Here is a 57,671-nt window from a genome sequence, read left to right on the forward strand (position 1 = left end):
GGACAAAACCAATCCAGAACTGGGGAATTATTATCAACCAATTTTACCTTATTTTTGACCAAAGAATCAAAAACAATTGAAATTCAAAAAACAACTTACACAAAATATGGGATAGTGTCCAAATAAAATACTAATCACCAATCACTTTTTACCAATTACTACTTTAAAATTGGCAGTGGAAGCTTTTCACTGCCAATTTTATTTTTACAGCAAACAATCTTGATCAAAATCACGTTCTAAATTTCGGGTTTCGGATTGTGGCTTTTTACAATGTATCTTATCATACTTACCTCTCACTCAGCAAAGACGTTTATAAAAAATATAATTTACACTCAGGCAATGAAATGCCTCAAAAACACGTATTACTTCTTAAAAAATACTCTTTAAGTACAGCACTTTTCAATATTCACATTAAAATCACTAAGCAATGTTATCAGAAGAATCAATCAGCAGAAAAGATTTTCTTAAAAGTTTAGGTTTGGGTGGAGCAGCCCTAATGGCTGTACTCACATCTTGTTCTTCAAGTAGCGAAGCTGTTACCCCAAGTAGCGTTTCGATTGACCTCACAAGTAACATCACCAGTGTTGGCAATTATACTTATTCGGGCGGAATTATTGTGGCAAGAATTGCCAGTGGTAACACTGCTTCTTCATTTGTAGCATTATCAAAAGCTTGTACACATGAAGGAACAACTGTTATTTATCAAGGAAATGGCGTTTTCTATTGCTCGAACCACGGAGCTACTTTTAGCACCACAGGAGCAGTAACCAAAGGCCCTGCTACCAAAAGCCTAACGCAATATACCGTAACGGTGAGTGGAACGACTCTAACACTTTCATAGTTGATTAAAACTTTAAAATAAACAGGGATTAGTTTTTCTATTTTATTTTTCAAGTTTTTAAGACAGTCAAAACCTTAATAAAAAACCTTAGCTACGAGTTGATTAATGAAGATAATTTAAGCAAAGCATTTGATTATTAGATGCTTAAATCAACAATCACTACTTAATTCATCGCCAAGGTTTAACTATTTTAAAAGGATAATCATAACCGTGCCAATCATCATCAACACTGCACCTATTAGTTTTCTGTAAATTTCTCTTTCTTGAAAAATCCGATAACCCAAGAGTACACTCACAATACTTGAAAGTTGAAAAAGCGATAAAGCATAACCGACTGGAATATACTCGAAGGTATAATTGGTTGTAAACTGCATTGTGCCGACGCAGAGTACCAATAACAGATATTTTGAAAAATCAGTAGAAGCTATTTTTTTACATTCATGCTTAATACTGATGCTGTAAAATTGTAGCAGTAAAAAAGAGAAAAAAGCACCAAACACAGACCAACAAATAAAAGCATAAGCCGTAGAAGACGCAAGAATTACTTTCTTTACAAAAACAGCTTCAATCGCCGTGAGTATCATTGCCCAAATCCGAAATTGAATGGCAGGATTTTTCAGTAAAGCCCAAGAAAAAGGTTCGTCTTTACTATCCAGCACAAAATAGCTCCCACAAATAATTACTCCTACCCCAAAAATCCCCCAAAAATTCGGAACTTCACCGAGCAGAAGCACCGCTACCAACATTCCAATTACCGATTTGTAAGCATTGATAGGCCCCATTACCGATAGTTCTCCTTTTTCTAAGGCTTTTACTAAAAAAGCATTTCCAGTAGCTCCTACAATTCCACCCAGTAAGGCATAGAACCAAAAATCAAAAGAAAAATTTTGTGGAGGCAAAGCCCAATACAGCAAAACACAAAGCAAAGACAGCAAAAGATAAGTAAGGAAATTCACCAACAAAGGATGATTTCCATTAGTAGTCAGTTGTTTTTGAAAAACATTTCCAAGCGGATTGGAAAGAATTCTTAGAACAACAAAAGAAGTTATTAGGATAGAGATTATCAAAGGATAAAAATCTGATTAATAGACAAAAATCACTAAATTAGTCATACAAATATTTATAGACTTATGAAAATACAAATTTGCCTCCTCTTTTGCATACTTAGCTACGTAAGTTTTAGCCAAAACAATGAAAGTATTCAAGAAAATGTGAAAGACCGTTTCAGAACTGGCGACTTAAAAGTAAGTAATTCCTCATCAGGAACATTTTATGGTTTTGATAATTCAACCTCTGAAGTTGTAGGAACAGCCTATTACGATACCGATTGGCACAAATATAATGTAAAGTTTTACCCAAAAACCATCAATACACCCCTCGGAACTACAAAATTAGATTCCATTAATGATATTCCTTGTAGAATTAACTTGAAAGATAATGTAATTGAATTCAGAGTAGATTTTCAAACCAAAATTATTGATGTTGATTTAGTAAAAACAATTAAAGATGGCACAAAAACACTTTTAGTAAATGTAAAAGAATTTGAATCAGATACTTATCAGACAGGGTTGGTTGAAGAAATTGTTGCAGGAAATTACGGGTTGTATTTACATTATAAAGTAATCGTTAAAAAACCCGATTATTCTCCAGCCTTAAATACAGGTTCAAAAGACATTCGAGTTATCAAAGAAGGGAAAATGGCATTTAAGATAGGGAAAAAGCTATATCCTATCTCAGGAAAAAAAGCTTTAGCCCAGATTTTAGGAGATAAATTCAAAACAGCAGATGATTTTATGTCAAAAAATGATTTATCCTATAAAGAAGTAAAAGACGTAACAAGCTTAGTGAATTTTTTGAATGATTCAGAAAATAGATAAAACCATTTTTCTGTAGTATTATTTAAACGATACTGTGCTTTGCTTTTTTCGAAATCATTATTTACAATAAATATCAAAAATCCTTTAAAGCTATGAACACGCTTTTTCGTAGCTTTAAAGGATTTTTGCTACTATTTCTCTTTTAATATTTTCAAAATATCAAGGTAATTAACCGCTAAAATTTTCATATCCTCATCAACTAAAATCATAAATGGGATACTATTGATTTTAAATAATGTTGCTATTTTACTTTCAGACATATCTTTAAGGTCGGATAAATTAGTCCACCAATCAATTTTATCAGCTATTATAGCATCTTTCCATTTTTTGGGATTATCATCAAAAGCAATTCCTATGAATTTCACACCTTTGTCAAGGAAAAATTTTTTCTCCTTTAAAAGAGATTTATGTTCAGCTCTACATGGCCCGCACCAAGAAGCCCAAAAACTAATAATTGTATATTTTTTCAATAAAGACTTGATATTGACAGAATCCCCATTTACATCAGGAAGAGTAAAGTTTGGAATACGATTTCCAACTGCATTTTTTCTATACTTTGCAATTTTCTCTTTGAAATAGCTACCATCTTGAGAATTTTTAACATCCTCAGAAAGCATCTCAAATAAATCTTCTAAACTGGATAAATCGCAACCTCCAAATTCGATTTCAGAAGAAAGATTGTGCAATGACAAATAAGAGTCTTTATGTTTACTTACATAGCTTTCCAAAAAATGATATACAAGTTTTTTTCTTTGGTTTTCAGATACTTTTTCTCTTTGAATAGCATTTCTTAGCTCAATTTGTGAAATATAATCTATTGACTCCTGGTTTCCTCTGATATTCTGTGTGTGAAAATATAATGAGCCAGATTCCCTCTTTTTAATTTCAAAATCCGCTTGAATCGTATCATTTACCAACCAAACCCCAAAAGCTTGACGTATCTTTTTCGTATAAATAAGAGCCAAACATGGGTTATTCAAGCCTCCTTCAAAAACAAATTTTCCACTGATTACCTTAGCCTTTTGCGTAGTAAGCGAATTCTTCCCAAATATTGTAATCTCCACTTCAGAAAGTGTATCAGTATTTAAAACCGTACCCTCCAAACGAAAAGATTTCATCGTTGAGTTTTGTGCAAGAACTGTAATGGAAGTAATAAGTAAAATAAAGAATAGGATTAGTTTTTTCATAAAATTATTTTTTTTGAGTTGATAGATTTATTGATATTGCACATCTATCACCTTGTTATTCTATGAATTAGATGCATTACTAAGTGTTTAATGGTGATTATTTTTATTTGTTTTGTGGAGCGATATTGATTTGTTTGCACTGTTAAAATACTCTACAACAATAACTATGCAGCTCAAGAGAGTAGTTAATATATCTAATCAATCCACCTCCACCACTTGTTCATCTTTTGCTTTTTCTTCTAAGTACACTAATATTCCCTCTACTTTGGCATGACCCATTTCTCGGTAGATATTCATGTATTGTCTCACTTGTGTTTTATGTGAATCTGATTTTGAACCTGTTTTATAATCCAAAATCACGATTTTATCTTTGAGTCTGACTACTCTATCTGGACGAAGTGGCTTTCCCTTTGGCATCAGAATCTCTCTTTCGTTTTTAATGGCTTCTTCTGCTACTTCAAAAAGTGGTTTGATGGCTGGCAAGCTCATGATATTTTTTAAAGTATGCTTTAACCCTGCTACTTCCGACGCTGTTATCAAACCTTCTCGCAAAATCTCTTGTAAAGCATAATCAGTATCATGATATGTCTTGATTTTCGCAAAAGCGGCATGGACTTTATTACCATAATCTTTACTTTTCTCAAAAGTTTTTAGGTCAAAAAGGCGTTCAGCACTTTGTCTTAGTTTTACTTTATTGCTTCTTTCAAAACTGGTGATGGCACTGATTTCTATCAAATCCTTTACTTTTTCTTTTTTATCTTTTTGCTTTTTGGCTTCGCCTTGATAAATGACTTCAAAATGGTTTTCGTCTTCTGCAATCGGCGGACAATTGATAAATTGATACAATTGATTACCAACGGTTTTGTTAAAATCTTTGATATTTTTCTTTACAATTAAATACAATCTATCTGTCGGGCGAGTAAGTCCCACATAAAGCATATTCAAACTTTCTAAAAAAGTCTTTTCTTTTTCTTCTTTGTATTGTTTTACTACGGCAGTTTGTTCTAAAGCTTTTGCTACTTTTAAAGGAGCATTTTGTAAGATTTTATCTGCTTTTTCTGAAGAATGACTGACAATTGTTAGCTCGTCTTCTATCGGTAAATTTGCCCAAATTTCAGTTCTTAGTCCTGTATCGGTCGTCCAGTGACAATAAGGAATAATTACCACAGGAAACTCCAAACCTTTAGATTTGTGAATACTCATTACGTTTACGGCTTCTTGTCCTTCGGGCGTAGAGATTGAAAGCGTTTCTTTTTTGGCTTCCCAAAATTGTAAGAAATCGGTAAGATGCGTACTCTTCTTGGTCTGAAATTCAAGGATAACATCCAAAAAGCGAAAGAGGAAATCTAATTCTTTGTGATGTTCAAAAAGACTGAAAGTATTGATAATCTTTTCGGCGATTTCATACAAAGCCATTTGCTGTAAATCAAAAGATGCTAAAGCGTAGCCTTCGTCTTCTATCAATTCATAAAACAAAGCTATGTCTCCAGACTCGATGGCTTCTTTGATAAAGTGATTATCTTGTGTATCAGGGATTCTATGTAAAACTACTCGGTAAAATAAATAAATGGCTTCATACTTCGACAAAGTATTTTCTGGATTTTGCACGACTTTCATCAAAGAAATCACCAAATTAACAGCATCAGAAGCACTTAAATTTAAAGAATCCGACGAAACAACGTCGATATTTTTCTCTTTTAAAGCATTTGCTACGATGCGTCCATGCTTATTTTTTCTACATAAAATGGCAATGTCTGAATAATTATAACCTGCACTCCGTACTTCTTCAATAATTGCCATGACACGCTCGAACATGATTTCGTCTTCTACTTCTCCTTGTAGAAAATCAATTTCTACATGACCGCCTTCTTTGGGTTTTGGCGGTAATTGTTGAGCAAAGTATTCGTTATAAACCGTTGGTAAACTTGGAGCAATACTTAGATTTTCTTCTAAAGCTTTAATTTTATTGAATAAATCATTATTAAATGTGATAACCTCTTGAGTACTTCTGTAATTAGTACTTAGGTTTTCGGGCTTTAAATATGGACGAATGCTGGCATATCTTTCTATCAAGAAATCATTTTCTTCGTTACCTTCCACCAATCTTTCTAAATTGTTTTTGTGCAAATGCACAATCAATTCCATTTCGCCACCTCTGAAACGATAAATAGATTGTTTGGCATCGCCCACTGCCAGATTGAAATGTCCGTTTGCTAAAGCGTTTTCTACCAAAGGCAAAAAATTATGCCATTGTAGCGTTGAAGTATCTTGAAATTCATCAATCAGAATGTGATTATATTTTTCGCCCAAACGCTCATATACAAACGGAATGGGTTCTTTCATTACGATTTCAAAAATTTTACGGTTAAATTCTGAAATATGTATTTGTCCCGTTTCATTTTGAATGGCGGCAATTTCTTTTTTTAACTGACTCAACAAAGCTAATTTTTTGGTCTGTTTAAGAATCTCTTTGAAGAGTATATATTTTGATTTTTCAGTCTCCTGAATTGAAAAAATATTAGATAAATAAATACTTAACTCATCTGCAATACCATCAATCGCCGCCTTGATTCCTCCTTTTTGTGTTTTAGAATACCATTGATTTTCCTCTACGGCTTTCATCACATAAGAATTTGGCGAGGAAAACACATCATTTTGTAATTTATGAAAATAAACTCCCACGCCCGAACGACTTTGGAAGAAATCGCCAATGGTTACGCCAGCCGAATCTATACTTTCTAAGGCTATTTGTGAGATAGTTTTGATTTTAGTTTCTACATACTCGCAGTAAGCCTTTGTTTGTTTTTCTATTTGTAGGAAATCCTCCGCTTCTAAATTCGCAATATTGTCAATAGCCTTTTGATGTTGGTCATACAAAAGATTTTTTCCAAAACCAGCCAATTCTCCAGCCAAACCATTCCATGATTTTCCTTCATCCGCCTTTTCCATCGCAAAACTTTTGATGGCTAAAGTAATTTGCTCAAAATGTTCTGTATTTACTTTTTGTAATAATTGCTCAACCGCCGCATCTAAGAGTACCTCGGCATCAAGATTTACTTCAAAATTGAAAGGAAAGTCTAAATCTTCTGTAAAAGCCGACACGATTTTTTGAACAAATGAATCTATCGTAGAAACAGAGAAATTGGCATACTCATGAATGATATGTTTAAAGGTCTTAGACGCTCTTGCACGCAACTCTTCTTCATCTATTTCAATGCCTTCTTCTTGTAATTCCTCCAAAATTTGCTTCAAAAGTCCTTCCGATTCTTTGCGGTCTTGCAAATCATCAGAAGCAAATTGATGCAGGTACTTCAAGATTCTTTCTTTCATTTCACCAGCGGCTTTATTAGTAAAAGTCACTGCCAAAATATGGTTGAAATAATAAGGCGAAGTAGTTTTAAGGGCTAATTTGATGTACTCTTTTGCCAAAGTATAGGTTTTTCCAGAACCAGCAGAAGAAGAATATATTTTAAATTTCGGGCTTTGCATTTTTTTGATTTCGGGTTTCAGATGTCGGATTTGGGATTTATTTAGATGAAAGAAGCAAGACAAAAGACACAAGAGAAAAAGATTTAGAATAGCATTTCAAAAGAAATGACAGACAATCTATCTTTTGCATAGTACTTGTCAATTTATCAAAATCATGTCAAATGTCAGGTTCAGTGTCTCTACTGAACATCTCGACTGGTGGTTTGTGAAACACAAACCACGGCAAGAGTCTTTACTCTTATGTCTTTTATCTTGCGTCTCATGTCTCGCTTCTTGCGTCTTTTCTCTTGTTTCTTGTCTCTTTCCTCTAAATCTTATTGCAAATTACAAAAAGCCCGTAAATTTGTTTATCATAATCTCTCATCATGCAACAAACATTTATTACAAACGACGCTGTTATCTTCGGAATACTGCTTGGTATTATTTATTTTACCTTTTATACTTCTTCATTAGAGAATCGTTTTTGGAAACGTTTCTATACTTTTTTCCCAAGTATTTTAGTCTGTTATTTCGTTCCCGGTTTATTAAACGCTTTTCATATTGTAGATGGCGAAAATTCTAAATTGTACGATGTAGCCTCTAAATACTTGTTGCCAGCTTGTCTTTTGTACTTTACCATCAATATTGATTTTCAGGCATTGAAACAATTAGGCGGGAAAGCCATTATTGTTTTTTTAGCAGGAGCTTTGGGCGTAATGGTAGGCGGGCCTGCGTCACTTTGGATTGTAAAAATGATTAGTCCAGAAACAGTTTCTGGAGAAACTTGGCGAGGTTTGGCAACTATTGCAGGCAGTTGGATTGGAGGAAGTGCCAATCAGACGGCTTTACGAGAAGTTTTTAATCCCTCAGCAGAGATTTTTTCGCAAGCCATAGCCGTTGATGTACTTACGGCAGAACTTTGGTTAGCTTTATTATTGTACGGCGTTGGTCACGCTACAAAAATTGATAAATTCTTTCGTGCAGACACCAGTGCTGTGGATAAAGTACGCCAGAAAATTGAAAAAAGAGCCAAAGAAAATGCCCGAAATCCAAGCGTAGAAGACATTTTAAAGATTTTATTTATTGGTTTTGGAGCAACAGCTATCGCTCACGCTTGTTCAGATACGATAGTTCCGTTTATCGAAAACAATTATCCAAACCTCAAAAAGTTTAGTCTTACTTCCTCTTCTTTTTGGGTAATTTCATTAGTCACTATTTTTGGATTAATACTCTCTCAGACCAAAGCAAAACAAATTGAAGATGTGGGAGCATCCAAATTTGGTTCGATATTTCTGTTTATTCTTATAGCCACCATTGGCATGAAAATGAACATCTTCGCTGCCTTAGAGAAACCACAGCTTTTTTTAGTAGGCATTATTTGGATGCTTTTTCATGCAAGTTTTACCTTAATTGCTGCCTATTTAACCAAAGCTCCTTACTTCTTTACAGCAGTAGGCTCACAGGCAAATGTAGGCGGTGCTGCCTCTGCCTCGGTAGTAGCAGCGGCTTTTCATCCTTCATTGGCTTCTGTGGGCGTTATATTGGCTATTTTAGGCTATGCACTCGGTACTTACTGTGGTTACTTGACTGGTTTGATGATGCAATGGATAGTTTTAGAATGAGAAGTAAATTTGATTTTAACCATAAACTGTATTTTGTATAAACGCTATTCTTCTATATAATCAGATTGAACAAAAAATAATGTTGATACTTTAATTTGAAAATCTATACACAAATTTTAAACTTATGGATGGTAATTTAAAAGTGCCAAAGCTTTCTTCGCTTCCTTGTTTGATGGTTGGGTTAATAATATTGTTTACCAAAATATTACCGATAGGATTACTGGCTGATACTTTAGTTTTAGTGTATAGATTAATTTGATAATTAAGTTCCGGATTTAAAAAAAGCTTTTCAGACTTTCCTATTTTGATAGAAAAGCCCAATAAAAAGCCTAATTGAATTGGATTTACATTAGGAGTAAGTAGGGTATTTTCAAAAAAATTCTGGACTATGGGTCTATCAAGTAAATCATCAAGGTCGTTTTGGAGGGCTAATTGATCTCCAAAATTATATTTTTCAAAAAGTTCTTTTGGCGTGGCAGGTAAAGTGAAATGTTGAAATTGAATATTTACGCCCGAATATAATTTTCTTTTTTTCCCGAAATAATAATTCATCCCAACTTCAAATACAGAACCATTTTTCATTTTATCTTTGATAAACCGCTGTCTTTCAGCTTGATTCTCGTCTTTTGCAGGTAAAGCATTTGTTGCCAAAACAGTATAATTCCTTGACAATTGTCCTAATCCAAAATAAGAAGACAAACCAATTGGACTAATAAACTCAATACCCAAAGCGTGCTGTATCGGAAATTGTGTTTTTATACTTATTTGTGTTTCCCAGTCTGATTCTTCTTGTGCAGTACAGAGGAAAGGACAGAAAGAAAGGAAAAGTAGGATTATTCTTGATAATTTCATCTTAAACCATGTGATTTTAAATACTTCATTTTAATAATACTCCATCTTGTAATTCAATAATTCTATCACAATTAGCAGCAAAATCATCATCGTGGGTGACCGCTATAATGGTTTGTCCTCTTTCTTTTGCGAGTTCTTTAAAAATTTCAAAGACAATCTGGGTATTTTTAGAGTCAAGATTACCCGTTGGCTCATCCCCCATAATAATTGCTGGGTCGTTGATTAAAGCACGAGCGATAGCCACTCTTTGCTGTTGACCACCCGATAATTTATTTGCTTGTTTTTCTGCTTGTTCTTTTAAACCTAACAAATTGAGGTTTTCCATTGCTTTGGCTCTGATTTCATCATAAGATTTTGTTTTTAGTTTTAAAGCAGGCAACATCACATTGTCGATAACAGAAAACTCGGGCAATAAATAATGAAATTGAAAAACAAAGCCAATATTTGAATTACGGAATGCAGCTAATTCATTTTGTTTTTTTCCTGTAAGCAAGACGTTATTGATAAAAAGTTCACCTTGATAATCGGTGTCCATAGTAGAAAGAATATACAATAAAGTAGATTTTCCAGAGCCAGATTTCCCAATTAAGGATAAAAACTCTCCTTTTTTTACTTCAAATGATAAATCTTTAAGTACTTGAAACTTATTGGGTACGTAAAAGTACTTTTGTAAATGATTTACGCTGAGTGCGATTGTCTCTTTCATAAAATAGTTTTATCCACGAATAATTTCTACGGGGTCAATTTTTGAGGCTTTTTTTGCTGGTAAATAACCCGCTACGAAGGTGGTCATTAACCCGAATACAAAAGCCAATAAATAATCTTTAGCATCGCTTGCCACAGGTAAAGTATCCAATGAAGCAATTTGAAAAGGAATTTTTCCAACCAGTAATGAAATGGTATAGCCTAAAGCCATACCCACCCAACCGCCTAAAATGCCTATTACGATAGATTGCGAAAGAAAAATTTGGACGACATCGTTTCCGTCAAAACCCATCGCTTTTAGAATAGCGATTTCTCTAATTTTTTCATTCACCGTCATATTCATAATATTGTAGATACCAAAACCCGCCACTAAGAGTATCGTAAGTGATACTGCAACAGCAATTATTTCTCTTAGCCCATTTGCCGCTTGGAGCTGCCCGTTGGCTTCCATCCAAGGTTCTACTTTATATTGAGTGTATTCTTTCATTTTTTGTGCTACCAGATGTGCTTTATTAAAATCTTTTACATTTATCTGAATATCACTGACGTAACTGGCATTTTTAGAGAGTAACTGCCTTGCTGCATTAATCCTTATGTAAGCTTTCTGATTATCTACACCTGCTAAGGTTGTTTCAACGATACCTACAATTTTAAAATTCTTAGCAATCCCGTCTGCCGTTGTAACACTTATATTATCTTTCAGCGAAAGACTGAGTTTTTGGGCTAAACCTTTACCGATTAACATTCCATCGGTTTGTGTATTAAGCATTGTCCATGAACCTTGAATTACATATTTTGCTGTTCCGAAAAGTAAATCTTCATTTTGAGTATCAATACCTGACAACAATCCATTCACTTTTGTTGAACCATTTCTAAAAAACACATTGATATTAAGCTGCGGAGCAATACCACTTATCTCAGGTATTTTTTTTATGGCATCAATCGTTTGTTCGGCATTGATTATTCCTTCTGTATATTGGATAACTTTGGGGTTACTGATATGCACGATTGTATTATTGTTGATGTTTTTTTTCAACAAATTAGAATTATCAACAGGCAAGTCATTATAGATTTTTATATGTGCCAAAGTGCTAAAAGCGAGGTCGGTTTGGGCATCGTTTACTCCTTTCATAAATCCATTCATAAACACGTACATTGAAATCCCAAAAGTTACACTCAATACTGCAATGATTGATTGTTTGATTCGTGAAGTAAGATGTGCATAAGCAATTTTAAGATTTGTTTTTTCTATCATCTTATTTTCGTTTATAAATTTGGGTTGATTCATTTATTCCGCTCAATATCTCTACCCATTCGCCACTTCTTAAACCTGTCTTTACTGGCAATTCTTTCTCTTTATCTACTAAAATTTTGTTATTTGGTAATACATAAGTATTCGGGATAACAAGAGCATTGTTTTTTTGTCCTACTACAATATTCGCTTGCAGCTGTGTACCAACTAATAAAAATTCAGGCTTTTGAGTAAATTTTGCTTCAACAATAAAAGACTGCTGCTGAGTATCGAAAGCTGGATGCAATTTTGTAATGATTGCTTCAAAAGTATTTTCTCTGAGCGTGTTTAAAGAAACCATAAGTTTTTGATTCAACTTTACTTTATGAATATCATCTTCTGAAATCAATAGTTTTATGATATAATTTCCAGATGCCAATTTCATTAATGACTCTCCACGCCGCACTAACTCTCCTTCATTTTTAAAAACCTTCAATACTTGTGAATCATAGTCGGCTTTAATGAGATATTCACGATTATTTGAACTTTGAAGTTTTACTTGGTTTTGGGCATTATCCACATTCAGTGAAAGGGCGATCAAAGCCTCCGCCTTGTTTTTCTCTAACAATGCCAAATTATGTTCTGAAAGCTCAAATTGCAGTTTCATTCGTTCATAATCAACTTGTGAAACTGCCTTTGAAAGTACCAAAGTCTTATATCTTTCAAGGTTTTTTTTATCTAATGATACTTGTGCTTTTGCTTGTTCTATTTGTATATTCAATTGTGTGATTTGCGGAGAATTGGGCTTCGATTTGGCAAGTGCATCTTCAAGTATGAGCTTTGAATTTTCGAGCTGAATATCTGATGTTTCTTTATTTAACTTAAAAAGTACTTGATTTTTACGAACACTATCACCTTCCTTGAAAAAAGATGCGTCAATAAAAGCATCAGTCATTGAGCTAACTATGTACTCATCTTCAGCCTCGATACTTCCACTGGCGAAAACCGCATTAAGTATATTTTTTCGGGCAGGAAAAGTAGATTCTACGCCTTCGCAGGCAGTCAAAAAAGTAATTGAAAGTATTACTAAAAGATATTTTATTTTCATTGGATTCTTGATTTAATTGTGGCAAAACTGCTGTATAAACTAATCAATGAATTGAGGTAACTCATCTCTGCTTTGAGATAATTATCAAAAGAAATTTGATATACATCCAACGAGACTAAGCCTTGTTCAAATTTTTTATACATCAGTTCACTATTTTCTTTTGAAATAACAAAAGATTGATAAGCAAGTACTTGAGCCGTTGAATGATATTGCCATTCATCAAAAAGCTGCTGGTCTTTGTTGAGTGATTTATCAATTGCATCCTTCAAGGTTTGCTGTGCAAGCAAACTCTCTGTTTTGGCAATTTTTACTTTTGTCCGAAGGGTCGTTCCCATAAAAATCGGAACATTGATGGCAATCCCAACAAAACTATAATCTGTCCAGCTCTTTTGTTGAAAAGCAATGCCAAAATCATCTCTATATTGTTGTTTTCCTGTATAGGCATTTAGGCTAATTTTAGGGAAATGGGCAGACTTTTCAAAAGCTAACTTTCTGAGGCTCAAATCATATTGAACTTGTAATACTTTTAAATCTGCATCAGCTTTCAATACTTTCGGAAACGATATGGATGTTGGTGTTAATTCAGCTACTTCCAAAGAGGTATTTTGGCTAACTCCACATAATAAACGTAAATGACTAAGACTACTTGCCAGCAATTTTTCTGATGAATTTTTAGTGTTCTCAACATTCAGTTTATTCAGCAGTACTTGGTTGAAACTCATCTGGTCTATGAGTCCTTTGTTGAACTTGTCTTTTGTGAGTACAATAACGCTATCTAATACTTGTAAATCTTGGCTGGCGATTTTTATCGCTTTTTTTGAAATTACAGCTGTGTAGTAATACTGAGTAATCAGAGTTGTCACTTGTTGCTGGAGTCCCTCCTTTTGACTTTCGGGGATTTCAGCGTTTAATCTTGCTACTTCAATATTTTTATTTGCCTGAAAATCTAAGATATTCCACTGCAAACCTAAACCAGTATTATAATTATATTTTTTACCAAATTGTGCATCTATACTCTTACCGGGCTGTCCAAAAATTTCACCCGGTAAGGGAGTAGTGGCTAATTGTAAACTGGCTTGCCCCGAAAAAGTAGCCATAATCACTGGAAGTTTGGAAGCAGTACTTAATTGTAATTGGTAATTCGCCTTCATTTTTTGCAGTCGAATCAAGTTTATATCTGCATTATTCTTTAAGCCCAGCTGAATTGCTTGTTCAACATCTTGCAGTAAAATTTTACTTTCATTCTGTGCTACACTCTGAAAACCGAGTAACAATAAAACTATTTGTGCCAACATTTCTTTCATAATCTTTTCCAAATTTTAGTTGATGAAAGAAAGCCTTTTTTTACCGTTACCATTAAATCTTTACCGTTATCGGCTATTTTCATTTCACAGGCGGCTGTTTGCTCTTTCAAAGGACTATAAATACTCCCTCCGATCCATTTTTGATTTTCGTAAACAAGGTTCGAGACGATTGTCATGCCTAAAATTGACCTCCCCTTTTCTTTATTTTGGGCGGCGTTCGGATTAACCCATACTACTTTGCCAAAATATTTCCCAGATTTTTGATACATTTCTACCCTTGCATTTCCTTGTTCGTTGAGGTAAATCCCAATAATTTTATCTCCCTCAGATTGATAGGGCATGGAACGAAAACCTGTGAATACGAAAAACACCAATAAAATTTTTATTTTATTCATTATTATTGAATTAAGTTGATGAAAAAAATTCCCATCTGTGAAACAGAAAGTATCACAGGAAAACATTGAACTCTTATACCAAAAGTTGAATCGAATATCAATCAAAGCCAAGCCAATCTAAGCCCGATGGGTCGGTTTTCTTGGCATCAGAGCCTCTGAGTGAAAATTGAATACCCAAAGAAAAATATGATTGAGGCTTTATGGATGATTCAAAATAGGGATTTTTAGCTTGAAATAAGTCACTTTTTGTATCTGAAATTGTGACAGAATTTTTGAAGAGCAATCCTGATTCAAGTATAAAAGACAAACCCTTTATGCTATACGCAGACTTTAAACCAAGCCTTAAAGCCCGATTGCGGAGGAGTACTCTTGATTCTGAATTAAGAAAATTACTTTTGTCGGTATTAAAGTAAGAGAGACCTCCAGCAGGTTTTAAATTAGCCTGAAAAAACCATTCATTCGTTGGATGATAACTAAAATTTGCACTTAATGGCAACATCAAATTGAGTTTAGTTTTCGCTGAAAAATTATGGCTCAGACCCAACAAAGGAATGGGCAGTCCATAACCCAATGTATAGTTATATGTTCCCCCAAAAGTATAGGAAGTATTGTTCGTTTTGGTGATTCTATAAAGTAATAAGGCGGTTGGCAAAATGCTGATATTTTCTTTTATCGTAAAGGCATCCTCAAAAATATTAAAGCGTAAGGAGGCTATCAGTACATTTTCACCCCTACTTGTGCGAATCAATGACGAGCCTAAGCTTATGTCATGGAATGTTCTTTTTTCAAAATAGGGATTCATCTGCATTTGGGTTTGTCCGTACATTCCATGCACAAGAACCGCCATAAAGGATGGTTTATCGACCTTTGTATTTTGCCGTAATTTGGCAAAAACTGGAAGTACAAAACCGATTTTAATAGCACTTTTTTGATACTCTCCTACGCTATCTTTTAATTCAGTATTGCCTACATAATCATTTTTTAAAATTAATCTCGGAGAAAAAGCTTGTCCAAGACATGATGTTGAACACAACAAGGCGACCGCCCAAATAAGATACTTATTCGACATTTTTTGAGGTTTTAGAATAATTTGGAATAATTCAATTGTAACTGTACCCAACAGCTTTTAGGTTTAAAATTGCTTTCCTTTTGGTAAAGGAAGCGTCTCTAATAGAAACGCTTCCAGGCAATACAAGGGTTAGGTTAATCTGTTTTTAGTCTAATTGAATCGTGTAAGTTGCTCCATTTACCGTTATAGTAGCAGAATCATTTCCATTGAAAACAATATTGCCAGAAAATTTATACGCTTTACTCATATAAATTACTTCTAAATTTACACTGGCTGTTCCTGAAAGAATCTCTGCCGTTACTTTATTAAGGTTGATATTTTTGACAATAACACTTGTTTTACTATCAAATTCTTTGGCATTTGCCAATGTATAATCTTGGCTACCAGTGCGGTTATATTCACCATTCAAAACGGCATTATCTGCCTGAACCTCTAAGCCAGTTATCGAAAAAGAAGATTGAGCTGTATCATCGCTTTCCATTCGGTTGGTATCATAAGTACCTTTCAAATTGTGGGTATAGGTAAAAGCCTGTGGAAGTTTAGCAGCAGTACAATTCAATAAATAAGTAGCGTTTATTGAGTAATTGTATGAATAATTGTTGGTGCTTTCATCGGCAGTAAAATTATTTTGATAGCCCTGTCCACAATTAATCGTAGGAGCTTCGGTATAAACCTTTGTCGATTTTGCCTTTTCAGAAGCCTCTGTGATATTGGACACTAAACCATAGCTTTCTGAAGAAATTGCTTTACTGATTATCTCAACCGCTTCATCAGTAGATACTCCTTCTATTATTTCGCTTTCGTTTTTTTTGCAAGACAATACAAATAGACCCAACAATAGTATTAGACACAATTTCCAATATGTGGTCATTTGTTGATTTTCAATTGTTATTTTCATCGTAATTAGCTTTGTTTTTGTGATTACGATTCAAAAATAAATAGCCATTTTGATTAAAAATCCGACAAAGCAATAGAATGGACATTTTGGGCGGTGAACCTGTCAGATTCAAACCTCAAACCATTTTAAAAATTCTGAGGCTTTGGTTTTGCTAATAATAATATTCTCAGGCGTATCACTTTTCAATTTCACCAACAATTTTCTTCCTAAGTATTGATGAACAACCGAAATGGAATTTCGATGAATGATAAATTGGCGATTTGCCCGATAAAACAATTTATTGGATAATTGCTTTTCTAAGGCATCCAAAGTATGGCTTGTTTGAAAGATTTTATTTTGAAGTGTATAAAACTTTGTATCGCCTTCGGTTGAATAAATAAAACTTATTTCCTCGGTTTTTATCGGGATAATTTTATCTTGTTGATGTACCAAAAAAGTAGTTTTATGGCTCTGGCTCAACTCTTCCAATACTCGTTCAATTTTTTGATAGTAAACTTGGCTTTCGCTGAAATAATCTTTGATTGCCCTAAATTTATTGATTGATTTTTTCAATTGTTCTTCATCAATGGGCTTCAAAAGATAGTCGATGCTATTGGCTTCAAAAGCATTAATGGCATACTGGTTAAAAGCTGTACAAAAAATAATAGGAGTTTTAACCGATACTTTTTTAAAAATATCAAAACATAAACCATCTGCCAGTTGTATATCTGAAAAAATCAGTGTAGGCTCTTGATTTTTCTGAAACCATTCAATCGCTGATTTTACTGAAAAAAGACAAGCCACTATTTCAGCTTCTGGTATTATTTCCACAATCATTCTCTGCAATTCTCTTGCAGCTTTTACTTCATCTTCAAGTATTAGAATTTGCATTTGCTATTAATTTTTAATCAGTGGAATACTTACTTTAAAATAGTTTTCGGTAACTTCTATCTCAATATTTTTACCCAAGAGTAATAAATATCGTTCTCTGATATTGGTCAATCCTTTACCAGTACTTTCTTCAACAGAAGATTTACTTTGTAGGGTATTTTTCACAACTAACATTTCTTTATCTTGACAAAAAATTTGAATTTCCAAAGGGCTGTCTTGTGCTACGATATTGTGCTTGATGGCATTCTCAATCAATATTTGAAGACAAATCGGGGGTAATTTGTAGCTCAGATACGCTGCTGGAATGTCTAAATCGACCTTCAAAGCATCTTCAAAGCGTTCGTGAAGTATGTGCAAATATGATTTTGTAAAGTTTAATTCCTCCTCCAATGACACTAAAGATGCCTGATTGGTATCTAATAAATATCTAAAAACGTTACTAAATTGAACAACATAGTTTTTCGTAGCTTTATCGCTGGCTATGCTATGTAAGGTATTGAGTGCATTAAACAAAAAATGCGGACTCAACTGCTGTTGAAGGGCAATAAGCCGAGCTTCTATTTGTTCCTTTTTAATTTGTTCAGCTTCTTCTTTGAGTTTATATTTTTCTTCTGTAATATAAATTATATAAGTAATAACCATTATAAAGCCAGCCACCAAAACCGCTCTAATAAGAATAAAAACACTTACTTTATTAACCGGGTACTGAAGCAATATTGGGAAATACGCAGGAAAACTAAGTATGAGAAAAAACCCAATAATTGAAACCCCGACACTACTTCCGATACTAATCAAGACTTTTGTATATAAACTTTGTGAATGCTTTTGGTAAACAAGCCATTGTACAAAAAGCCATATTAATATCACGTGTAGAAACGAAATAGCAAAGTTTGCCCACGAAGGAAAATAGTCTAAGGGGGCATTTGGTTTTGGCAAAAAAACCAATGCCCCGATAAAGATAGAAATTGAGATTCCAGCAATAATATTTTTTGACTTCCACATAAGGGCAAATTTACACTTTGCCTCAAAAGTATTGCTAAACTTAGCGATGAAAGCACCATCTAAGCGACTGAAGCAGCAAATTTTTAGTATGAAAAGACAGGGTAAACAATTTTCACCCGACTTATGTACCAAAAAAAGTTTAAATACTATGTAAGATTTGTGATTTCAGAAATTGGATAAAATGACTTTTTTTAATAAAATAAAGTAAAATATTTTAGTAATGGACACAATTTGAGCAACGCTTTTAATTTGTAAATAAGTAATCAATGCAAAATATCGAACGTTTTTATTTGTCATAAATAATAAATTAATAGTGATTTTAAATAATAATCACCAATTACTTTTACAAATAGCTACTGAATAAAGCCCAAATCCGACTTCTGAAATCAATCATTTTCACAATCCTTAGTAGAAAACCAATTCCACACGCCTCATACTAAAGTCCTTTTTTCAATCTACTCAACGATTGTGGGGTGATGTTTAGATAAGACGCAATGATATGTTGCGGAATCCTTTTTTCTACCAATGGAAATTCCATTAATAATTTTTGATAGCGAAGCGTAGCATCATCTAACATAAATGAGCGAACTCTATTTCTTTCATCACAAAAATAGATTTGATTGATAATTCTTCCTGCTCTTTCCCAACCATGATATTTGTCGAAAAGTGTATGGAGACGCTCATACGTAATAAAAAATAATTCACAGTCTTCAAGTGCTTCTAAATAATCCGTAGAAGGTTGTTGCGAGGCAAAACTTACTTGTTCTGTAAATACCGAACCGTCAAAAGCAAAATTAAAAGTTCTATCATTTCCGCCGATTACTTTACTATACGCACGAAGCGTTCCTTTAATAATAAAGTATATTTCATTGCAAACTTCGCCTTCTCTCAAAAGAATATCTCCTTTTTTACAAGTCTTTTTTTGTAATTTGGTCATAAAAGCTTTCAATTCTTTCTCTGAAAGAACTAAGTGTTTGCCCAGATATTCGAGTATTGGTTGTAATTCTGCTGTTGAATTCATGTTCTGATGAAGATTTAATTGTCAAAAACTAAAAAGTTTTATAAATAATAATACCGATTAAACTTTATTCATGCTCTTTTCCATTTTGGATGCCTTCTTTTTCAATTTAAGAACGTAATTTTGTAGAATGGAAAGGTATAAAGTTTGAAATAAGTCCAAAAGTTATCACACACTTTCCAATAATTAAATACCGTAAAATAAATAACGTGAAAAACATACGTAACTTTTGTATTATTGCCCACATTGACCACGGAAAGAGTACACTCGCTGACCGATTGATTGAATTTACGAATACCGTACAGAAACGGGATATGCAAGCTCAGTTGTTGGACGACATGGATTTGGAAAGAGAACGTGGTATTACTATCAAATCACATGCGATACAAATGAATTTTCCGTATAAAGGAGAAGAATATGTATTCAATTTGATTGATACGCCCGGTCACGTGGACTTTTCTTATGAGGTTTCACGCTCAATCGCTGCTTGTGAGGGTGCTTTGTTAATTGTAGATGCAGCTCAAGGAATTGAAGCTCAAACAATTTCTAACCTTTTCTTGGCTTTAGGGCATGACTTAGAAATTATTCCAGTTTTAAATAAAATCGACCTTCCGGGGGCGATGCCTGAAGAAGTAAAAGACCAAATTGTAGATTTATTAGGTTGCGAACGTGATTCTATCATTCACGCTTCTGGTAAAGAAGGAATTGGTATCGAAGAAATTCTCATTGCTGTTGTTGAAAGAATCCCTGCACCAAAAGGTGACCCAGAGGCTGAACTTCAAGCTTTAATCTTCGACTCTGAATTTAACTCATACCGTGGTATTGAAGTTATGTTTAGAGTATTCAATGGTGAAATCAAAAAAGGAGATAAAGTAAAATTCATCGCCACAGGTAAAGAATATTTTGCTGATGAAATTGGTACTTTGCGTTTGGAGAAAGAACCGAAGCAATCTATCAAAGCTGGCGACGTAGGTTATTTGATTTCTGGTATCAAAGAAGCAAAAGAAGTAAAAGTAGGTGATACAATTACACACCGTGACCGTCCTTGTCAAGAATCTATTCATGGTTTTGAAGAAGTAAAACCAATGGTTTTTGCTGGGATTTATCCAGTAGAAACTACTGAATTTGAAGATTTGCGTGATGCCATGGGCAAATTGCAATTGAATGATGCCTCACTTGTTTGGGAACCTGAAACTTCAATGGCATTAGGTTTTGGTTTCCGTTGTGGTTTCTTAGGAATGCTACACATGGAAATCGTGCAAGAACGTTTGGAACGTGAATTTAACATGACGGTAATTACGACAGTACCTTCTGTAAAATTCAATGTTAAATTGACGAACGGTGAGGAAGTTTGGGTTTCTGCTCCTTCTGAATTGCCAGAACCCAACTTGATTGACCACGTTGAAGAACCTATTATCAAAGCACAAATCATTACTAAATCAGATTATGTAGGAAGTATCATGAAACTATGTTTAGATAAACGTGGCGTACTTTCTAACCAAATCTATTTAACTTCTGATAGAGTTGAATTACAATTCGATTTACCACTTTCTGAAGTAGTTTTTGATTTCTTCGATAAACTCAAGACTATCTCAAGAGGCTACGCTTCTTTAGATTACGAATACAAAGGCTATCAAGAAGGCGAAATGGTGAAATTAGACATCATGTTGAATGGCGAAAAAGTAGATGCTCTTTCAGCCATTGTTCACCGTGATAAAGCTTATGAGTGGGGAAAAAGACTTTGTGAAAAATTAAGAGAATTATTGCCAAGACAACAATTTGAAATTGCAATTCAGGCGGCAATCGGACAAAAAATTATTGCTCGTGAAACTGTAAAAGCATTGAGAAAAGACGTAACTGCAAAATGTTATGGTGGTGATATTTCTCGTAAAAGAAAATTATTGGAAAAACAGAAAAAAGGTAAGAAAAGAATGCGTCAGGTTGGAAACGTAGAAATTCCGCAAGAAGCATTTATGGCCGTTTTGAAGTTAGACTAAACATAAAAAAGCCACTTTGGAAATTCCAAAGTGGCTTTTTTATTGTAAACAACTTACACTTTCTGATTAAGATGTTTTACATTTTGAATTTTATGATACTCGCTCTTCGTTGCTAATACTTTTTTCAAAATTCTTACATCTTCGGGGCGGTGCAAATCTGTACCAAAGAAATCATACATATTTTTTGACAACATTTTCAAAGCCGTTTCTCGGGCAGCTCCTCCGTATTGATTTACCAACGACATCAAGTTCAATTGTAAATGACAGCCCAAAGCCTTGAATTCCTCAAATTTTTCAAGATGGTCAGCCAAGTATAAATACCTTTCTGGATGAGCCAAAATCGGTCTGTAACCCTTTGTTCGAAGCTTGAAAATAGTAGTTTCCAGATTTATCGGGGCGGCTACAAACGAAAATTCAACCAACAAATATTTATCACCGAACGTAAGAAGGTCATCATTATCCAATAAAACATTGAAGTTTTCATCCATTTTATACTCGGCAGCTACTTCAATTTCTATATCAATTTCATTTTCTTTTAAGGCTACTTTTAATTTTTCAAGACCTTCCTTGATGGTTTCCGAAGTATTCGGATATACCTCCGCCATTACGTGTGGAGTAGTGATGATTCTTGTAAAACCTAACTCTTTAAGACTTTTGATACTCGCTATTGAATTTTCAATACTGGAACATCCATCATCAATCCCAGGAATTAAGTGGGAATGTATATCAGTACCAATGAAAGAAAAATCTTTGATTTCTGTATCAGCAGTAAATTTTTTAAAAAATGAAAACATGTTTATAAAGATACCTTGTATGTGAATTATATAGTATGTGTACTACTTTTTATAAAAATTGAAATATTTATACATTTTTTTACTTCAATTTTAAATATCGTGCTAATAACGTTAAGAAAATAATAAAATACAATCATTCAAGGGCTTATTTAGTAAAAGGTATATTTTAGTCAAAGCCCAAACATTAGCAACAAAAAAACGCTCGGTTAAGTTTAAAAATGTACTTGCCAAAGAATATACTCAACCAAAATTGTCAATATTATTCCAGTATTTAGGACTACTCATGCTAAAATAGCATAATTCTTTATTACTTACATGAGTATTATTTGTATATAAATGTTTTTTCTTTGTAAAGTCAAATTTGAATATCATTTTCTGTATTTGGCTTGGTTGACTAATTATTTGAGAAAATACCCAAACAGTCTTTCATAAAATCTTAAACATTTTAAATTTCACTCATGAAAAACCGCTATTTAGTCCCATTTATTCTTCTGACTACTTTATTTTTTCTTTGGGGCTTTGCTCACAATCTAAACCCTATCCTTATTCCTCATCTGAAAAAAGCTTGCCAACTCTCTGATTTTCAATCTTCTTTGATTGACGGCTCTTTCTTTATGGCTTACTTTGTTATGGCTATTCCTGCTGGAATGGTGATGAAAAAATATGGTTATAAATCAGGTATTTTGGCAGGACTTTTCCTTTTTGCCATTGGTGCATTTTTATTTATCCCTGCTGCCAATACAAGACTTTTCGGACTTTTCTTAACAGCACTTTTCGTTATTGCCAGTGGGTTAACTTTCTTAGAAACAGCCGCAAACCCATACATGACTGTTTTGGGCGAGCCAGAAGGTGCTGCACAAAGGCTTAATTTAGCACAATCATTCAATGGCTTGGCGGCATCTGTTGCTACTTTTTTAGGTGGAATATTTATTTTATCGGGTCATTCTCTCAGTACGGAAGAAACTGCTGCAATGTCACCTGAACAATTAAGTATTTTCTTGGATAGCGAAGCTGCTACCGTAAAAATCCCTTATTTAATCATCGGTTTTGTAGTATTAACGGTAGCTTTTTTACTTTATAAAAGTGAGTTACCTGAAATAACGGAGTCGGGGCATGACATTGAATTGCCAAGTGGCGAACAGTCTTTATGGCGACACAAACACCTTATTTGGGGAATTACTGCCCAGTTTTTTTATGTAGGAGCTCAGGTTTGTGTTTCCAGTTTTTTTATTCGCTACTTAGGCAAAACTGCCAATATTGACGAAAAAACGGCGTCAAGACTTCTTTCAGCAGCATTACTTTGCTTTATGGTTGGGCGTTTTATCGGCACTTTTCTGATGCGTTATATCAGTCCAAATCGTTTACTAAGTATTTATGCTTTGTTGAACATTGTGTTACTGACAGTTGTGGTAATTTATGGCGGAATGCTTTCGGTATATGCCTTGATTGGTGTCGAGTTCTTTATGTCAATTATGTTCCCAACTATTTTTTCACTCAGTATTCAGTCATTGGGAAAAGAAACAAAAATTGGCTCTTCGTTGGTAATTATGTCTATTGTGGGCGGAGCAATTTTCCCACTGATTATGGGACGCATTTCAGATATTTCAAGTATCCAAGTAGCTTACTCTGTGCCATTAGTTTGCTTTTTTATAGTACTTTACTTTGGCTGGAAAGGCTATAAAGTAAAAGCTGATTAATAGATATGAATTATTAGTTATGAATTATGAAATATGAAATATTAGGTTTGAATTATATTTTGATGCTTTAAATATGATTTTTCATAGAGTACTAACACATATCTAATAATTCACATCTCATAACTATTACACTTCCTTTATTTAATTTAGAGCATTTTGAAGACAATAATTTTAAATCAACCTGAACAGTTTCAGCTTATTTCTCGGGAATTCAATGATGAATTATCCGAAAATGAAGTATTACTCAAAATCCACAGAATTGGTATTTGCGGAACTGACTATCATGCTTACCGAGGCAAACAACCTTTCTTTTCTTATCCAAGAGTACTGGGGCATGAACTCGGAGCAGAAATTGTCGCTCTTGGAAAAAACGTTGATAGCACACAGTTAAAAATCGGTGACAAAGTTTCGGTAGAGCCTTATTTGAATTGCGGAAAATGCCAAGCTTGCTCGAATGGAAAAACTAATTGCTGTGAAAATATTCGAGTAATGGGCGTACACATCGACGGCGGAATGACAGAGTATGTAAAAATTCCAGCCAATAAAGTACACCCTTCAGAGATTTTGGGCTACGAAGATTTAGCTTTGGTAGAAACACTTGCCATCGGAGCTCATGCGGTGCAAAGAGCAGGTCTTAGCTCAAACGATATTGTAATGGTAATTGGGGCTGGGCCAATAGGGCTGTCAGTGATTCAGTTTGCCAAATTACATAAAGCAAAAATTGCCGTAATGGATTTCAACGCCCAGCGGTTGGAATTTGCACAGCAATTATTTCAAACCGACGTTTCTATTCAAGCAAAAGCAGATTACAGTACAGATGATTTACGCAAAGACTTAAACGGAGTATTACCAACTGTAATTTTTGACGCAACTGGCAATCCTCAGTCGATGATGAAAGCTTTTTCTTATTGTGCTTTTGGGGGGAAATTGATTTATGTAGGATTGTTTCAAGGTGATGTTACTTTTTTTGACCCTGATTTTCATAAAAGAGAATTGACACTGATGGGAAGTAGAAATGCCATGGCTTCGGATTTTAAAATGATTATCGAAAACATGGAAAAAGGCAATATCGACACAAAAGCATGGCTTACTCATACGGCAGATTTTGAAGATTTACCTTTGGTTTTCAACACTTGGCTCGACCCTCAATCGCAAGTAATAAAAGCCATGCTATCAATCTCATAAAATAAAAGAAAGCCTTAGTGACGAACCGATGACTCTCGAACAATCAATTCAGAATACAATTTGAATGTTTGATAATTCGGTGGTATCGACGAAGGCTTTCTTTCTATCAAATCTAATAATAATTCAGCCGAACGCTGTCCCATTTCTAAAGAAGGCTGAACAACGGTCGTAAGGGCTGGTTCGAGCAAATAGGCAGCTTTTAAATTCGTGAAACCTACCATGGCAATTTGTTCGGGAATACTGATTTTTCTTCTCTTCAAAACAGCCAAACAACCCAAAGCCAAGCGGTCGCTGACGGTAAGTATGCCATCTGGAGGCGTATCTCCTGAAAATAATTCCTCCATCATTTTTTCAATCGCTGCTAAATCGTAGCCACAGTAGCGAATCAGAGATTCATCCACAGGGATTCCGTACTTGTTCAAAGCGGCAATGTAACCGTTTACTCTTTCTTTTGTAATCGACAAAAATGGTGAAGCCGTAATTTGTACAATCCTCCTCCTCCCCTCTCTAATTAAATGTTCAGTAGCCGTAAAAGCTCCTTCAAAATTATCTGAAACTACTTTGTGCGTATTAATTTCTTCCGAAACTCTATCAAACAAAACAATGGGCATTCCTTTCTGATGCAGTTCCTGCAAATGTTCTACACTTTGGGTTTCGCCAGATAGTGAAATTAATAAGCCATCCACTCTTCTTGAAGTAAGATGTTCAAGATTGATAAGTTCTCTTTTATAAGATTCATGGCTTTGAAAAATCACTACATGATAGCCCCGATTGTAGGCGATAGCATCAATTCCGTTGATTACTTGTGAGAAAAAAGGATTGTCGATTTCTGGCACAATCACTCCAATAGAACGGCTTTTGTTTTCCTTTAAACTCAGAGCAATAGGATTGGGGCGATAATTATGCTTTTCGGCATATTCAATGACCAGTTTTTTAGTTTCTGGATTAATCTCATAGCTCCCACGCAAAGCCCTCGAAACCGTTGAGGTTGATAAATTTAGGGCTTTAGCAATATCTTTAATCGTAATTAGCTCCACGGCAAGTTTCTTAGTTTTGTACAATTATACCCTTAAAAGTACTTTCGTTCAATAATCTAATGGATTTTATCTAATTTCTACAAAACATACCAATTCATCTAAATTTAATATAAAAAACCTTCCTTATGATAACGTTACCGATAACGATTGCATAAAAATATTCCATCATTTACTTGTGAAGCCTCATTATACAATATAGGTTTGTTACAAGAACAAGTGATACTTCTTTAATCACTAAATGAGATTTTCTTAGAATAATTAAAAAATTAACATCTTTAAATCATGAGTTTATCATCACTATTTAGCTTAGAAGGTAAGGTAGCCTTAGTAACAGGCGGCGACAGAGGTATTGGTATGGGAATGGCTTTAGCCCTTGCAGAAGCGGGTGCAGACATCATTGTGGCTGCTCTAACACTTGAACCAGAAAACAGTGAAATCGAACAAGCTGTACGAGCTTTAGGTAGAAATTTCGCAGGATATAACGTTGATTTAAGTAAGAGAGAATCATTATATGCTTTTATCAATGAAGTAAAAAGTAAACACGCTACTATTGATATTTTGATTAATAATGCAGGAATGATTTTGAGAAACCCTGCCGCCGAACACTCAGACGAGTACTGGGACAAAGTATTGTCAATCAATTTGGATGCACAATTTATTTTAGCTCGTGAATTTGGAAAAGAGATGATTGAACGTGGTTCTGGGAAAATCATTTTCACGGCTTCATTGCTCAGTTTTCAAGGTGGCATCAATGTACCAAGTTATGCGGCATCGAAAGGGGCAATTAGTAGCGTTGTAAAAGCTTTGGCAAACGAGTGGGCATCAAAAGGTGTGAACGTGAATGCGATTGCTCCGGGCTATATTGCTACTGATAATACGGCGGCTTTACGTGCAGACCCCGAAAGAAGTAAAGCCATTCTTGAGCGTATTCCGGCTGGACGTTGGGGAGTTCCGACCGACTTCCAAGGGCCAGTGGTTTTCTTGGCTTCGGAGGCAGGAGCTTATGTAAACGGAACAATTCTTGTCGTTGATGGCGGCTGGATGGGTAGATAAACCCCATAAACTACTTTGTGTGTTAATCCATAAGGTTTTGAAATTTATTATTTGTACTGATTAGAACCATTTTTCAATGAAAAAACTATTAACAATCGCCCTCATTTTTATTTTGACGGCTTTCAAAAGTCAAGATGAAAAAATTACAGTATTCCTGATTGGAGATTCTACTTGTGCCAACAAACTTCCTGCCGATAACCCAGAAACAGGTTGGGGAATGGTTTTGCCTGCTTACTTCAATGAAAATTCGGTAACGGTACAAAATCATGCCGTGAACGGAAGAAGTACCAAAAGCTTTATCAATGAAAAACGTTGGGAAACGGTTACGAAACTTTTGAAAAAGGGCGATTGGGTTTTGATTCAATTTGGACATAATGACCAAAAAATTACCGACAGTACTCGTTATGCTGCCCCGCAAACTACTTATCGTGCCAATTTGATTCGCTTTGTCAACGAAACTCGTGCTAAAGGAGCAAATCCGATTTTGCTTACGCCCGTAATGCGAAGAAAATTTGACGAAACAAACGGACAGTTTATCGACCAACATGGCGAGTACCCTGCGGTAGTAAAAGCAGTAGCCAATGAATTAAATGTTCCTTTGATTGATTTGCATGCCAAAAGTAAAGCCGTTATCGAACAACATGGCGTTGAAGGTTCTAAGAAACTTTTTATGCACTATGTGGGTGGCATTTTCAATAAATTCCCAAAAGGTATTGTAGACGATACACATTTTTCACAATACGGTGCGGCTGTCATGGCAAGTATGGTAGCAGAAGGCATCAACGAAGCAAGTATTGGTTTGAAAAGCTTTCTCAAAAAATCTGAGTTTCAAGAAAAATTCGTCTTTGAATTACCCAAATATTATACGCCAGTTTTCAGAAAAGATACTTTCGATATTACTCGTTACGGAGCAAAATCAGACGGCATAACACTCAATACTCAGGCAATTAATCAAGCTATAAAAGCTTGTAATCAGTTGGGTGGCGGAACAGTACTTGTACCCAGCGGTTTATGGTTGACCGGTCCAATCGTGATGCTTTCGAATGTAAATCTTCACATTGCCAAAGGAGCAATTTTACAGTTTAGTAGAAATTTAGATGATTACCCAATCATTGCTACTACTTGGGAAGGCGAAGAAGCCTACCGCTGTCAAGCTCCTATTTCTGGCATTGATTTAACAGACATTGGTATTACTGGCGAAGGCGTATTGGATGGCGGAGGTGATGTCTGGAGAGCCATCAAAAAAGGTAAACAAACCGATTCGCAGTGGCAAAAATTATTGGCTTCTGGCGGAGTGCTGAACGAAGCAAAAGATACTTGGTTTCCTTCTGAACAATCGTTGAAAGGTTCGTTAATGACGGGCGGAAGTAAATTGAGTAATGGAAAAACAGCCAAAGACTATGAATCAGTAAAGGCTTTTCTGAGACCGAATATGTTGAGTTTGACTCGCTGTAAGTATATTTTGTTGGATGGTATTAATCTTCAAAATTCGCCTGCTTGGACAATCCATCCGCTACTTTCAGACCATATTACGATGCGAAATGTAAACGTAAAAAATTACTGGTTTGCCCAAAATAGCGATGGCGTTGACTTAGAATCTTGTAGAAATGGTTTGATGGAAAACTGTACTTTCGATACAGGCGACGACGGTATAACGATAAAATCGGGAAGAGACGAGCAAGGTAGAAAAAGAGGTGTTCCGACAGAAAATTTCATTATTAAAGACTGTAAAGTATATCACGCTCATGGCGGTTTTGTGATTGGCTCAGAAATGTCGGGAGGCGTAAAAAATATGTATGTTTCAAATTGTTCTTTCTTGGGAACAGATGTAGGACTTCGATTCAAAACAGCTCGTGGACGTGGCGGTATTGTTGAAAAAATTTATGTAAACGATATTCAAATGACTGACATCGCTGGTGAAGCAGTAATTTTTGATATGTATTATGCCGCCAAAGACCCCGTTCTTTTGGTGGGTCAAGAAGAAGATTTACCCGTAATTGAAGCTAAACCTGTCAGCGAAGCAACGCCACAATTCAGAGATTTTTTTGTAAGAAATATCAATTGTCTCGGAGCAGAAACCGCTATCAAAATTAGAGGTTTACTCGAAATGAGTGTAAAAAATATTTTAATCGAAAATGCGGTAATCGTAGCTAACAAAGGATTATTGTGTATCGAAGCTGAAAATATTTCTTTAAAAAATATTAGCCTTTTCACAAAAGAAAAAACGACCATGCAAGTACAGAACGGTAGAAATATTAGTCTTGACGAAATTCGCTACCGAAATTCAGAGGTATTATTGAAGATTTCAGGAGAGCGTTCACAAAATGTTAAGCTTATCAACACTGATATTTCAAAAGCCAAGAAAGAAGTAGAGTTTGGTCAGAAAGTTTCAAAAAGTATTTATCGTAATCACTAAAAAACATGATTTCAGTAAAAGAATTGACCCTTGTTTCTGACGAACAGATTGCTTGGGAGGAACTCGGAGGAGGAATTAAGCGAAAAGTAATGTCATATAACGACGACATTATGCTGGTAAAAGTAGCTTTTGAGCAAGGCGGTATCGGAGCTTTGCATACTCATCCGCACTTACAAATTAGCTATATCGCTTCTGGTGCTTTTGAAATAACAATTGGTGATGACAAAAAAGTCCTCGAAGAAGGTGATGTCTATTTTGTTCCTTCGGGAATACTCCACGGAGCCGTTTGTTTGGCAGCAGGCGTACTGATAGATGTATTTTCACCCATGAGGGAGGATTTTTTATAGGCTTTCAGCTATCAGCAGTGAGCCTTGAGCTATGAGCTATGAGTTTTTTATATTGCTGATAAAAAAAAGCTCAAAGCTTATTGCTCATAGCTCATAGCTGACAGCTCACAGCTCACAGCTCACAGCTCACAGCTAAAAAACATTAAACACTATTCCAATGAAACTCAATAAACACAACTCAGGATTATCAGAATCGTTCTTTGAATTACCAGAAAAAGTTATACAATTTGGCACAGGCGTTTTATTGCGTGGTTTGCCAGATTACTTTATCAATAAAGCCAACCAACAAGGCATTTTTAATGGTCGAATCGTGGTTGTAAAATCAACCGATGGTGGCGAATCTGCCGCTTTCGACCGTCAGGATAGTCTTTATACAATTTGCGAAAGAGGTTTTCAGCAAGGAAATGTTCATGAAAAAAACATCATTTCTTCTGCTATCAGCCGAGTACTTTCTGCCAAAACACAATGGGAAAGTATTTTGGAATGTGCTAAAAATCCAGATTTACAAATTATCATTTCAAACACTACCGAAGTAGGTATTCAATTGGTACAAGACGACATCAAGCAATATCCGCCCGTTTCTTTTCCGGGCAAAGTATTAGCTTTCTTGTACGAGCGTTTCAAAGCTTTTGAAGGAAGTAAAGAACACGGGATGGTAGTTGTACCAACAGAATTGATTACTGATAATGGTAAAAAATTAGAAGGTATTATTTTTGAATTAGCACATCTCAATGCCCTTGAATCTGAATTTATTGATTGGTTAGAATCGTCGGTTACTTTCTGTAATTCTTTGGTTGACAGAATTGTGCCAGGAAAACCAAACGATACCATCAAACAAGCCATTGAACAAGAATTGGGCTACGAAGACGACTTACTGATTGTTTCAGAAGTATATCGTCTTTGGGCAATTGAAGGCAATCAAAAAGTAAAAAATATTTTATCCTTTCAGCAAGTAGATGAAGGCGTAGTAATTGAGCCAAACATTGATTTATACCGAGAATTAAAATTGCGTTTGCTCAACGGTACGCATACTTTGAGTTGCGGTTTAGCCTTTTTATCGGGCTTCAAAACTGTAAAAGAAGCGATGGCAAACGAAGCGATGTCGGCATTTGTTAGTAATCTAATGTTGGCAGAATTGGCTTTGGGGATTCCATACAAAGTAGATGAAAAAATTGCTCAACGTTTTGGAATGCAAGTATTAGACCGTTTCAGAAATCCAAGTTTGGAACATCAATGGATAAGTATTACGGTTCAATACACTTCAAAAATGAAGATGCGAAACGTACCTACTTTGCTAAATTACTATCAGATTTTCAATTGCGTTCCTGAATATGTAGCCTTGGGCTTTGCGGCTTATCTACTTTTTATGAAAGCTGAGAAAGAAGAAAACGGAAAATTTTATGGAATTTTCAATGGAAATGAGTATTTGATTCAAGATGATAAAGCTGAGTATTTTTACGCAAAATGGCAAAAATTAGCCGTTAATGATTTGGTTGTGAGTATTTTGGCTGACAAAAACCTTTGGGAAGCAGACTTGACAACAATTCCGCAATTCACCCAAAAAGTTCAATCTTTTATTCAACTAATGATACAAAACGGCGTAAAAGAGACCTTGAGTAGCTATCTGAATAAAGGTGAATTGGTATGAGTATAGTAGGCGATTGTCTTACTTTTAAGATTGATTAATTGTATATACTCAGGAAATTAATATTTAATCCAATCATCGAATACTCATCGTGAAAAGAAACGTTTTAAAAATCCATCCGAACGACAATGTGATTGTTGCTTTGACAGACTTGGTCAAAGGTCAGATTGTGGAATTAGACGGACAGAGCTACACTCTGACCGAAGACATAGCAGCCAAACATAAATTTGCTACCGAAGATTTTGAGGTAGGTGCTGAAATTAGAATGTACAATGTTTTGGTTGGGAAGGCTCAAAGTTTTATCAAAAAAGGAGGAAGTATAAATATTTTCAATGTAAAACACGCTGTTGATGCTTTTGAACTAAGAGAAAATACTTCTGAATGGCAAGCTCCAGATTTGTCAAAATTTGAAGGTAAAACTTTTAATGGCTATTACAGACCCAACGGAAGCGTCGGTACTGCCAATTATTGGTTGGTGATTCCTTTGGTTTTCTGTGAAAACCGCAACATCGAAGTACTTCGTGAAGCCTTGGTAGATGATTTGGGCTATGCCAGAAAACATACTTATCAAAGCCAAACAAGTGATTTGATTTCATTGTACAAAGCTGGAAAAACAGTTGAAGAAATCCTTCAAGCTGATATTCAGGCGAATGATAAAGAAAGTAAAAAACAACAATTGTTCCCGAATGTAGATGGCGTAAAATTCCTTTTACACGATGGCGGTTGCGGAGGTACTCGTCAAGACGCTCAAGCACTTTGTGGTTTATTGGCAGGTTATATTACACATCCCAACTGTGCAGGAGCAACCGTATTGAGTTTGGGTTGTCAAAATGCACAAGCAGGTATTTTGCAGGAAGAAATCGCAAAACGTGATGCCAACTTCCAAAAGCCATTATATATTTTAGAACAACAAAATATTGGTACTGAATCGGAATTAATAGCTCAGGCGTTGAAACAAACTTTCGTAGGTTTGATTCAAGCAAACCAATATACTCGTCAGCCTGCCCCATTAAGCAAACTTTGTATCGGGCTTGAATGTGGTGGTTCTGATGGATTCTCTGGTATTTCGGCAAACCCAGCCATTGGCTTTACTTCTGATTTATTAGTAGGTTTGGGCGGTTCGGTAATTTTAGCAGAATTTCCAGAATTATGCGGTGTTGAACAAGAGTTAACCGACCGTTGCTTAGACCCAGAAGATGCCAAATTATTCAGTCATTTAGTACAGACTTATAATAACCGAGCAAAAGCCGTAGGTTCAGGTTTTGATATGAACCCTTCGCCGGGAAATATTAAAGACGGATTGATTACCGATGCTATTAAATCGGCAGGAGCAGCAAAAAAAGGCGGAACTTCGCCAGTTACTTCTGTTTTAGATTACCCAGAACCAGTAAAAAAAGCAGGACTAACACTTTTATGTACACCGGGCAACGACGTAGAGTCAACGACTGCTGAAGTAGCTTCAGGTGCGAACATCGTGTTATTCACAACAGGTTTGGGTACTCCAACAGGAAACCCAATTGCTCCAGTAGTGAAAATTGCCACCAACACAAAATTGTACGAAAAAATGTCGGATATTATCGACATCAACACAGGTACAATCATTGAAGGTGAAGAAACCATTGAAGAAGCAGGAGAACGCATTTTGGACTATGTAATAAAAGTAGCAAGTGGCGAAATCGAAGTTTGTGCGGTCAGAAATGGACAAGATGACTTTATTCCATGGAAACGTGGTGTATCCTTATAAGAAAATTGGAGCTCGAACAAAGAGGATTCAGTTTATTATCAAGATACGACAAAACTCCTCTTTGTTCGCCTTGATTTCCCATGTTCCAATTTAAAATTTTAGCAAAATGCTGTACACAAAAACATTTTTAGACGAAGACTTCCTTTTACAAACGGCAACTGCCAGCAAACTCTACCACGATTTTGCTAAAGAAATGCCCATTATTGACTACCATAACCACTTGCCACCAGACCAAATTGCTCAGAACAAGAGCTTCGAGAACATTTCTCAAATTTGGCTTTACGGTGACCATTACAAATGGCGTGCAATGCGTGCGAATGGTGTAAATGAAAGTTATTGTACTGGAAATAAATCGGACTACGAAAAGTTTGAAAAGTGGGCTGAGACCGTGCCATATACCATGCGTAACCCGCTCTATCACTGGACTCACCTTGAATTACAACGTTATTTTGATGTACATGAAATCTTAAATCCTAAAACAGCTCGTAAAATTTATGATGAATGTTCAGCAAAATTACAAACACCAGAGTTTGCGGTAAGAGGTTTGCTAAACAAAATGAATGTAAAAGTAGCTTGTACAACCGACGACCCTTTGGACTCGTTGGAGTATCATCAAGCGATAAAAGATGACGAAAGTATCGAAACAAAAGTATTGCCTACTTTCCGTCCAGATAGATTTATTTTGATTGAAAACCCAAATTATACCAGCTTTATTGAAAAATTAGGAGCAATCGTCAATCAAGAAATTAGTACTTTCTCGGGCTTAGTAGCGGCATTGAAAGTACGTGCTGTGTTCTTTGCTTCTATGGGCGGACGTTTAGCTGACCACGGTTTAGAACAAATTTATGCGGCAAATTTTACCGAAGAAGATGCCAACAAAGTATTCCAAAAAACATTGGCAGGGCAGTCTATCAGCGATGCGGAGGCTTTACTTTTCAAATCGGCGATTTTGCATCATTTAGGTGTAATTTACCATGAATTAGGTTGGACACAGCAATTCCACTTGGGAGCTTTACGAAACAATAACTCAAGAGCCATGCGTTTGTTGGGGCCAGATACTGGTTGGGATTCTATCGGAGATTTCTCGCAGGCTTCTTCTCTTTCTAAGTTCTTAGGACGTTTAGATGAGTATGACCAATTGGCTCAAACTATTATTTATAACCTCAACCCACGTGACAACGAGTTGATGGCTACCATGATTGGTAACTTCAACGACGGTTCTGTGGCTGGTAAAATTCAATTTGGTTCTGGCTGGTGGTTTTTAGACCAAAAAGATGGTATGGAACGCCAAATGAACGCTTTGTCAAACATGGGTTTATTAAGCCGTTTTGTCGGAATGTTGACAGACTCTCGTAGTTTCTTGTCGTTCCCACGCCACGAATATTTCCGTAGAATACTTTGTAATTTACTCGGAAATGAAATCGAAAACGGTGAATTACCTAACGATATTGAATGGATTGGACAGATGGTTCAAAACATCTGTTACAATAATGCTAAGGAATATTTTAAATTTTAAAATAAGCTTTAGGCTATAAGCTGTAAGCTATGAGCATTCTGTAAATCAGTATTTTATTTAACATCCTATTGTATAATGCTCAAAGCTTATAGCTCACAGCTTAAAGCTCAGAATATAATGACTAAAATCTGTTGTTTCGGGGAATTATTATTGCGGTTTTCTCCTAAAGCCGAAGGAGCTTGGATTCAAAATGCTACAATGCCTGTGTTTGTAGGTGGTGCAGAACTGAACGTAGCCACTGCCTTAGCCAATTGGGGATTGAATGCTTCTTATTTTACAGCATTGCCTGATAACTCTTTGGCGACTGACATTAAAAATTATATACAATCGAAAGGAATCAATACGGATAGTATTAATACTTCTGGCGAAAGAATCGGAACGTATTATTTACCACAAGGTTCTGACTTGAAGAATGCAGGCGTAATTTACGACAGAGCTTATTCTTCTTTTGCCAGTTTAAAAGTAGGACAAATCGACTGGAAATCTGTTCTGAAAGATGTTTCTTGGTTTCATTTTAGTGCTATTAGCCCAGCCTTGAATCAAGATGCCGCAGACGTTTGTTTAGAAGTATTGAAAGTAGCTTCGGAAATGAATATTACAATTTCTGTGGATTTGAATTACCGTGCCAAGCTTTGGAAATATGGTAAAAAACCCGTAGAAATTATGCCAACTTTGGCACAATACTGTGATGTAATTATGGGAAATATCTGGGCAGCTAACACGCTATTGGGCATCGAAATCGACCCTCTGCTGTTGGCAAGTACTGCCAAAGTACCCGACTACGATTATTTACAACACGGAAAAGCTACTTCAGAAGCCATTCAGAAGACCTTTCCAAAATGTAAATTCGTAGCCAATACTTATAGATTCGACTACCAAACTACTGGGATTGAATATTATACGAGTTTATTTACAGAAGGAGAACAATTTGTTTCGCCACTTTTCTATGCAGAAAGCGTGGCAGATAAAATCGGTAGTGGCGACTGTTTTATGGGAGGTCTGATTTATGGATTATCTCAAGCACATCACCCACAAACGGTTATCAATTACGCTTCGGCAGCCGCTTATGGTAAACTCCAAGAGTACGGCGATGCCACTCAACAAAGTGTAAATCAGGTACAAGCAATTTTAGAGAAGGTGAGTTAGTATTGAGTGCTGAATTGTGAACGGTTCGCCGTAGAGATGTTGAATTTTGAATTTAAAATAATGGATTTCAGAATTTTATAACTTTTTTAAATCTAAGATAATTCTTTAGACAACAGGCTGTAAGCCGTAAGCAAAAGCACTTTTTATAGTAAAAAATAAATATTTGCCTTTTGGCGAAAAGCAAAATAGTTTGCTTACATATCAACAATTAAAAACATAACTCATAATTCATATCTCATAATTACAACCTTCTTTCTACTGAATTTAATCTTGGTAAAAATATGAAAAACGAAGCATTAGCATTACCCGTTGGCATAACCTTAGACCGCTTTATTATGCGAAATCAAGAAGCATTTCAATTTGCTTCTGGAGAATTATCGCAACTCCTAAGAGACATTGCATTGGCAAGTAAAATCTTGAACCGTGAAATTAACCGTGCCGGACTGGCGGATGTCACTGGTCTTTTGGGTTCACAAAATGTTCAAGGCGAAGCCCAACAAAAATTAGATGTAATTGCTGATATTCGTTTTCTGAGAGCCTTGAAAAACGGTGGCGAAGTATGTGCCATTATTTCTGAAGAAGAACCTGAAATCATTCTTACAGGAAATAATCATGCGAAATATGTAGTAGCCATCGACCCTCTGGACGGCTCCTCAAATATTGATGCCAATGTTTCTATCGGTACAATTTTCTCGATTTTCCGTAGAAAAACGCCCATCGGAACAGTGCCAACAATTAAAGATTGTATTCAGCGTGGCGACGAACAAGTAGCCGCTGGCTATATCCTTTATGGTTCTTCTACCATTTTGGTTTATACTACTGGCAAAGGCGTAAATGGCTTTACTTACGATAATTCGCTTGGAGAGTACTTCTTGTCGCATCCGCAAATGCAGGTAAACGACAACGGAAAAATATTCTCTTGTAATGAAGGTAATTTTTATGATTTCCCTCAAAACATTCAAGACTATTTGACCGATTGCAAGAAAAAACGCTACGCAGGAAGATATATCGGCTCGTTGGTAGGCGATTTTCATAGAAATTTATTGAAAGGTGGCGTTTATTTGTACCCGCCAACCTTACAAAACCCAGAAGGAAAGTTACGTTTACTTTATGAATGCTTACCTTTGGCTTTTATTATCGAACAAGCTGGCGGAAAAGCTTCGGATGGCAAACAAAGAATATTAGAAATTCAACCACAAAACCTTCACCAACGTTCGCCATTATACATTGGCTCAAGTACGATGGTAGACGCTATTGAAGAAAGTTGTAAAGAAGTAGCAGTAAATTGAATTATGAGTTATGAATTATGAGTTAGTGGTGTGCGATAGTTTTAAAGTGATTTGGGATTTGGGATTTCTGATTTCGGAAATTATAGAAACTCTCTTTTTAAAACACTAAAAATCAACACTTTAAAAACACTTATAAATTCACCTTTTTTAATGCTAAATTCATTTATCGCTAAGTAAATCCATAATCGCTCAATCTCTAATTAAATCAGCAATTTTTGCTTTTTTATTGAATCACAAAAACGATGGCATTTTTTCAACCAAAGATATTAAATCAATTACTGGCGGATTTTCCGCTTGTACCCGTATTTTATCACGAAGATATTACGCTTACCAAAAGTATCATAAAGGCTTGCTATGATGGCGGAATGCGTGCTTTTGAGTTTACAAATCGTGGTGAAAAAGCTTTGGAAGTATTTTCAGCAATTTATCCCTTTATCAGAGAAAATTGTCCTGAAATGGCTTTAGGAATTGGTACAATTTTTACAGCAGCACAAGCAAAAACATTTATTGATGCAGGTGCTGATTTCGTGGTTCAGCCAATCATCACGCCAGAAGTTGGTGCTTACTGTTTGGCAAACGAAGTAGCCTGGTTTCCGGGTGCAGCTACTTTGAACGAAATTTATACCGCTACACAATTAGGAGCTGAAATCGTGAAGATTTTTCCAGGGAATGTTGTAGGGCCGGGCTTTGTAAAATCAATCAAAGGGCCAATGCCAAACCTTAAAGTAATGGTAACAGGTGGCGTTGAACCTACTGAAGAAAGTCTAAAACAATGGTTCTCTGCTGGCGTAACTGCCGTTGGCATGGGTTCGCAGTTGTTTCCAGCAAGTTTGTTGGCAAGTGCTAAATTCGACGAATTGAGTAGCAATGTAAAGGCTTTGTTGGCTTATGTTGAAACCTTAAAAACTAAAAAATAGTTGTCATTTGAAATAATTAAATTGGATAATAGTAGAGTGTTTACAGGTATCGCAATCATGTGATACCTGTTTTGTTTTTAGAAGTCTCAAAATCCAAGCGTATATCTTTTCAAATACTTTTATTTAATTGAATTTTAGTGCTAATTGCATAAATTTACGCCTCTAAAAAAACAGAACATACAATTACAATTATCACCAATCATGGAAAAAATAAGATCGACTACCGTCTTGGCGGTAGTGCATAACGGGCAAGTAGCAATTGGAGCAGACGGACAAGCGACGATGGGAAATACCGTTGCTAAAAACCACGTTCGCAAAATCAGAAAAATGTTGGATGGGAAAATCGTAACTGGTTTTGCAGGTTCTACTGCTGATGCTTTTACTTTATTAGAACGTTTTGAAGAAAAACTAAACGCTTATGGCGGAAATATGAAACGGGCAAGTATTGAATTGGCAAAAGACTGGCGAACAGATAGATACTTGCGTAAGTTAGAAGCCATGATGATTGTAGCGAATAAAGAAGAAACCTTAATCATCTCTGGAACGGGCGATGTACTTGAGCCAGAAAATGGTATCGCCGCTATCGGTTCAGGAAGTAATTATGCCCTTTCGGCAGCATTGGCTTTGCGTAAACACGCTGCTCATCTTTCGGCAGAAGAAATCGTAAGAGAAGGACTCACCATCGCAGCAGACATTTGTATTTATACAAATCATAATTTTATTATTGAAAAACCAGTGTAGGGATTTGGGATTGAGGATTTCGGATTTGGGTTTTGGCTATCGGTCATCGGCTTTCAGCTTTCGATTAAAAAACTTATACTGACAACTGAAAGCCGATGACCGAATTCCGAAAGCCCAAGGCAAATCAAAAAAAATGCGATTTGGCTGTTGATTGAAACTAATTTTTCATTAATCTTGTATTCCAATAGAGTAAGTATTTATTAACTTTAAATTGAATAAAACTATGTCATTAAGATTAGGAGATATCGCCCCAGACTTTACGGCGGAAACAACTCAAGGAACAATTAATTTCCATGAATGGATTGGTGATTCATGGGCTTTACTTTTCAGTCACCCAGCCGACTTTACACCCGTTTGTACGACTGAGTTAGGCAAAACAGCTTTACTAAAAGGAGAATTTGAGAAAAAAGGCGTGAAAGTAATCGCTGTTTCGGTTGATGATTTAGACTCACACAACAAATGGGTGCCAGATATTGAAGAAGTGAATGGCGTAAAAGTAAATTTCCCTATCATTGCCGACTCAGACCGTAATGTGGCTACTTTATATGATATGATTCACCCAAATGCGTCTGAAAAAGCAACTGTTCGTTCGGTATTTATCATCGGACCAGATAAAAAAGTGAAATTAACACTTACTTATCCAGCTTCTACGGGTCGTAATTTCCAAGAATTATTACGTGTTATTGATTCACTTCAATTGACAGCCAACTACCAAGTAGCAACACCAGCAGATTGGAAAGATGGTGAAGACGTAATCATTACTCCAGCCGTAAAAACAGAAGACGCTGCTGCTAAATTCCCGAAAGGTTTTACTGTTGTGAAGCCATATTTGAGAACAACGCCACAGCCAAACAAATAATTTTCAGTATTTTATCAATAAAAGGCAAAGAAATAAAATTTATTTTTTTGCCTTTTTTGTATTTTTGTATTTATGAAATACATAAAACTTCTACAAAATTTCTACCTCTCTCTATCCCATCGTGATAGGTTTGTTCTGCTATTCTTTTTATTAATCATCTTTATCGCTATTATTTACAACTCAGGTGGCAGTAATCCCAACGGTTGGAAAAAAGTACATAAACTCGGCATTTCACTTCCGCTGAAGTATTCTATTCATGGCATCGACGTATCGCATCATAACGGGCTAATTGACTGGAGAGACGTAAAAAGAATGCGTTTTACTCGTGATGATTTAAAGCTACAATTCTGTTTTTTAAAAGCTACCGAAGGACTAACCCACGCCGACCGCCAATTTGAACGCAACTGGGTACAAGTAAAGAAAAGTGGATTGATTCGTGGAGCTTACCATTTTTTTATTCCTTGGCGTGAACCTGTCGGGCAGGCAAAAAACTTTATCAATTCTGTTTCTTTAGAAAAAGGAGATTTAGCTCCAGTTTTAGACATCGAGCAAAATTCTTTGAAACCCGACAAACAAATTATTGAAGAAATTGAAACTTGGTTGAATATTGTAGAAAAACATTACCATAAAAAGCCGATTATTTATACAAACCCCAGTTTTTACAAGAAATTTATCAAAGGAAATTTTGATGAATATCCACTTTGGATAGCCGACTACTCAAACGAAACGCTGAAAGGTTATCCTTCAAACTTGTGGTTTTGGCAACACAACCAAAAAGGTTGGTGCGAAGGCGTAAAAGGCACGGTAGATTACAATGTATTCCTTGGCGATGAAGGAGATTTAGAAGATTTATGCTTGTGAAACTACTTTTTCAAATTGTTCAAAAATAGCTTTGGCATAATTCACATCTTGGTTAATTTCAGCGTAAGCTTTCATTTGTTGCGTGTCTCCGATAGTATCTGTATTTTCTAATAAAAAGGACATTTTCTGAAATAAATCCTCCTCAAGATTTTCATCTACCACAATTCCTAATTGTTTACTTGAAGCAATTTTTCCCATCAAACCAAAATTATAGGTAATCAAAGGTTTTTGGGCGGCGGCGGCTCTTACCATTATGCCACTCATGCCAATATGTTTATCGTACAAAGCCAAAATATAATCTGAGGCTTCAAAGTATAATTGAATGTCTTCTTTTGGAATAAAAGTACTCAGCGTAACAATTTGAAAATCGTTATTGATGCTATTTTTCAATACTTCAAATCGCTGTTTTTCAGTAGCTTCCCACCCTCCTACTATCAATAAACAACCTTTTTTAGCTTGATTTGGGCTAAGTTTTTGAATTACTTCTAATACTTTTGATACGCCTTTTCTGCTATCTAAAAAGCCAAAAATAAGAAATACTTTTCGTTCATCCGTTATTCCTAAAGACTGCTTAGTAGTTTGAGGTTTTTCATGGACTGGATAAATATGAAGCGGGTCGGGCAAGTATTTTACTTTGTCAGTTTGCCAATGCGTTCTGATAAAATCTGCGGCATAAGTATCTAAAGTAAACAGACTATCTAAGGTTTTACTTTTCACAACATACTTCAACATGATATTTTTACGCCAATAATTAAGGCGTTCTTTCAAAGAAGCTGAAGTATAATTGACCAAAGTTGGTCTGAAAAAAATACCAGAAACAGGACAAAATGATTGTTGATTTCGGATAAGTGTCAACTGAAAATAGTCGATGTACATCAAAAAACCATACACAGCATTCACAGAAGCCGCATACTGGTTAAAAATTTTCCACTCTAAATTCGCTCTTTTTAATACACTTGGTACATTTTTAAGAGCCGTTGCCTCCTCATTGTTTAAATACATCCACCGAATTTGCTCAGAAGAAGTTTGTTCTACAATTTTTGGATGTTTTTCTAAAAAATCTGGAGCAACCAAAACGGTGAGGTCGAAAGAATAATTTTGCTGATAATAATTGATTAACAAGGCAAATAAGTAATCTGAATGATGCCCAGAGGCATCAGGTTCAAACAAAAGTATCTTCTTACGCAAACTCATCATATTTGTAATGAAAGAAAATTTATGGAGTATTTTATAGAACAGATTGATAAACAGCTAAGGTTTTTGCAGCCGTAATTTCGGGTGAAAAGTCATTCTGACGCTTGTAGCCTTTCTGCACTAAATCTTTTCTAAGGCTTTCATTTTGAATAATTTCTTCCATCTTTTCGGCAATGTCATCGGCTTTGGCAGGATTGAAGTACAAACCTGCATCGCCTGCTACTTCTGGAAAACAGGAAGTATTACTCAACACCACCGGACAGCCACAAGCAAAAGCTTCAAGAATAGGAATCCCGAAACCTTCGTACAAAGAAGGATGCACAAAAGCAATGGCTTTTTGATACAAATAGTACAGCGTATCGTCGGAATCAAAATTGAAATGCTTTACTTGAGTTTCAAGGTTCAAGGATTTAATTACTTCCAATTCTTCGTGATTGAAATGGCTACTGCCTGCACAAAGTAAAACGACATCTGAATTTTTCTTCAAAACTGGGGCGATACTTTGTACAAAAGGAATAAAATTTTTGTAATCGTTCCTTGCTCCTACGTACAACAAGTACTTTTCAGGCGTTTTTACTTGGAAATTTTTAGGTAACTGATGCGTTTTAAAGGTAGAAAAAAGCGGAACTACTTCTATTTTCTCAGCCTTAATTTTATACAGTTGTAAAATATCTTTTTTGGTATTTTCAGAAATAGCAATGATTTTGGCAGCCCGATTGAGTAACTCTTGTTTTTGCGTATGGCTTGCGTTATCTAAATGCGGAAGATTGAAACGTTCTTTGATACAGTCGTGGTAAGTTAATACAAAGGGTTTTTTACCAAGATGTTCCAAGAAATAAGAATGAAAAAAAGTAGGATGAAATATGTCAAATTTTCCTCTTTTAATTTGTACAAGGCTATTCAAACGATTGGTTCTTGAAACCAACATATTGGTTGGCATAAAACCAAAAATATGCTTAAAACCTTGCGGACGATGTACAGAACTTTCTTTTAAATATTCATTATTTGAAAAAGGTAAAGATAATTTCACTTCAATACCCATTTCAAGGATAGATTCCATCAAGCCATGAAAATAACGTGCTACTCCTCCATATCGTTGTCCTGTAAATGCTTGGTGGTCGTAAAGAATTCTCATATTTAATTATTAATTGAGTGAATTTTATTGAGCTTGGATGCTACAAATCACCTCACAGTATCCAAGCTCAACCAACTTTCTATAAGTTTTATTCACTAAAATTTTGGTTCAATTCAACCTTTTTATTTTTTACTCATCAAGGCCTCGATTTCATCTGCCTCGATTGGAATATTTGCCATTAAATCTATATTTCCGTCTTCGGTAATAAGAATATTGTTTTCTAAACGTACTCCTAAACCTTCTTCACGAATATAAATTCCCGGTTCGATAGTAAATACCATACCTGCTTCAAAACGGCGATATCTGTTCCAAACATCGTGCACATCAAGCCCTAAATGGTGCGATACTCCGTGCATAAAGTATTTTTTGAACAATGGTGCATCAGGATTTTGCTTTTCTACATCTTCACGAGTAAACAAACCTAAACCTATCAATTCTGCTTCGATAAATGTTTCTACTTCTTTCTGATATTCTTCCCACAAAGCACCTACTTTCAAAATTGATTTGGCGAATTTGAAGGCTCTCAAAACAGCCTCATAAACTTGTCTTTGGCGTGGCGTAAACTTACCGTTTACTGGAATAGTACGAGTAAGGTCGGCATTATAATTGGCATACTCTGCCGCAACGTCTAACAACAAAAGGTCGCCGTCCTTACATGGGCGACTATTTTCGATATAATGAAGTACACAAGCATTTGCACCCGAAGCGATAATTGGCTGATAAGCAAAACCTTTCGAGCGATTTCTAACAAATTCATGAATCAATTCAGCTTCTACTTCGTACTCAGTTACTTCTGGCTTGACAAAATCTAAAAGTCTTCTAAAACCGAGTTCTGTAATGCGAATAGCTTCGCTCAGTTGAGCAATCTCAATATCGTTTTTGATTACTCGCAATTGGTGCATCAAAGGGGCTACTCGCTCAAATTTATGCAATGGGAAATGGTCTTTTGCCCAAAGGATAAATTTAGCATCACGACTTTGCACGGTTGAATGATTACGAATATGTTCGTTTGAATTCAAATAAATATACTCAGCTTCAAAAATCAAAGTAGTCAAAACTGCTTCAAATTGACTTACCCAATAAATCGTTTGAATACCCGACACCTCACGAGCGTGTTCTTGTGTGTATTTATAGCCTTCCCAAATGGCGATAAGTTCAGAAGTTTCTCTCAGGAAAAGTATTTCTCTATGCTTAGGATTTGGACTATCTGGAAACAATAAAAGTATTGATTCTTCTTGGTCAATTCCTGAAAGATAGAATAAATCCGAATTCTGTTGAAAGCCCATCGTCCCGTCTGCATTAGTCGGCATTGGGTCATTTGAGTTAAAAATAGCAACAGCGTTAGGTTTTAAAAGTTTGGCTAACCGCTGACGGTTTTCAGTAAAAAGTGAGTTGTTGATGGGTAAGTATTTCATAAATATTGGGGAAGTGTTTTATTTTTTGAATTGAGAGTGTTGAATTTTGAATTCTATTTTCGAATTAATAAGCATTTATTCATTTGAAAAAATATTTTTTAAATTTCAAGATTGCTCTATTGAATCAATATTGAACTTTGAGTGAAATAAACATTTCTGCTAAAAACTCAAAGCTCAATGCTTGAAGCTATTCGCCAATAACTATTTTCTACATAAATAAATGACTTCATCTTTTGGCAAAGCAAATCTTTTGATTTGGTCTGGTGGCATATTTACGCCAAAAGCATCTTCGGTTACTTTCCAGCCACCTTGCTCCAAGCGTTTGTTATAATCTCGTCCGTAAATTCTAAAGTGGTCGTCTTGCTTGAACAATCTTTCACGTTCTTTAGGGTCGGTGATGGTTTTGTCTTCAAAAGTAGTCGCCAAACTCCAGTCTTGTGGCGATTGCATAATTGCCCAACCCGTAGGTTTCAATACTCTTCTCATCTCACGCATACACTGAATATCGTCTTCCACGTGTTCGAGAACGTGATTACAAAAAACAACATCAAAAGTATTGTCTTCAAATGGAATGTGGTGTAAATCCATTTTCACTTTTGCCAATGGCGATTCAATATCAGCCGTGATATAATTCAAATTCTTCATTTTCTCGAAACGGTCAATGAAGCAATACTCAGGAGCAACATGAAGTACTTTTAATTTATCAGAAAAGAAATTCGTTTTTTGTTTCAAGTACAAATACATCAAACGGTGGCGTTCTAATGCCAAACAATTTGGACACAAAGCGTTGTCACGAGGTTCTAAACGACCATAAGGTACGAATTTAGAGAATTTAGAATGACAAACTGGGCATGAAACACGAGTTCCTCTTAGAAAAATAGCATAAATTTTCATCACAAGGTGAGAGATCAATTGTAAGTATTTTCGGGGGATGTTTCGGAGAGTCCAGCTAATAATTGTTTTCATTTGAGTATTGAATCTGTACGTGGATGATTAATTTCTAAAAGAAAAGGGAATGATTCTTTACGCAAAGGTAAAAAATCATTCCCAATATCTGATGCACAAAAATCAGCGAGTGTAATGAATACTACAATTCTCTCACCCAAATATTACGATAGCTCACCAAGTTTCCGTGGTCTTGTAATGAAATTGGGCCTTTCACGTCATGTACAGGATTGGTAGGTTGTCCGATATAATTAGTTACTCCTTGAATTTTTGTATGATTTTGTACTACAATACCATTTAAAATTACAGTTAAATAACCCGGTGTTTCGATACCACCATTGATAGTAAAGCGTGGAGCTGTATAGATAATATCATAAACATTCCATCCGCCCGGTTTTGTTACAGCATTTACCAAAGGAGCTGTTTGTTTATAGATTGAACCAGCCTGACCATTTCTATAAGTACGGTTTTGATATGAATTCAATACTTGAACTTCATAAATTCCGTTAAAGAAAATACCACTGTTACCTTTTTGTTGTCCTTTTAACGTTTCAGGCTCATCAGGTGAACGCCATTCGATATGTAATTGACAATCGCCAAAGTGTTGCTTAGTTGAAATATTACCTGTTCCTTTACCAACCGTTAAAATACCGTCAGCAACAGTCCATTTTGCTTCTGAACCATCTTTTGCAGACTCCCAACCTGTTAAAGTTTTTCCATCAAACAATACAATCGCATCCGAAGGAACAGCACCCGGAGTTACTACTCTTACTTCTGGGTCCCAAAATTCAGTTGCTTCTGGTTTTTCTGGATTTTTCTTGTTAAAACGATAATCTTGAGCATTGGCTGAATTCATAGAATATACCGCCAAACTTAGGCTTAAACCCAAAATAAATTTCTTATTGATTGTCATTGAATTATAGTTTATGTTTATTTTAATTTTAATTTGCGAAAAATAAACTATTCTTATTTATCTTGCTTAAAAGCTATTGATAAGAATATTTTGCGAAATAATGATTTATTTATGAAAAATACTCAAAGAAATTGGATAAAATTAGCTTTTCTGTGTGGATTTATACTTTTTATTTCTAAAAACTACGGACAGCCAGCACCTACCAATTTGGATATGAATACTTTACTAAAAGATAGAAAGATTCAATTTGTTAAGAGCCAATTACTTAAAGGATGGTCGATGCGAATGAACGGAAGTAATTTTTTCATCGAGCGTGACAAAGAAATTTATTTACCACAAACAGCCTTAAAAAGTGTTGATACCAAAGCCAGCGTAGTGAGTAAAACCTTGGAAGGAAAAAAAGTGTTAATGATGAAGACCAAAGCTTACTTTATGATGACGGTTGAAAAAAAACTTCCTGACGATAAAGTAGCTATTCTAAAGCAAAGTACAAAAGGTGTATATCAAACCGATAATTATACCATTATTGTTTGGCAAGAACACGGTTTTACGTACTCCACGCATACGATTCCAGAAAATTTAAAAGATGAGTTTCAAGCCATAGAAACCCTCATTGGGGCGAATTGGCATTAAATAAGCGAAAACTAAACACAAAACTAACCAATATGAAACCAGATATTCCTAAAAAAGCACCCGGCCAAAAATTAGTGCAAAGAATGCCTTTACGCACTAAGTGGTTGCTTTGTGCTATTATCGGATTATTGTTATTTGGATTTGGGCTTTCTGTGGTAGGAACAGCCTCAAATTTAAAAGCTGACCCAACAGTACCATTTTTCAGATGGTTCATTTGGGGGCTTTACGGACTAATTATTACCAATTTAGGCTTAGTTTCTTTCGGGCAAGCCATTCGCTTTAGAGTATTGATGGACATCAACAAGCGTTTTAGTCGTCACGAAAAAGACCTATCGAAACAATCTAAAAAAATTAATCAGTTGGGAGAAATCCTGAGAGGAAAAGAAGATAAAAAAAGTAAAAATACTGATAAAGAAAAGAAAGATTAAAAGAAAACCTCGTCGGTATCGACGAGGTTTAAATCTCTTAGAAGAAATTGTACAAATTACTTCGCAGCCTTCGCAGCAAACTCAGCTTTAATTGCCTCAATATCCACCAATTTAATTTCAGGAGTTTGAGTCAAAAACTTAATTGCATTGACTTTGTTAGTGGCTATAGCCTTGTTTCTTCTGTCTTTTCTTTTTAGTCTTGTAACAGCCATTGCGAACAGAGTTTTAAATTGAGGTGCAAAATTAGGCATAATATCTTTTTGAAACAAACTTCTTCCTAATTAATACTACATTAATTCGTTATCCTATATTTTCATACCTGTTTTAATACTCCATTCACGGCTCAAATCCACTTTCCGACAAGATACACTTCCTCAATTAGGTTTTTTGTAAATATATTCTATCTTTGTATAGACTAATATTTCTAAAAGCTATTCTTTTCGATGATTTTATTTCTCTTAACATTCTTACATTTCCTTACTTTTCCAGCAACTACTGATTCTCTTGAGCGAAAGTCTTCACAAGAAAAACTTCAAAAACAGATTGAAATCTTGGCAAATTCACCATTCATGCAAAATGGTATGGTTGGTGTAAGTATCAAAGCTGTGAAATCTAACAAGACATTAATAGAATATAACGCCAATAAAAGCCTTGCTCCTGCTTCAACGTTAAAACTTATTTCATCGGCTACGGCTTTGGCAACTTTGGGCGAAGATTATACATATTCAACTAAAATAGAGTACAGTGGTCAAATTACAGATTCAGTATTAATTGGAAATATCATTATCAAAGGTTCTGGCGACCCTTCGCTTGGTAGTTGGCGACTCAAAAACAGTCTCAGTTACAAAGAATTATTTGAATCTTGGGCAAAAAAAATCAAAAGCTTAGGTATCAAGGAAATCAGAGGAAGAGTATTTGGTGACGGCAGTCTCTTTGATGAAAATGTATTACCAGACACTTGGATTTGGTCGGATGTTGGTAACTATTTTGGTGCTGGTGCTTATGGTTTGAATATCCACGAAAATTTATTTCATGCTGTTTTTCGTCCGGGCAAGTACTTAGAAGCTGCGACTTTAGTAAAAACTGTTCCAGATTTGCCTTATTATCAAAAAATCAATCGAGTACTTACCGATAAAGCTCATACAGGCGACCAAGTAAATATTTATAGTACTCCTTATCAAGAATTTCTGGTAATGCAGGGTTATGTTCCTGCCGGCGATACTTTTTCAGTAAAAGGTTCTATTCCCGACCCTCCTTTACTGGCAGCTTATATTTTATCACAAAAAATAGAAGATTTAGGCATCAAAATCACAGAACTTCCTTTATCCTCTTTAGAAATCAATAAACGAAAAATGGGAATTATGAACGGGAATCCGACTATGAATATCCTAACACATTATTCACCGCCTTTGAAAGAATTAGCAGCTTATTGTAATTTCAATAGTATTAATCTTTATGCCGAATCTTTTCTGAAAACCTTTTCGGTCAATGCACGCTTTGGTAATACAACCCACGAAGCAGTAAAAGGCTTAAAACAAATTTGGATGGGAAAAGGGCTTAATTTGAAAGGATTTAATATTAAAGATGGAAGTGGACTTTCGCCTTCAAACGGCATTACCGCCGCCAACATGACAGAGATTTTAACAGCCATGTACTCCGAAAAATCATTTAATGCTTTCTACGAATCTATTCCCATTGTAGGCGTTTCAGGAACAGTTGCTCACTTAGGGAAGAAATCAAACGCAGTTGGCAATGTAAGAGCTAAAAGTGGCTCAATTGAAGGAGTAAGAGCTTACGCAGGCTATTTTACAGCAAAAAATGGAGAACTGATGTGCTTTTCATTTATGCTGAACAAGTATAATTCTGAATACAGTTCAGCCACTAAAGAATTAGAAAAACTAATAATTTTAATGACTGAAATGTAGCCAATACCTTTTAAGCATTTTCAATAAAATTAAAGTCTGTAAATTATTTCCTTGAAAGTACTCGCTCAAAAATAATTCATCATTCAAAATTCACAACTCCAACTTCACTAATATGCCATATCTTCACCTTTAATCATATTATAAACTGTCATGATAACAATTTTGCAGTCGAGCCATGGCGTCCAGTTCTCGATATACCAAATATCAAAAACAACACGTTTACGCATTAAGCTGAAATCTTTTGTTTCGCCACGAAGTCCATTTACTTGAGCCCAGCCCGTAACGCCAGGTTTCACCCAGTTACGCACCGCATAATTATGAATAAGTGCCTGACTTTCGATATTATGCTGAATGGCATGAGGTCTTGGCCCTACAACAGACATTGAACCCATCAGTACATTTATAAACTGAGGTAATTCATCAAGATTTGTTTTTCTTAAAAATCTACCTATTTTAGTAATTCTTGGGTCATTCTCGGTGGTTTGTTGAAATTTACCATCTACTACTACTTTACTTTCAACGTACATTGTTCTGAATTTCAAGCATCGAATAATTTCTTTGTTTCTCCCCCAACGTTCTTGAATAAAAAAGACATTTCCTTTAGATTCCAGTCTAATCAAAATGGCGATGATTGGAAAAAGCCAAGAAAAAATCAATAAACAAACCAAAACACTAAAAGCAATATCAATAGTTCTCTTCACAATTCTCCAGTGTACTAAATTTAAAGGTTCATCTCGAACGGTAATCATCGGGAAATTCCCAAACATTCCCATTTTAAATTTATTTGAACTAAAGCGGAAGTAATCAGGGATGATTCTGGTTCTGATAGCATTTTTCTCTCCAGCTGCGATTATCTTATCTAATTGTTGCTTGTTAAACTGCGGCATCGCTACCACAATTTCGTCGATATTGTTTTCAACAATTACTTTATCTACTTCATCAAAATTACCTTTATACAAACCATTCAGGTATAAAGACTTGGTATCATCAATAAAACCAACAGGATTGTAGCCAAATTGAGTATTATTTTTTACAAAATCAAAAAACGAAACACCCATATCAGAGCTACCAACAATCAGTAGGTTTCTTATATTTTGACCTTTTCTTCTAAGTTGTTGAAATATTTTTTTGAAGAGAAACTTCTTGAACGTCATCGCAACCAGCAAAATACCGCAGTACTTCACTACAAAACTTCTTGCGTTATCTTGGTCATTCAAGAAAAAGAAGAATACTACCAATACCAAAGCCTGTAAAGCTATGATTGGAATAAGCAACAAAAATTCATCAATGAATTTTAGTGTACGAAAATCATCATAAATCTGTATAATTTTACTTGAAAAGTACCAAATTGCTACTAATAAGATAAACACCTCCCTATCGTGGATATAACTATTTCGATGGCTGACGATTGATGTCAGATAAAACGAAATAAGCAAGACAATCACATCTGTTATTAATCTCAGATAATAATTTTCTCTTCCAAAGTAATCTTTCATAAAATTCAGAATTAATGTGTTAAGCTAATACTAATCACACAAATTTACTACCCGCTAAGTATCAGTACAAACAAAAACTATTAAACGGTATCTTTTTGTAAAAAAAGGTACTTAATTAATCCAATTTATTAAATTATAAATCAGAAACTACTTTTTTGGATTATATAAATAACACTTTATACATTGATTTCTCGGCTAACAGGTTCAAAAATAGATGACTTTCGTTTATTTACCAAAAAAGGACAGATAAAAATAAAAATATTACAATAAACAGTCATTAAAAAAAAAATGGCACAAAGATTAAATCATTGTGCCATTTATCTGAATCGTTAAATATTTGAACTATAACAGGATTTCTAATAAGCCATCTCTTCTCCTTTAACCATATTGAAAACTGTCATAAATACAATTTTGAAATCAAGTCCTAAAGACCAGTTTTCGATATACCAAATATCATATTTTACTCTTTGTTCCATTTGTTCTATCGTTTTAGTCTCTCCTCTATAACCATTTACCTGAGCCCAACCCGTAATTCCAGGTTTAATCCAGTGTCTTACCAAATAGCTATCCACTTCATCTTTTGTACGAATATTGTGTTCATGTGCATGCGGACGAGGCCCTACTACGGACATATCACCTAAAAGTACATTAATAAACTGTGGCATCTCATCCAAGCTCGAAGAGCGAAGGAATTGTCCTAATCTTGTAATTCTTGGGTCATTTTGTGTTGCTTGGTTAAAAGTACCTTTTTCTGTTACATCTTTACTTTCGGGTTTCATTGACCTGAACTTGAAACACTTAAATTTTTTGTTATCCTTACCCCAGCGGTCTTGTCTAAAAAATACTGGGCCTTTTGAGTCCAACTTTATCAAAATAGCAATAATTGGGAATAACCAAGAAAACACAAATAAAAAGACTAAACTTGCAAACACTATATCAAAAACTCTTTTTACTAATCGCCAGTGGTACTCTTGCAACGGTTCGCTTCTGAAAGTTATTAAAGGATAATTCCCAAAGAACTTGAACTGCAATCTACTTGGATAATAATTAATATAGCTTGGAACAATCTTCGTTCTAATCGCTCTATTTTCAGAAAGTATGAATACCTTTTCCATCATAGCTTTTGAAATTTCTTCCGTAGTAATGATGATTTCATCAATTTTGTAATCTTCATTCATATCAAGAAATTTCTTCAAATCGCCCAGATAAGTATTTCCTCCAAAATCTACAACTTCTTCTTCTTTAGCAATAATACCAATTACTTTAAAACCATAATGCGGATTATTCTGAATTTGTGTAATGAGATTTGCTGTAATTTCATTGTATCCAACAAAAACTACATTTTTGATGTTCCCTCCTTTTTGGCGATAGTACACCAGTAGTTTTTTAATTACATAATTCTTGATAACTAAAACAATTGTCAAAATCATTACATACTTTACTACAAAAAGCCTTGAAGAATCATGCTGATCGAATATAAACAAAACTTGCCCAGCAATAATAGATTGAATTAATACATTTTGGAAGATTAAGAGGAGCTCACCTATGTACCTCTCTGTGCGAAAATCATCATAGGCATTCGACATTTTAGTAGAAAAATACCAACCAATAACTAAAAGTAACAAAAGAATAAAATCCGTTTTCTCAAAAGCTCCTTTTGTAAGCAATGTGGCGAGCATAAAAACACTAATGATTACAACAATATCTGTAAACAATTTGATGTAACTAATTTTTCCAATACTTCGAGACATAATTATTTGTTTGTTTGTGTTAGTGAAGGAACGACAAAATCTTTACAAAAAACAAGTATTTATTAGGATAGTAATATATCTACTGCCAAAAACTACCGTTTAATAAGATTAGGCTTCTTTCTGATAAATTTAGTTTAAAATGTTGTAATTTTGGGAAGGTTAATCAATAAAATTCAATCATCACACATCAAAAATTATAACATTATGAGCAACGAATCTAAACACACACTTCAAATTTGGGGAAGAGTTACTCTTATCATTTTTTTATTAGCTATTACTTATTTTGTAAATAATTAGTAGTTCGAAATACTAACTATTGTACATTAACTCTTCTTTAAAACCTTTACTGTTTTGACCTTTTATTCCAGAAAAAGTTGAATCAGTAAAGGTTTTTGTTTTGAATACTCTGATTATAAAATTTCAAACCATAAAAAAACCTTGAGATATTCTACTGATTCCCAAGGCTTTTTATGAATTAGTTATTATCAATTTTCTTTAGAACCTCCAAGGCATCAATACAAGTCACTAAACTATCCCTCCAATAGGGAATATTAGCACCTATATTCTTTTTAATTTTAGATTTATCCATTACCGAATAAGCAGGTCTAACGGCTTTAGTTGGATATTCTATTGTTTTTAAAGGCTTAACTTTTGTTGAATACCCCGCTAATTCAAAAATTGCCTTCGCAAAATCATACCAAGAAGTTACACCCTCATTACTATAATGATACAAACCATAGGCTTTACTTTCAGTTTGTATAATTTCTAATATACAAGACGCTAAATCAACAGCGTAAGTTGGTGAGCCAACTTGGTCGATAATAATACCTAATTCTTCACGTTCTTTGCCCAAACGTAGCATAGTTTTCACAAAATTATTTGCGAATTCTGAGTACAACCAACTCGTTCTGAGGATAAAATAATTATTAAGATTTTCAGCAATTACCTGTTCACCTTCCAATTTAGTTAGCCCATAAACATTGATAGGGTTTGCAACATCCTCTTCTGCAAGAACTTTAGGCACATTGCCTTCAAAGACAAAATCTGTTGAAATATGAATTAAAACAGCTCCATTTTCTGCACAAGCTAAAGCCAAATTTTCAGCTCCAGTTTTATTGATTAATCTGGATAATTCAATTTCATCTTCTGCCTTATCAACGGCTGTGTAGGCAGCACAGTTAATTACATATTTAGGTTGGTATTCATAAAACAGCGTAGAGATGAGTTTATTGTCTAAAATATTACCTTGTTTCCTATCTAAATATATTAATTTATCAAGTCCTTTTTGACAAGTTACTTTTTTTAGACATTGCCCTAATTGACCTTGTCCCCCAAAAACTAATACATTCATATTAATATTTTTTTACTAATTATAACATCAATACTTCAAATTTACTTCTATGACAAAAAGAGCCATCTTGGATAAAACCTCGATGACTCTTTTTTATTTTATTTTTGTTCAAACTCTCTATGATGAGCCATTTTGAATAATTCGTCTTTTGATAAAGATTTGAAGTACTCATAAGTAATTTTCAAACCTTCCGAACGACTCACTTTTGGTTCCCAACCTAAGATTTCCTTCGCTTTTGTAATGTCTGGTTTGCGTTGCTTAGGGTCATCTTTTGGTAATGGTAAAGAAATTAATTTCTGGTCAGTACCTGTCAATTTGATAATTTCATCCCCAAATTCTTTGATTGTTATCTCATCTGGATTACCAATATTTACTGGTTGTGCATAATCACTCAATAACAAGCGATAGATTCCTTCTACTAAGTCATCCACATAACAGAATGAGCGAGTTTGTGAACCATCACCAAACATTGTTAAATCTTCACCTCTGAGAGCCTGTCCGATAAATGCAGGTAATACTCTACCATCATTCAAACGCATTCTTGGTCCGAAAGTATTAAATATACGAACGATTCTTGTTTCTAATCCATGATAAGTATGATAAGCCATCGTCATCGCTTCTTGGAAACGTTTTGCCTCGTCATAAACACCTCTTGGGCCTACTGGGTTTACATTTCCCCAATACTCTTCTGGTTGTGGGTGAACAGTTGGGTCACCATAAACCTCTGAAGTAGAGGCAATCAAAACTCTTGCATTCTTTACTCTTGCTAAACCTAAACAGTTGTGAATACCCAAAGAACCAACTTTCAAAGTTTGGATTGGAATTTTCAAATAGTCAATCGGAGAAGCTGGTGAAGCAAAATGAAGAATATAGTCTAATTCGCCCGGAACGTGAATGAATTTTGAAACATCATGGTGGTAAAATTCAAAGTTTGGTAACTTGAATAGGTGTTCGATATTCTTCAAATCACCTGTAATCAAATTGTCCATGGCTATTACATAATAGCCTTCTTTGATAAATCTGTCACAAAGATGTGAGCCTAAAAAACCTGCTCCGCCTGTTATTAATACTCTTTTCATATTTTTAGCTGTAAGCTGTAAGCTATGAGCTATCAGCTTTTTTTATATTTATCGTAAACGTGATTTCTCAAAAATTAAAAGCTTTTAGCTCATAGTTCTATGCTTAATTTATTTTACCGTCTCTCTACCTATTGAGTAATAAGTATAGCCTAACTCCTTCATTTGCTCTAATTCATACAAATTACGACCATCGAAGATTACTTTATCTTTCAATAATACCTCCATCACTTCAAACTCTGGAGTACGGAACTGTGGCCATTCTGTCATAATCAATACCGCATCAGCATCTTTGATAGCTTCATAAGGCCCTTTCGTGTAAGTAATCACATCTCCAATTACTCCCTTCACATTCTCCATCGCCTCTGGGTCAAAGGCTTTAATGATTGCTCCTTCTGCCAATAATTCTTTGATATTGTATAATGCTGGAGCTTCTCTGATATCATCTGTATAAGGTTTGAATGCTAAACCCCACATCCCGAATACTTTACCTTTCAAGTCTCCTCCAAAATGTGCCTTGATATGAGGTATCAATTTCGTCTTCTGGTCTTCATTGACATTCATTACCGCTTTCAATATCTGAAAATCATAACCTGAATCTTTTGATGTTTTCTCTAATGCCTGTACATCTTTTGGAAAACAACTTCCGCCGTAACCAATCCCTGCAAACAAGAAGCGTTTACCAATACGTGAATCTGTACCAATTCCTCTACGAATATCATCTACATTCGCTCCTACTATCTCGCAAAGGTTTGCAATTTCGTTCATGAAGGTAATCTTGGTTGCTAAGAAGGCATTCGCTGCATACTTCGTCATCTCAGCTGAACGCTCATCCATGAAGATAACTGGATTGCCTTGACGTACCAAAGGTGCATACAATTTCGTCATCACAGCCTTTGCTTTCTCTGAACTCGTACCGATTACTACTCGGTCGGGTTTCATAAAGTCTTCTACGGCCACGCCTTCACGTAAGAACTCTGGGTTGGAAACTACATCGAACAAATCTGTCGAAGCATTTTTAGCAATGGCTGCGTGTACTTTCTCTGCTGTGCCAACAGGTACGGTACTCTTGTCAATCACTACTACGTATTGATCTAAAATAGGCCCTAAATCGTTCGCTACTTTTAAGATATATTTCAAGTCGGCTGAACCATCTTCACCAGGAGGGGTCGGTAAAGCTAAAAAGATTACTTTGGCATCTTTTACCCCTTCGGCTAAATTCGTAGTAAATTTCAAACGACCTTCTGCTGTATTACGATTGAATAAAACATCAAGACCTGGCTCATAAATAGGAATGATCCCATTCTTCATCTTTTCTACTTTTGCCGCATCTATATCGACACAAACTACTTGGTTGCCTGTCTCTGCAAAACAAGTACCAGTTACTAAGCCTACATATCCAGTTCCGACTACTGCTATCTTCATAATTGTGTTAGTATTAAAATTAGAAAAAAGCTATCAAAGACTCATGAAACGTTTCCTTGATAGCTTTCAAAAATTATTTAGTAAACAACTTCACATCTGCTTCCATCATATCCTTTACCAAAGCTGGCAAATCATACTTAGGTTCCCATCCTAATTTAGTTTTTGATTTTGTTGGGTCTCCAATCAATAACTCAACTTCCGTTGGTCGGAAATAACGAGGATCAACAGACACCACCACAGTCCCTATTGGAACCTGATATAGAGGGTTGGAACATGAAGCAACAGTTCCTATTTCATCAACTCCTTCTCCTGAGAATGCAACTTCAATTCCTACTTCTGCAAATGCCATTCTCACAAATTCTCTTACACGTGTGGTAACTCCGGTCGCAATTACATAATCTTCAGCTACATCTTGCTGTAAGATTAACCACATTGCCTCAACATAGTCTTTTGCATGTCCCCAGTCACGTTCTGCATTTAAGTTTCCAAGATATAGTCTATCTTGCTGACCTAAAGCAATCTGAGCAACTGCTCTGGTGATTTTACGAGTAACAAACGTTTCACCACGACGAGGAGATTCATGATTAAAAAGAATTCCGTTTACAGCAAACATATTATAGGCTTCTCTGTAATTAACTGTAATCCAGTAGCCATATAATTTTGCTACAGCATAAGGTGAACGAGGATAGAATGGAGTCGTCTCTGATTGAGGTACAGCTTGTACTAATCCATATAATTCAGAGGTAGATGCCTGATAAATTTTCGTTTTTTCTACTAAACCCAACAAACGAACTGCTTCCAAAATACGTAAAGTACCGATACCATCTACTTGAGCAGTATATTCGGGCTCATCAAAAGAAACCTTCACATGAGACATTGCACCTAAATTATAAATCTCATCTGGTTGAACTTCTTGAATGATGCGGATAATATTTGTTGAATCAGAAAGATCCCCGTAATGCATAATAAAACGGACTCCATCTTCATGTAAATCTTCATATAAATGGTCAATACGAGCAGTATTGATTAGTGAACTACGACGTTTTATACCGTGAACTTCATAACCTTTTGATAATAATAATTCTGCTAAATAAGCCCCATCTTGTCCTGTAATCCCCGTGATTAACGCTTTTTTCATGTTTATTATGTGTTTAAATTGATACTTCTAATTGATATTGTATGTAGGTTGTTTATTTTAACTCTTAAAGCAACTACAACCTTAATCCTGTATTTTGTAAAAAATCTTGGTAAGCTAAGGAAATCCCTTCTTTTAAATCTATGGTATGTTTCCAA

General features: G+C 35.2%; 50 protein-coding genes (1 of these 50 running past the window's edge). 21 read left to right on the forward strand and 29 right to left on the reverse strand.

Annotated features, from left to right (window positions below; genetic code table 11):
- Positions 1–427 precede the first annotated feature (427 nt).
- A complete protein-coding gene (locus tag VB248_RS08805) occupies positions 428–841 on the forward strand; it encodes a QcrA and Rieske domain-containing protein (RefSeq protein WP_323296395.1) in 414 nt (137 codons plus the stop codon).
- Between the two features lie 185 nt (positions 842–1,026).
- On the opposite strand, the gene VB248_RS08810 is transcribed toward VB248_RS08805, so the two are convergent.
- Positions 1,027–1,908 carry an EamA family transporter gene (locus VB248_RS08810; RefSeq protein ID WP_323296396.1) on the reverse strand — a complete coding sequence of 294 codons (882 nt, stop codon included), beginning with the start codon at positions 1,906–1,908 and terminating at the stop codon, positions 1,027–1,029.
- A 63-nt stretch (positions 1,909–1,971) separates the two neighbouring features.
- Here VB248_RS08810 and VB248_RS08815 point away from each other — a divergent pair, with 63 nt between their 5' ends.
- Positions 1,972–2,718, forward strand: coding sequence for a hypothetical protein (locus VB248_RS08815; protein ID WP_323296397.1), 747 nt, complete (start codon positions 1,972–1,974; stop codon positions 2,716–2,718).
- Positions 2,719–2,849: 131 nt separating this feature from the next.
- Here the strand turns inward: VB248_RS08815 and VB248_RS08820 are convergent, their stop codons facing one another.
- Together VB248_RS08820 and VB248_RS08825 are read right to left on the reverse strand one after the other, a co-directional pair.
- Positions 2,850–3,905: a TlpA disulfide reductase family protein gene (locus VB248_RS08820; RefSeq protein WP_323296398.1), complete on the reverse strand. Its 1,056-nt coding sequence runs from the start codon at positions 3,903–3,905 to the stop codon at positions 2,850–2,852.
- 198 nt (positions 3,906–4,103) lie between these two features.
- Positions 4,104–7,394, reverse strand: a complete 3,291-nt coding sequence (locus VB248_RS08825; RefSeq protein ID WP_323296399.1) for a UvrD-helicase domain-containing protein — start codon at positions 7,392–7,394, stop codon at positions 4,104–4,106.
- Positions 7,395–7,759: 365 nt separating this feature from the next.
- Here VB248_RS08825 and VB248_RS08830 point away from each other — a divergent pair, with 365 nt between their 5' ends.
- Positions 7,760–8,995 (forward strand): DUF819 family protein, encoded by a 1,236-nt coding sequence (locus VB248_RS08830; RefSeq protein ID WP_323296400.1) that lies wholly within the window; start codon positions 7,760–7,762, stop codon positions 8,993–8,995.
- Positions 8,996–9,085: 90 nt separating this feature from the next.
- Here VB248_RS08830 and VB248_RS08835 read toward each other — a convergent pair whose 3' ends face one another.
- The 11 genes from VB248_RS08835 to VB248_RS08885 all read right to left on the reverse strand — a co-directional run bounded on the left by VB248_RS08835 (position 9,086) and on the right by VB248_RS08885 (position 19,450).
- Positions 9,086–9,847 carry a hypothetical protein gene (locus tag VB248_RS08835; RefSeq protein ID WP_323296401.1) on the reverse strand — a complete coding sequence of 254 codons (762 nt, stop codon included), beginning with the start codon at positions 9,845–9,847 and terminating at the stop codon, positions 9,086–9,088.
- Between the two features lie 25 nt (positions 9,848–9,872).
- On the reverse strand, positions 9,873–10,553 hold the full coding sequence (locus tag VB248_RS08840; RefSeq protein WP_323296402.1) for an ABC transporter ATP-binding protein: 681 nt from the start codon (positions 10,551–10,553) through the stop codon (positions 9,873–9,875).
- A 9-nt stretch (positions 10,554–10,562) separates the two neighbouring features.
- On the reverse strand, positions 10,563–11,807 hold the full coding sequence (locus VB248_RS08845) for an ABC transporter permease (RefSeq protein WP_323296403.1): 1,245 nt from the start codon (positions 11,805–11,807) through the stop codon (positions 10,563–10,565).
- Between the two features lies 1 nt (position 11,808).
- Positions 11,809–12,891 (reverse strand): efflux RND transporter periplasmic adaptor subunit, encoded by a 1,083-nt coding sequence (locus VB248_RS08850; protein WP_323296404.1) that lies wholly within the window; start codon positions 12,889–12,891, stop codon positions 11,809–11,811.
- On the reverse strand, positions 12,888–14,207 hold the full coding sequence (locus tag VB248_RS08855) for a TolC family protein (protein ID WP_323296405.1): 1,320 nt from the start codon (positions 14,205–14,207) through the stop codon (positions 12,888–12,890). The genes VB248_RS08850 and VB248_RS08855 overlap by 4 nt, the downstream gene beginning before the upstream one ends.
- Positions 14,192–14,590, reverse strand: a complete 399-nt coding sequence (locus tag VB248_RS08860) for a DUF2147 domain-containing protein (protein ID WP_323296406.1) — start codon at positions 14,588–14,590, stop codon at positions 14,192–14,194. Before VB248_RS08860 ends, VB248_RS08855 begins: the two co-directional genes overlap by 16 nt.
- A gap of 97 nt (positions 14,591–14,687) precedes the next feature.
- The gene (locus tag VB248_RS08865) at positions 14,688–15,659 is read right to left on the reverse strand and encodes a DUF6268 family outer membrane beta-barrel protein (RefSeq protein WP_323296407.1); all 972 of its coding nucleotides are present in this window, start codon (positions 15,657–15,659) and stop codon (positions 14,688–14,690) included.
- Between the two features lie 145 nt (positions 15,660–15,804).
- Positions 15,805–16,557, reverse strand: coding sequence for a hypothetical protein (locus VB248_RS08870; RefSeq protein ID WP_323296408.1), 753 nt, complete (start codon positions 16,555–16,557; stop codon positions 15,805–15,807).
- Between the two features lie 108 nt (positions 16,558–16,665).
- Entirely contained in the window at positions 16,666–17,427 is a 762-nt protein-coding gene (locus VB248_RS08875) for a LytR/AlgR family response regulator transcription factor (RefSeq protein WP_323296409.1), read from the reverse strand.
- Between the two features lie 6 nt (positions 17,428–17,433).
- Positions 17,434–18,429, reverse strand: a complete 996-nt coding sequence (locus VB248_RS08880; protein ID WP_323296410.1) for a sensor histidine kinase — start codon at positions 18,427–18,429, stop codon at positions 17,434–17,436.
- Positions 18,430–18,865: 436 nt separating this feature from the next.
- Positions 18,866–19,450: a Crp/Fnr family transcriptional regulator gene (locus VB248_RS08885; protein ID WP_323296411.1), complete on the reverse strand. Its 585-nt coding sequence runs from the start codon at positions 19,448–19,450 to the stop codon at positions 18,866–18,868.
- 206 nt (positions 19,451–19,656) lie between these two features.
- Here VB248_RS08885 and lepA point away from each other — a divergent pair, with 206 nt between their 5' ends.
- On the forward strand, positions 19,657–21,444 hold the full coding sequence (gene lepA / locus VB248_RS08890) for a translation elongation factor 4 (protein ID WP_323296412.1): 1,788 nt from the start codon (positions 19,657–19,659) through the stop codon (positions 21,442–21,444).
- Between the two features lie 53 nt (positions 21,445–21,497).
- Here the strand turns inward: lepA and VB248_RS08895 are convergent, their stop codons facing one another.
- The gene (locus VB248_RS08895) at positions 21,498–22,238 is read right to left on the reverse strand and encodes a tyrosine-protein phosphatase (RefSeq protein ID WP_323296413.1); all 741 of its coding nucleotides are present in this window, start codon (positions 22,236–22,238) and stop codon (positions 21,498–21,500) included.
- 458 nt (positions 22,239–22,696) lie between these two features.
- On the opposite strand from VB248_RS08895, the gene fucP reads away from it, so the two are divergent.
- Positions 22,697–23,935 carry an L-fucose:H+ symporter permease gene (gene fucP / locus VB248_RS08900; protein WP_323296414.1) on the forward strand — a complete coding sequence of 413 codons (1,239 nt, stop codon included), beginning with the start codon at positions 22,697–22,699 and terminating at the stop codon, positions 23,933–23,935.
- 156 nt (positions 23,936–24,091) lie between these two features.
- Positions 24,092–25,120, forward strand: a complete 1,029-nt coding sequence (locus VB248_RS08905) for a zinc-binding alcohol dehydrogenase family protein (RefSeq protein WP_323296415.1) — start codon at positions 24,092–24,094, stop codon at positions 25,118–25,120.
- A gap of 14 nt (positions 25,121–25,134) precedes the next feature.
- Here VB248_RS08905 and VB248_RS08910 read toward each other — a convergent pair whose 3' ends face one another.
- Complete coding sequence (locus tag VB248_RS08910) at positions 25,135–26,157, reverse strand: LacI family DNA-binding transcriptional regulator (protein WP_323296416.1); 1,023 nt, start codon at positions 26,155–26,157, stop codon at positions 25,135–25,137.
- A 282-nt stretch (positions 26,158–26,439) separates the two neighbouring features.
- Here VB248_RS08910 and VB248_RS08915 point away from each other — a divergent pair, with 282 nt between their 5' ends.
- The 12 genes from VB248_RS08915 to VB248_RS08970 all read left to right on the forward strand — a co-directional run bounded on the left by VB248_RS08915 (position 26,440) and on the right by VB248_RS08970 (position 40,691).
- Complete coding sequence (locus VB248_RS08915; protein ID WP_323296417.1) at positions 26,440–27,210, forward strand: SDR family oxidoreductase; 771 nt, start codon at positions 26,440–26,442, stop codon at positions 27,208–27,210.
- Positions 27,211–27,286: 76 nt separating this feature from the next.
- Positions 27,287–29,626 (forward strand): glycosyl hydrolase family 28 protein, encoded by a 2,340-nt coding sequence (locus VB248_RS08920; RefSeq protein WP_323296418.1) that lies wholly within the window; start codon positions 27,287–27,289, stop codon positions 29,624–29,626.
- Between the two features lie 5 nt (positions 29,627–29,631).
- Entirely contained in the window at positions 29,632–29,973 is a 342-nt protein-coding gene (locus tag VB248_RS08925; protein ID WP_323296419.1) for a cupin domain-containing protein, read from the forward strand.
- A 157-nt stretch (positions 29,974–30,130) separates the two neighbouring features.
- A complete protein-coding gene (locus VB248_RS08930; protein WP_323296420.1) occupies positions 30,131–31,621 on the forward strand; it encodes a tagaturonate reductase in 1,491 nt (496 codons plus the stop codon).
- An 88-nt stretch (positions 31,622–31,709) separates the two neighbouring features.
- Positions 31,710–33,362: a UxaA family hydrolase gene (locus VB248_RS08935; protein ID WP_323296421.1), complete on the forward strand. Its 1,653-nt coding sequence runs from the start codon at positions 31,710–31,712 to the stop codon at positions 33,360–33,362.
- A 106-nt stretch (positions 33,363–33,468) separates the two neighbouring features.
- Positions 33,469–34,878, forward strand: a complete 1,410-nt coding sequence (gene uxaC / locus VB248_RS08940) for a glucuronate isomerase (RefSeq protein WP_323296422.1) — start codon at positions 33,469–33,471, stop codon at positions 34,876–34,878.
- Positions 34,879–34,995: 117 nt separating this feature from the next.
- A complete protein-coding gene (locus tag VB248_RS08945) occupies positions 34,996–36,024 on the forward strand; it encodes a sugar kinase (RefSeq protein WP_323296423.1) in 1,029 nt (342 codons plus the stop codon).
- 335 nt (positions 36,025–36,359) lie between these two features.
- Positions 36,360–37,313, forward strand: coding sequence for a class 1 fructose-bisphosphatase (gene fbp / locus VB248_RS08950; RefSeq protein ID WP_407652902.1), 954 nt, complete (start codon positions 36,360–36,362; stop codon positions 37,311–37,313).
- Between the two features lie 242 nt (positions 37,314–37,555).
- Positions 37,556–38,230 carry a bifunctional 4-hydroxy-2-oxoglutarate aldolase/2-dehydro-3-deoxy-phosphogluconate aldolase gene (locus tag VB248_RS08955; RefSeq protein ID WP_323296425.1) on the forward strand — a complete coding sequence of 225 codons (675 nt, stop codon included), beginning with the start codon at positions 37,556–37,558 and terminating at the stop codon, positions 38,228–38,230.
- Between the two features lie 201 nt (positions 38,231–38,431).
- Positions 38,432–38,971, forward strand: a complete 540-nt coding sequence (hslV, locus tag VB248_RS08960) for an ATP-dependent protease subunit HslV (RefSeq protein ID WP_323296426.1) — start codon at positions 38,432–38,434, stop codon at positions 38,969–38,971.
- A 223-nt stretch (positions 38,972–39,194) separates the two neighbouring features.
- Positions 39,195–39,830 carry a peroxiredoxin gene (locus tag VB248_RS08965; RefSeq protein WP_323296427.1) on the forward strand — a complete coding sequence of 212 codons (636 nt, stop codon included), beginning with the start codon at positions 39,195–39,197 and terminating at the stop codon, positions 39,828–39,830.
- A gap of 72 nt (positions 39,831–39,902) precedes the next feature.
- Positions 39,903–40,691, forward strand: a complete 789-nt coding sequence (locus tag VB248_RS08970) for a glycoside hydrolase family 25 protein (protein WP_323296428.1) — start codon at positions 39,903–39,905, stop codon at positions 40,689–40,691.
- Here the strand turns inward: VB248_RS08970 and VB248_RS08975 are convergent.
- From VB248_RS08975 to VB248_RS08995, 5 genes are all read right to left on the reverse strand, one after another.
- Positions 40,680–41,888 (reverse strand): glycosyltransferase, encoded by a 1,209-nt coding sequence (locus tag VB248_RS08975; protein ID WP_323296429.1) that lies wholly within the window; start codon positions 41,886–41,888, stop codon positions 40,680–40,682. The genes VB248_RS08970 and VB248_RS08975 overlap by 12 nt on opposite strands.
- A gap of 31 nt (positions 41,889–41,919) precedes the next feature.
- Positions 41,920–43,020, reverse strand: a complete 1,101-nt coding sequence (locus VB248_RS08980; RefSeq protein ID WP_323296430.1) for a glycosyltransferase family 4 protein — start codon at positions 43,018–43,020, stop codon at positions 41,920–41,922.
- Positions 43,021–43,142: 122 nt separating this feature from the next.
- Entirely contained in the window at positions 43,143–44,435 is a 1,293-nt protein-coding gene (locus VB248_RS08985) for an aminopeptidase P family protein (protein ID WP_323296431.1), read from the reverse strand.
- A 201-nt stretch (positions 44,436–44,636) separates the two neighbouring features.
- The gene (locus VB248_RS08990; RefSeq protein ID WP_323296432.1) at positions 44,637–45,401 is read right to left on the reverse strand and encodes a class I SAM-dependent methyltransferase; all 765 of its coding nucleotides are present in this window, start codon (positions 45,399–45,401) and stop codon (positions 44,637–44,639) included.
- Positions 45,402–45,522: 121 nt separating this feature from the next.
- Positions 45,523–46,293: a 3-keto-disaccharide hydrolase gene (locus VB248_RS08995; protein WP_323296433.1), complete on the reverse strand. Its 771-nt coding sequence runs from the start codon at positions 46,291–46,293 to the stop codon at positions 45,523–45,525.
- A gap of 111 nt (positions 46,294–46,404) precedes the next feature.
- Here VB248_RS08995 and VB248_RS09000 point away from each other — a divergent pair, with 111 nt between their 5' ends.
- Together VB248_RS09000 and VB248_RS09005 are read left to right on the forward strand one after the other, a co-directional pair.
- The gene (locus VB248_RS09000) at positions 46,405–46,926 is read left to right on the forward strand and encodes a hypothetical protein (RefSeq protein ID WP_323296434.1); all 522 of its coding nucleotides are present in this window, start codon (positions 46,405–46,407) and stop codon (positions 46,924–46,926) included.
- A 32-nt stretch (positions 46,927–46,958) separates the two neighbouring features.
- Complete coding sequence (locus VB248_RS09005; protein WP_323296435.1) at positions 46,959–47,354, forward strand: hypothetical protein; 396 nt, start codon at positions 46,959–46,961, stop codon at positions 47,352–47,354.
- 56 nt (positions 47,355–47,410) lie between these two features.
- Here the strand turns inward: VB248_RS09005 and VB248_RS09010 are convergent, their stop codons facing one another.
- A complete protein-coding gene (locus tag VB248_RS09010; RefSeq protein ID WP_184131493.1) occupies positions 47,411–47,566 on the reverse strand; it encodes a hypothetical protein in 156 nt (51 codons plus the stop codon).
- Between the two features lie 231 nt (positions 47,567–47,797).
- On the opposite strand from VB248_RS09010, the gene dacB reads away from it, so the two are divergent.
- The gene (dacB, locus tag VB248_RS09015) at positions 47,798–49,279 is read left to right on the forward strand and encodes a D-alanyl-D-alanine carboxypeptidase/D-alanyl-D-alanine endopeptidase (protein WP_323296436.1); all 1,482 of its coding nucleotides are present in this window, start codon (positions 47,798–47,800) and stop codon (positions 49,277–49,279) included.
- 107 nt (positions 49,280–49,386) lie between these two features.
- On the opposite strand, the gene VB248_RS09020 is transcribed toward dacB, so the two are convergent.
- The 7 genes from VB248_RS09020 to fcl all read right to left on the reverse strand — a co-directional run.
- Positions 49,387–50,775 carry an undecaprenyl-phosphate glucose phosphotransferase gene (locus tag VB248_RS09020; protein ID WP_323296437.1) on the reverse strand — a complete coding sequence of 463 codons (1,389 nt, stop codon included), beginning with the start codon at positions 50,773–50,775 and terminating at the stop codon, positions 49,387–49,389.
- A gap of 356 nt (positions 50,776–51,131) precedes the next feature.
- Entirely contained in the window at positions 51,132–52,526 is a 1,395-nt protein-coding gene (locus VB248_RS09025; RefSeq protein WP_323296438.1) for an undecaprenyl-phosphate glucose phosphotransferase, read from the reverse strand.
- A 475-nt stretch (positions 52,527–53,001) separates the two neighbouring features.
- A complete protein-coding gene (rfbD, locus tag VB248_RS09030; RefSeq protein ID WP_323296439.1) occupies positions 53,002–53,877 on the reverse strand; it encodes a dTDP-4-dehydrorhamnose reductase in 876 nt (291 codons plus the stop codon).
- 98 nt (positions 53,878–53,975) lie between these two features.
- A complete protein-coding gene (locus VB248_RS09035; RefSeq protein WP_323296440.1) occupies positions 53,976–54,956 on the reverse strand; it encodes a UDP-glucuronic acid decarboxylase family protein in 981 nt (326 codons plus the stop codon).
- Positions 54,957–55,064: 108 nt separating this feature from the next.
- A complete protein-coding gene (locus VB248_RS09040) occupies positions 55,065–56,378 on the reverse strand; it encodes a UDP-glucose dehydrogenase family protein (protein ID WP_323296441.1) in 1,314 nt (437 codons plus the stop codon).
- Between the two features lie 73 nt (positions 56,379–56,451).
- On the reverse strand, positions 56,452–57,516 hold the full coding sequence (gene gmd, locus VB248_RS09045; protein ID WP_323296442.1) for a GDP-mannose 4,6-dehydratase: 1,065 nt from the start codon (positions 57,514–57,516) through the stop codon (positions 56,452–56,454).
- A gap of 73 nt (positions 57,517–57,589) precedes the next feature.
- Positions 57,590–57,671, reverse strand: partial view of a GDP-L-fucose synthase gene (gene fcl / locus VB248_RS09050; protein WP_323296443.1) — the 3' portion only. The gene runs 857 nt beyond the window's last position; the window shows 82 of its 939 coding nt (coding positions 858–939); the start codon falls outside the window, past its right edge; it ends in the stop codon at positions 57,590–57,592.

This window comes from Arcicella rigui (assembly GCF_034929435.1).
Classification (GTDB): Bacteria; Bacteroidota; Bacteroidia; order Cytophagales; family Spirosomataceae; genus Arcicella; species Arcicella rigui.

Bases quoted from the DNA above. Each gene is read 5' to 3' on its own strand.
- VB248_RS09040 (WP_323296441.1), bottom strand. From the start codon at position 56,378: ATGAAGATAGCAGTAGTCGGAACTGGATATGTAGGCTTAGTAACTGGT.
- VB248_RS08870 (WP_323296408.1), bottom strand. From the start codon at position 16,557: ATGAAAATAACAATTGAAAATCAACAAATGACCACATATTGGAAATTG.
- VB248_RS08850 (WP_323296404.1), bottom strand. From the start codon at position 12,891: ATGAAAATAAAATATCTTTTAGTAATACTTTCAATTACTTTTTTGACT.
- VB248_RS08930 (WP_323296420.1), top strand. From the start codon at position 30,131: ATGAAACTCAATAAACACAACTCAGGATTATCAGAATCGTTCTTTGAA.
- VB248_RS08820 (WP_323296398.1), bottom strand. From the start codon at position 3,905: ATGAAAAAACTAATCCTATTCTTTATTTTACTTATTACTTCCATTACA.
- VB248_RS08885 (WP_323296411.1), bottom strand. From the start codon at position 19,450: ATGAATTCAACAGCAGAATTACAACCAATACTCGAATATCTGGGCAAA.
- VB248_RS08915 (WP_323296417.1), top strand. From the start codon at position 26,440: ATGAGTTTATCATCACTATTTAGCTTAGAAGGTAAGGTAGCCTTAGTA.
- VB248_RS08840 (WP_323296402.1), bottom strand. From the start codon at position 10,553: ATGAAAGAGACAATCGCACTCAGCGTAAATCATTTACAAAAGTACTTT.
- VB248_RS08880 (WP_323296410.1), bottom strand. From the start codon at position 18,429: ATGTGGAAGTCAAAAAATATTATTGCTGGAATCTCAATTTCTATCTTT.
- VB248_RS08875 (WP_323296409.1), bottom strand. From the start codon at position 17,427: ATGCAAATTCTAATACTTGAAGATGAAGTAAAAGCTGCAAGAGAATTG.
- VB248_RS08945 (WP_323296423.1), top strand. From the start codon at position 34,996: ATGACTAAAATCTGTTGTTTCGGGGAATTATTATTGCGGTTTTCTCCT.
- rfbD (WP_323296439.1), bottom strand. From the start codon at position 53,877: ATGAATGTATTAGTTTTTGGGGGACAAGGTCAATTAGGGCAATGTCTA.
- VB248_RS08965 (WP_323296427.1), top strand. From the start codon at position 39,195: ATGTCATTAAGATTAGGAGATATCGCCCCAGACTTTACGGCGGAAACA.
- hslV (WP_323296426.1), top strand. From the start codon at position 38,432: ATGGAAAAAATAAGATCGACTACCGTCTTGGCGGTAGTGCATAACGGG.
- VB248_RS08955 (WP_323296425.1), top strand. From the start codon at position 37,556: ATGGCATTTTTTCAACCAAAGATATTAAATCAATTACTGGCGGATTTT.
- uxaC (WP_323296422.1), top strand. From the start codon at position 33,469: ATGCTGTACACAAAAACATTTTTAGACGAAGACTTCCTTTTACAAACG.
- VB248_RS08845 (WP_323296403.1), bottom strand. From the start codon at position 11,807: ATGATAGAAAAAACAAATCTTAAAATTGCTTATGCACATCTTACTTCA.
- fucP (WP_323296414.1), top strand. From the start codon at position 22,697: ATGAAAAACCGCTATTTAGTCCCATTTATTCTTCTGACTACTTTATTT.
- VB248_RS08805 (WP_323296395.1), top strand. From the start codon at position 428: ATGTTATCAGAAGAATCAATCAGCAGAAAAGATTTTCTTAAAAGTTTA.
- VB248_RS08830 (WP_323296400.1), top strand. From the start codon at position 7,760: ATGCAACAAACATTTATTACAAACGACGCTGTTATCTTCGGAATACTG.
- VB248_RS09010 (WP_184131493.1), bottom strand. From the start codon at position 47,566: ATGGCTGTTACAAGACTAAAAAGAAAAGACAGAAGAAACAAGGCTATA.
- VB248_RS09035 (WP_323296440.1), bottom strand. From the start codon at position 54,956: ATGAAAAGAGTATTAATAACAGGCGGAGCAGGTTTTTTAGGCTCACAT.
- VB248_RS08975 (WP_323296429.1), bottom strand. From the start codon at position 41,888: ATGATGAGTTTGCGTAAGAAGATACTTTTGTTTGAACCTGATGCCTCT.
- VB248_RS08980 (WP_323296430.1), bottom strand. From the start codon at position 43,020: ATGAGAATTCTTTACGACCACCAAGCATTTACAGGACAACGATATGGA.
- VB248_RS08835 (WP_323296401.1), bottom strand. From the start codon at position 9,847: ATGAAATTATCAAGAATAATCCTACTTTTCCTTTCTTTCTGTCCTTTC.
- VB248_RS09020 (WP_323296437.1), bottom strand. From the start codon at position 50,775: ATGAAAGATTACTTTGGAAGAGAAAATTATTATCTGAGATTAATAACA.
- VB248_RS08925 (WP_323296419.1), top strand. From the start codon at position 29,632: ATGATTTCAGTAAAAGAATTGACCCTTGTTTCTGACGAACAGATTGCT.
- VB248_RS09000 (WP_323296434.1), top strand. From the start codon at position 46,405: ATGAAAAATACTCAAAGAAATTGGATAAAATTAGCTTTTCTGTGTGGA.
- VB248_RS08985 (WP_323296431.1), bottom strand. From the start codon at position 44,435: ATGAAATACTTACCCATCAACAACTCACTTTTTACTGAAAACCGTCAG.
- VB248_RS08895 (WP_323296413.1), bottom strand. From the start codon at position 22,238: ATGTTTTCATTTTTTAAAAAATTTACTGCTGATACAGAAATCAAAGAT.
- VB248_RS08995 (WP_323296433.1), bottom strand. From the start codon at position 46,293: ATGACAATCAATAAGAAATTTATTTTGGGTTTAAGCCTAAGTTTGGCG.
- VB248_RS09005 (WP_323296435.1), top strand. From the start codon at position 46,959: ATGAAACCAGATATTCCTAAAAAAGCACCCGGCCAAAAATTAGTGCAA.
- VB248_RS08825 (WP_323296399.1), bottom strand. From the start codon at position 7,394: ATGCAAAGCCCGAAATTTAAAATATATTCTTCTTCTGCTGGTTCTGGA.
- VB248_RS08970 (WP_323296428.1), top strand. From the start codon at position 39,903: ATGAAATACATAAAACTTCTACAAAATTTCTACCTCTCTCTATCCCAT.
- VB248_RS08990 (WP_323296432.1), bottom strand. From the start codon at position 45,401: ATGAAAACAATTATTAGCTGGACTCTCCGAAACATCCCCCGAAAATAC.
- gmd (WP_323296442.1), bottom strand. From the start codon at position 57,516: ATGAAAAAAGCGTTAATCACGGGGATTACAGGACAAGATGGGGCTTAT.
- VB248_RS08815 (WP_323296397.1), top strand. From the start codon at position 1,972: ATGAAAATACAAATTTGCCTCCTCTTTTGCATACTTAGCTACGTAAGT.
- VB248_RS08920 (WP_323296418.1), top strand. From the start codon at position 27,287: ATGAAAAAACTATTAACAATCGCCCTCATTTTTATTTTGACGGCTTTC.
- dacB (WP_323296436.1), top strand. From the start codon at position 47,798: ATGATTTTATTTCTCTTAACATTCTTACATTTCCTTACTTTTCCAGCA.
- fbp (WP_407652902.1), top strand. From the start codon at position 36,360: ATGCGAAATCAAGAAGCATTTCAATTTGCTTCTGGAGAATTATCGCAA.
- VB248_RS08865 (WP_323296407.1), bottom strand. From the start codon at position 15,659: ATGTCGAATAAGTATCTTATTTGGGCGGTCGCCTTGTTGTGTTCAACA.
- VB248_RS08860 (WP_323296406.1), bottom strand. From the start codon at position 14,590: ATGAATAAAATAAAAATTTTATTGGTGTTTTTCGTATTCACAGGTTTT.
- VB248_RS09025 (WP_323296438.1), bottom strand. From the start codon at position 52,526: ATGTCTCGAAGTATTGGAAAAATTAGTTACATCAAATTGTTTACAGAT.